Here is a 57,120-nt window from a genome sequence, read left to right as displayed (position 1 = left end):
CACCTCGCGGCGGGGCGGCACGGCGAGGCGCTGGATGCCGCGTTGGAGGCGATGGCCGCCGAGCCGCTGCGCGAGACGCCACACCGGCTGGTGGTGCGCATCCATCTCGCCGAGGGCAACGCCTTCGAGGCCGTGCACGCCTTCTACGTCTACCGTGACCTGTTGCGCCGGGAGCTACGCCTGGAGCCCAGCCCGGCGATGAGCGCCCTGCTCGACGACACGCTCGCCCCGATCCGGGCGGCCACCCGCCCGGCGGCCGTCGGCCGGGAGCCCGCCGCCCGGCCGTCATCGGCCGGGTGACGCACGTGACGGTGACGTGACACACCCTGCGGCACGGTGGGCGCAACGAGCACGTGACCACCGGCCCACGGGCCGGGATCGGCCACCGGCGGAAGGGTTCCTATGAGTCGTCTACTGATCGTCAACCGGATCATCCCGGGCGCGGAGGAGCGGGTCGCCCAGATCTTCGCCGAGTCCGACGCCACCGAACTGCCCGGTCTGACCGGCGTCACGCACCGGTCCCTGTACTGCCTGCACGACGTGTTCGTGCACCTCATCGAGACCTCGGACGTCGACCCGGGCGCCCTCGCCGCCGCCCGCAACCACCCGCTCTTCCAGCAGGTCAACGAGCGACTCGCCGCCCACACCTCGCCGTACCTGTCGACCTGGCGCTCCCCCCAGGACGCCATCGCCGACTGCTTCTACCGCTGGGACGCGGCCGACGTGGCGGCGCCCCACCCGGCCGGCTGACAGGTCCAGCGCCCCGCCGCACGTCCTGATCATCGGCGCCGGCACCGGCGGGCTGCGCCTCGCGCACGGGCTGCGTCGCGCCGGGATCAGCGTCGCCGTCTACGAACGGCACCACCACAGCGCCGAAGGGCTGCTCGGTTACCGGGTGGGCATCGGCCCCACCGGCAGCCGGGCGCTGCGCGAGTGCCTGCCGCCGAAGCTGTCGCCACGTTCCTGGCCACCTGCGCCCGGCCGCCGAGCTACTTCAACGTCGTCACCCAACGGCTGCGCCAGACCGCCTCGTGCGAGTTGCGGCCGGCCGTCGACCCGGTGCGCACCGAACACTCGGTGGCCCGGATGGTGCTGCGCCAGGTGTTGCTGACCGACCTGGGCGACGTGGTGCGTTTCGACAAGACCTTCGTCCGGTACGAGCAGCACGACGACGGCACGGTCACCGCGTACTTCGCCGACGGGACCAGCGCCATCGGCGACCTGCTGGTGGCGGCGGATGGCACACACTCGGCGGTACGCCACCAGTACCTGCCACACGCGGTCACCCGCGACGCCGGCACCATCAACATCCACACCCGCATTCCGCTGACCGCGCAGACCCGCGACCTCGTACCCGAGCGGGTCCGCAAGGGCATCTCGCTGATCTTCGGCGTGGTGGGCCGACTCGCGTTGCTCGCCGCGGGCGGCTACTTCGGAGTGACCAGTCGGGTGCCCCCGCTGCGGCGCCGCTTCGTCGACGACTTCCACACCTACGAGGGCGACGAGGACTGAGCGCGGCACCACCGACCCGGGCACGGCGACACGGCGCCGACCCGGGTCGCTGCGTGTGCGGCGGTCACCCCGGGGCCCGGCCCTGGTCGTCGCGCGGAACGCCGTCGAACGGCGCACGGGGCCCGCCGGTTCCGTCCTGCCGTGGCTGCGACGCTGCGTCACCCGTCAGGCACCACCCGAGGTGACCGTCCCGACCATCGTGCCGACGACCGGTCCTCTCTGTCATCGGCAAAGCACGTGTGCAAAGCTGCGGCGAGTTTTTCTCGTGACTTTTTCGATGAAATGAGAGGGAGGTTCGCCGTGGAGTGGTCTATCGGACACTCGCTGATAGTGGTACTGGCGTTGTTGCTGGGCCTGGCCGCCGGATGGTTGCTGCGCGGCCGGCAGGACACGCGGGCCAGCGGGCAGGGTCAGTCGATCGTGGACGGTGACCCCGTCGCCGGCCTGGCCGTGATCGACGCTCCGGTGCCGCCGGCCGCCACCGACGAGGCCTCCCCGGCGGCGGCCGTGGACGCCCCCCCGGCCGCGGTCACCGAGCAGCCGACCCCGGCGGACACGGTCAGCGCACCGGCTGCGGTGACCACGCGGGACGACTCCGCCCCGGACGCCGTCGACACGGGCGACATCGCCCTCACCGACGCCCCGCCGCCCGTCCCCGCCACCGAGCGGACCGACGCGGTCGACGAACCGCCCGCGGTCGCGGCGGAACCGGAGCCGGTCGCGGTCGACGAGCAGCCCGCCCCGGCGACGGTGATCGCCCCGCGGCAGCCGATGGACGACAGCATCGACACCCTGCCGTCCGAGGCGTCCCACGCCGAGGCAACCCCGGCGGAGGTCGCGCAGGCGGAGACCAACCCGGCCGAGACCACCGAGGCCGAGGCCATCCCGGCGCAGACCAGCCCGGCGGAGACCACCGAGGCCAAGGTCACGCAGGCCGAGACCACGGACGCCGAGACCAGCCCGGCCGAGACCACGGACGCCGAGGTCACCCCGGCCGAGGCGACGCCGGCGGTTGCGGCGGGCGCGACCTCGGCGGACGTCGAGGACGCCGAGCCGGTGCGGGCCGCCCCGCCGGTCCGGATGGCCGAGACCACGCCGACGCAGGCGGACACCGAACCGACGGGCCCGGCGGACGACTTCCGCCGGATCCAGGGGGTCGGGCCGAAGATGGCGGCCGCGTTGCAGGCGGCCGGCGTACGCACCTACCGCCAGCTCGGCGAGCTGGACGAGCCGGCGCTGCGCGACCTGATCCGGACCGCCGGTCTACGTGCGGCACCCGCGTTGGCCACCTGGCCCCAGCAGGCGCGGGTGCTGGCCGGTGCCGGTGACCAGGCGACCGCGGTGTTGCCGGGTGGCAGCCAGGGCTGAGAGCCGACAGCGAACCCCCGGGCGCCCGTCTTCCCGACGGTCGGCCCGGGGGTTCCGTCGTTGTGGCGGAGCAGTCGGGGGCCGAGAGCCAGGGCCGTGATCGACCCGATGTCCCGAAAACCGGGCCATTCCACCCGCCCGGACACCCCGGCCTCAGGAGAGCCGAGTCGATCAACCGCCTCCCCGGTCGGGGGACGACCAGACGAATCCGGAGTGGCGCGTCCGACCGCTGGCTAGCGTCGGTCGAGGTGGGCCGGATGGCTCGCCGCGTCCACCGGCACCGCAGGAGCAATCGTGCACCTCTCCGCGCCGGAGCCCGGGCACCGCAAGAGCCGACCGCCGGTGCGCGACCCGGATGCCCCCCGCCGGGTGACGCTGCTCGAACTCTTCTTCGACCTGGTGTACGTGGTCGCGCTCGCCCTCATCTCGCGGGGCATGGTCAACCAGCTCGACTGGCATCGGGCCGGTCAGTCGTTGATCCTGCTGGCCGCCGTCTGGTGGACGTGGGCGATCACCACCCTCGTCACCGACCTGTACGACCCGGACCGCACCGAGATCAAGCTCCTGATCAGCGCCGTGATGTTCGGCGCCCTGTTGATGACCACCGCGATCCCGGAGGCGTTCGGCGCACGGGGAATCGTCTTCGCCGCCACGTACGTGGCCATCCACCTCGGGCGCGGGCTGTTCCTGGTGCCGGCCGTGCGCCGGGAACCGCAGACCCAGCGCAGGGCCGTGCGCATCTTCGTCTGGTTCGCCGTGTCGGCGATCCCCTGGATCATCGGCGGCTTCGTCAGCGGCGACGCCCGGCTGGCGTGCTGGGCCATCGCGCTCGCCATCGACTACGGCGGCTTCCGGCTCGCGTACCCGGTGCCCGGGTTGGGGGTGGTGCCGGAGCCGCAGCGCAACGTCACGGCCGAGCACCTCTCCGAGCGGTACCAGCAGTTCTTCATCATCGCCCTCGGCGACGCCATCCTGACGATCGGCACCATGTTCAACCTGGCCCACTCCGCGGCGCAGAACATCGCGTCGTTCGCCGTGGCGTTCGCGACCACCCTGCTGCTCTGGCGGATCTACGTCCACAAGTCCGGCCAGCTGCTGCCGACGGCGATCAAGATGTCCGGGGCGCCGGGCAAGTTCCTGTTCACCGCGCCGTACACCCACCTGCTGATGATCTCCGGAGTGGTGGTCACGGCCTCCGGGTTCGACCTGGTGCTGCACGACGACCCCGGCCGTACGCCGCCGGCCTGGGTGGCGGTGATCCTCGGCGGCCCGGCGCTGTTCCTGGTCGGCCGGTCCTCATTCGAGTACGAGGTGTTCAGCCGGGTGTCGCCGTCGAGGGCCGGCGGCCTCCTGGCGCTGCTGACGATCGCGCCGGCGGCGATGTACCTGCCGCCGCTGTGCGCCTCCCTCGGCGCCCTGCTGGTGTTGGCCGGCGTCGCGTACGCCGACTATCGCCGCAGTCGCGGCAAACCGCCGGAGTCCCCCGCCCCGCCGCACTGACTCCCCGCACCGGCCAGCACCGGCAGGCCGATCCGGTGGTGGCTCACACCAGCAATTCCGCGTACCCCCGGACCTGCAACCGTCGCCCGGCGGTGTTGCCGAGGCGCACCTGAAGGCCCAGCGGAGCGGCGGCCCGGCGTACGTCGTCCAGGTGCAGCGAACCGTGCCGGTCCACGGTCAGTACCGGCGGCTCCTCCAGCTCGCACTCCGGCGCGTGGAAGGAGAGCAGGCTCACCGAGGTGGTGAGGTAGCCGGGGTAGGCGGCGCGGGCGGCCGCCTCGTCCGGGTGGGCGAGCACCACCAGGTCGTCGAGGTGGGCGAAGTCGGCGGCGAGCGCGCCGGCCTTCCAGTGCGCCGGCTCCTCGACCACCCCGGTGTGGTGTCGGGACCGGTTCGCCGACGTGATGTAGAGGTGATCGGTGCCGGTCTCGGCGAGCGCCCGCTCGAAGAACGTGTTGGACGGGCAGGTCAGACCGGGAGCGATGACCTGGGTGGTACGCAGGCCGTGGTCGAGCTGGGTGAGGTGTTCGGGCAGCCGGTCGGCGGCGGGGCCCCGGAAGCCGAACGGCCCGGCGCCGTAGAGGGCGTCCATCAGCGCCCGCACCCGGCCGATCGGCAACCGGGGCGAGATCCGGGACCAGTCGAACATTCCCGGGATCCGTCCGATGGCGGTGGTGATGCTGCCGACCTGGTGGACCGGGCGGCCCTTGGCCAGGTTGACCCGGCGGACGGTGGTCGCGTCCGGCCGGGTGACGATCGCGTAGAAGTTGGCGAACGCCACCGCGACGACCGCGCCGCCGGCGAGCGCGCGGGCCGCGACCGCGACGTCCTCGGGGCGGTCGATGGACAGAAATGGGGTCGGCGCGTTCATGGGTCCTCCTCGGCGGGGCCGTGAGGCAGTTCTACGTCCGGTCGCCCGTACCGCGGCCGGGTCGGTCGGCGATCCGATAGCCGACCGTCGGGACGCGATGCGGGCGGCCGATGCCGACGCGGTACCGACGGCGGACGGCATCGGCCGGACGGAGGATCCGGCGTAGGGGCCGGACGCCCACCGTTAGCCGCGCGACCCGATTGGGTACAACGCCTGCACCTCAGATCCACCACATTCCTTCAGGAGGCAGCGATGCGCGGCACCTCGATACTCGGAGTCATCGTCGTGATCTGGCTGGTGATCGGCGCCATCGCCGGCGGCCAGCGGGGCTACTACAGCGGCGACGACACCAACTGCGCCGAGGCCGGCACGATCCTGGTCACGATCGTGGCCGGACCGCTCAACTACATCGGGGCCAACCCCAAGGTCGACTGCAAGCTGCCCGAGCCGTCCAAGTAGGACGAACACGGTCCACCGGCCCGCGCCCGTCCAGGGCGCGGGCCGTTTGCCGCCCGGGGTTGAGGGGCACGGTGCCCGCCCCGGGGCGGGCACCGTCACACCGCGCAGCGCGGACGGGCACCGTCACACCGCGCAGCGCGGACGGGCACCGTCACACCGCGCAGCGCGTCCTAGGAGGCTGGTTCGGACGCGTGGGCGGGAACGTCTTCGCCGCCGACCTCGCCGGCCGGCTGCGCGCCCTCCACCAAGGGTCACCTCAAGGCCGCAATACGGACAGGAAGGTGTGAACGTGAACAGTGCTGCCATTCATCTTCAACGGCACCAGACGGTGCGCGCTCACCCGCCGACGTGGATGCCGGGCCGACGCAGCGGGTCGGGCTCGATACGGCGAATGATCTCCCGTACCACCGGCGGGGTGTCCCCCTGGCCGAGGATCAGGTAGCGCAGCAGATGCGCGATCGGGCTGCCCTCCGACCACTCGAAGTGCGCGTGCGGGCGTACCCCGGTGGCGTCGCGCAGCGCCAGCAGGATCGCGGCGATCGCGTTCGGCGCGGCCGGGCTGCTGGCCCGCAGCACCCGGAAGCCGGCCACCTCGACGCCGTGCACCCGCAGCACCTGGCTGAACCCCGACGGATCCACCACGTCGATCTCCAGGAACAGCACGTCGGCGGCCCCGGGCACCGGGTTGATGCTCCGCTGCGCCCGCTCCTTGATCGTGTACTCCTTCGCCGAGCCGCTCTGCCGCTTGTTGGCGATGAGGTGCAACTGCCCGTCATGAGCCAGCGAATCGGCGACGAACCGGCGGGCCGGCTCGTCGAACTCGATCCGCTCGGCGCGCAGCTCCGTCGTCCGGGTGACGCGGGAGATCAGCGACACCACGATGATGCCCAGGATGAACAGCGCCGAGATGGTGATCCCGTCCGGTTGCTCGACGACGTTCTCCAACAGCGCGTACAGCAGCACCAGGGTCAGCACCGTGAACCCGATGCCGGCGGCGCGCTGGCGGTGCCGGACCGCGGAGATGGTCACCGCCACCGCGCCGGAGACCATCATCGCCAGGATGCCGGTGGCGTACGCCCCGGCCTGGGCGTTGACGTCGGCCCGGAAGGCGATCGTGATGGCGACGCTGACCACGGTGTAGACGATCACCACCGGACGTACCGCGCGTGCCCATTCCGGGGCCATGCCGTACGAGGGCAGGTAGCGGGGCACGATGTTGATCAGGCCGGCCATGGCCGAAGCGCCGGCGAACCAGAGGATGAGCACGCTGCTCACGTCGTAGACGGTGCCGAAACCCTCGCCGAGATAGGTGTGCGCCAGGAAGGCCAGCGCCCGACCGTTCGCGGGGCCGCCCGGGCGGAACTCGGCGGCGGGAATGAGCGCGGTGGTCACGAAGGTCGTCGAGATCAGGTACACCGACATGATCAGCGCGGCGGTGGTGAGCAGCCGGCGGGTGTTGCGGATCCGGGCGGCCAGCCGGGCCGCCGGGTCCGGGCCGTCGGCCGACACCAGCGGCATCATGCTGACGCCGGTCTCGAAGCCGGACAGCCCCAGCACCAGCAGCGGGAACGCCAGCACGGCCGTGATCAGGACGTGGCCCGCCCCGCCGCCCGCGGTCAGCGCGGTGGTCCAGTCCGACACGATGGCGGGGTCCTCGACGATCCGGGTCACCGCGACCACCACGATCACCGCGTTGAGGACGAGGAAGACCGCCACCAGCGGGATGGCCACCACGACGGCCTCGCGGAAGCCGAGCAGGAACACGCCGCCGAGGACGAGCAGCAGCGCCATGGTGACCAGCACCGGCACCGCCGGGCCGTGCAGGGCGTCCGGCAGGTACGGGTTCTCCAGCAGGTGCACGGTGGCGTCGGCCGAGGACAGGGTGATCGTGATGATCCACGAGGTGGCCACGAACCCGAGCAGCACGAGCACGAAGATCTTGCCCCGCCAGAACGGCAGCAGCCGTTCCAGCATCGCGACCGAGCCCTGCCCGTGCGGGCTCTCCTGGGCCACCCGGCGGTACATGGGCAGCATGCCGAACAGGGTCAGCGCGACGATCAGCATGGTCGCCAGCGGGGACAGCGCACCAGCGGCCACCGCCGCGATGCCCGGCAGGTAGGACAGGGTGGAGAAGTAGTCCACGCCGGTCAGGCACATCACCTGCCACCAGGGGTGCCGGCGGCTCTGCCCCTCTTCGGCCTCCGGGCCGGGCGGCTGCACCTGGTGCTGGAAGAGCCACCGGCGCAGCGGGCTGGCCGGCGGCGCCGACCGGGCCGGGCTGTCGACCCGCTCGGGCACCACGACACCCCGCCGGCCGCCGGAGTGCGGGCGGGCCGGGTCGCGGGCGGCGCGCAGGGCCGGGTCCGGTCCCGTCGGCGTATGGCGTCGTCCGTTCCAGCGTCGCGGTCTCGCCCGGTGCTCGTCAGCCATCGCCCGTCCCACCCTCGCAGGTCCTGATCCGACGGTAGGTGGTGCCCGGCGGTCCGACCGGCGGAACCGGGTATGCGGATGGCCTGCTCAGGGCAGGTCCTCATCCGGCGAGCAGCCGAGCGAGGGCCGGCGGGTCGGCAACGGTGACCGTGGCCGCCGGATGCCGGGGCCAGCCGCCGGGCGCCAGAGCCGGCACCGGTACGCCGAAGCGCAGGCAGACCCCGCCCGCCGTGCTGCTGCCGAAGCTCACGCCGCCGTCGACCAACGACAGGTGCGGGCCGATCACCCGCCACCAGCGGTACGGGCCGCCCACCTCGGCGCCGAGCACGTTGTCCCGGCCGGTGCGCAGCCGCCACGGCCCGTACCGGATCAGGAGGTCCTGGTCGGTGACGGCGACCCAGGCCGTCGCCGGTCGGACGCCCAGCAGCGCCAACGGTGGACGGAACGCCGAGTCGAAACGGAACGGAAACCGGGCCAAAGCGGCGGTCATCGCGCGCCGGGACGGGCGGCGGGTCGTGGTACCGGGCCGCCCGGCCGGAGCGGACCGGGCCGCGCGGGGCGGGGTCGGGCGGCGGGCCGGCGCCGGGCCAGGACGGTCATGGCGCGGGCGTACCCCGTACGAGCCGACCGACACCCCCGGCCGGCGCCCCGTTGACGACCGAGCACACCGCGGCCGGTCCGGCCCCCACCACCGTGCGGTGGCCCGTACCCCCGCGTGGCCGCTGGGCCGGCCGGCGGCCCGTCCCGTCACCGCCGACCGGCGCAGCGAGCCCGGCCCGCACCCGCTCCCCCGCCGCCGGCCGGCACCCCCCGGGCCGGCCGACGACGGCAGACGGTCGACACCCCCCGAGCCGACCGGCTGACTCCCCGCCGCCGCCGGTGAACACCGGTCGACCCGCGGGTGGTGGAGCTGGTGGGGCGGACGCGCCCCCGCGCTCCGCCGCCCCCACGGGCGGAGCGCGGGGACCCCCCGTCCCGGCTACTGCAGGAACGCCCCGAGGGGCGAGAGCAGCAACCGGCCGAGCGCCGCGGCGTTGTCGTCCAACCGCGTGCGCTCACACTCGCGGGCGTCCGGATCGTGCCGGCACCGCCAAATCTTCTGCGCGTTGCGCCAGGCGACATCGCGGGTGTACTCGACCAGTTCCCCCTGGTACCAGTCGTCGATGTCGCCGTTGAGCATGTCGATGAGCAGCTGCCACCGCTCCAGATAGCCTCGGCGCAGGCCGGGGATCTTGTCCGCGAAGATGTTGTTGATCTCCAGGTAGTCGTGGTGCTGGTCGGTGCCGTCGACCGGCTCCGACTCCAGGTGGTCGAACGTCGTCACCAACGCGAACGGCAGATCGAAGTTGATGTGCGCGTTCACACCTGCCGCCGCCGACGGCAACGGGCGAGCGTCCGGCCCGCGCATCCGCGAGAACAGACACGACCACGCCTTCGGCGTGCCGGGGCTGGAGTCGGTCCACAGCCGCAGGGCGTCGAAGTAGCGGGCCGCGAACTCGACATCCAGCCGGGAGAGGAACACCGGGTCGACGAAACGGTCGTCGTACAGACCGTCCAGCACGCTGCTGGTGATCGTCAGGTAGAGCTTGTTGAAGTCGGCGAGCGGGCAGCTCGCCTCCAGCGGCGGCAGCCGCACCAGCATGTCCTGGAGCTTGGTGAGGTGATCGACCACCGCTGGCACGTCCGCCGGATGGTCGGCCAGCAGGTCGACGATGTCCCGGTGCACGGGCCCCCAGACGGGTTCGGTCATCTCTCCTCCATTGTGGTCGTGACGCCCCCGTGACGCCGTCGACGGGGCTCAGCCTCTCAGCCGAGGGCCGCCGCCGGGATCAGTAGAACGACGTATCCCGGCGCGCACACGCGCCGGGATACGTACCGGTGCCGTCAGCCGCGGGAGTTGCGCAGCATGATCGCGCTGGCCTGGACGCGGGTGCGGACCTGGAGTTTGTCGAAGATGTGCGACACGTGCACACCGATGGTCCGCTCGCTGATGAACAGCCGCTGCCCGATCTCCTTGTTGGTCAACCCCTCGGCGACGAGCGCGAGCACCTCCCGCTCGCGCGCGGTGAGGGCAGCCAACTCGTCGCCGACCGGCTCGGCCGACGCGGCGGCGCGCGCGCCGTCGGCGTCGCGCTCCTGCAGCGACACCCGGGCCCGCCCCGCCAACTCCCGGATCTCCGAGGTCAACGGCACCGCGCCCAACCCCTGCGCCACTCCGTACGCCTCCCGCAGGAGCTTGCCCGCGGTGGCCACCCGACTGCGCCGGGCCAGCAGAGCCTCCGCCTGCCGCAGGCGGGAGTACGCCGCCGGATAGGGGTGGTTACGCCGGTCCCACTCGGCGACCGAGGTGGCCCACAGCTCCGGGTCGCTGCCGTTGAGGCGGCTCACCTCGGCGGCGCACAGGGCCAGGAAGCCCTCCACCACAGAGCGCACCGGTCGGGCCGCTCCGGCGCTCTTGCGGGCCATCCGGTCGGCGACGTCCCGCAGCCGGCGTACGGCCGTCGGGTCCACGTCCACGGTGCGGCTGGAGTGCGCCTCCGCCTCGGCGCGCAGCCCGTGCCAGACCAGGGCGGACAGGATCATCACGTCGTCGGAGCGGCTCTCGGTGAGGCCGCGCTGGACCGCCAGCCGCGCCACGTCGTGCCGACCCTCCCACATCGCCAACCCGGACCGCAGGGTGAGCAGCGGGATGACGTGGCGCGCCCCACCGCCGGCGAGCAGGGTCGCCACCGCGTCGAGGTCCCGACCGGCGGCCTCGATGTCGCCGTAGCCCACCGAGAGCCGGCATCGGGCGAGCAGCAACTCGACGGCGTCCGCGCCGGACGGTCGGTGCCGCAGGGCCACGGCGACCACCTTCTCCGCCTCGGCCCACTGGCCCACCCGGAACAGCCCGTTGATGGCGATGGCCAGCAGTCGGGTGCCCCAGGTGCGGCCCAGCCCCAGCTCGGCCACCCGCTCGGCGCCCCGCCGTGCCACCACCACGCCCTCTTCGAGGATGTTCAGCGGCCCGGTCAGCAGCTCCGCCAGGTGCAGGTAGGCGCAGGCCACGTCCTCGGGCTGGCCGGCGCGCTCGGCGGTGTCGAGGGCGTCGCGCATGACCGCCAGACCGGCGTCCGGGTCTTCCAGAAAGGCGTCGCTGAAGCCCAGCGCCGAGCTGGCCAGCACGACCTCGGTGGCGGAACCCTCCGCGTTCTCGGCCAGCGCCAGCGCCTCCCGCGCCCGCTCGCCGGCGTCGGCGTAGCGGCCCAGGTGCAGCAACAGCTCGGCCAGCCGCGCGGCGGCGGCGGCCCGGTCTCGCGGCGAGCAGTCCGCCGCCTCCAGCGCCCGCTCGTACTCCTCCTCGGCGAGCGCCGAGCGCCCCGCGGCGGCCAGGTACCGGGCCCGGCGGATGTGCAGCGCGCAGCTCGGCCCACCGCCTCGCAGCGCGGCCAACTCCTCCAGCAGGGCCAACGCGCGGGCGTGCTCCCCACAGTGGTGGGCCGCCTCGGCGGCGTTGCCGAGCAGCTCGATCCGGTCCACCTCCAGCGAGCCGGAGTCGCCGGCCAGGTGCAACGCCGCCGTCCAGTGGCGGTGCGCCTCGGCGTAACCGTGCAGCCGCTCGGCCTCCTGCGCGGCGGCCACCGCCGCCGGCAACGCCCGCGCCGGCTCGCCGGCCAGCCGCCAGTGATGCGCCAGCCGGGCCTGGTGCAGCTCGCCCGGCGCCGCGGTCAGCGCCTCGGCGTAGCGGCGGTGCAGCCCGGAGCGTTCGGCCGGCAGCAGCTCGTGCGCCAGCACCTCGGCGACGAGGCGGTGCCGCAGCCGGTAGCCGTCGTCGGCGCCGACCAGCAGCCGGTGCGCGACCGCGGCGCGTGCGGCGTCGATCAGCTCGTCCTCGGGCAGCCGCAACACCTCGGCCAGCAGCCAGTGCTGCACGGGCTCGACGCCCGCCGCCACCGCGTGCACCACGGCGTGCGCGTGCTGCGGCAGCGCGTCGACCCGGTCGAGGAAGATCTCGCGCAGCGTCTCGGACAGCCCGTCCCGCCCGTCGCGCAGGTCGCGGGCCAACTCCTCGATGACGAACGGGTTGCCGCCGCTGCGCTGCCACACCTGCTCGGCCGCGTCGGGCGGAAGCGCCCGGCCGACCACCGCGGCGGCGAGCTGCTCGGTGCCGGCGCGGTCCAGCGGGGACAGGTCGAGCACCCGGACCGTCCGCAGCCGGCGCAGCTCGGTGAGCACCCGGCGCAGCGGGTGCGCGCCCTGCAACGATTCGGCCCGCACCGCGGCCAGCACCGAGAGCTGGAGGTCACCGAGACCGGCCAGCAGATAGAGCAGGAGCTGGCGGGTGCTGCGGTCGACCCACTGGAGGTCGTCCAGGATCAGCACCAGCGGTCGCCCCTCGGCGATCAGGTGCAGGCCCCTGGAGACGCGTTCCAGCAGGGCGCCCGCGCCGTCCGGGCCGCCCGTCTCGTCGGCGAACATCTGCAACAGCCCGCGCACCGCCGAGGAGGTGCGCGCCTGCGCCGCGGACAGGTCCCCGTCGAAACGCCGCAGCGCCTGCAGCAACGGGTGCAGCGGCGAGGCGTCGCCGATGTCCAGGCAACTGCCGGTCAGCACCAATGCGCCCTGGTCGCGCAATCGGGCACCGATCTCACCGAGGAGGCGGGTCTTGCCCACACCGCTCTCACCGGTGAGGAAGACGGCGGCCGTCTGCCCCTGTGCCACGTCACCAAGCAGCGCCGACCGAACCGTCTGCACCAGCTCGGCCCGGCCCACGAGCGGTGCGGTGTCCACATCGCTGGCCATGGGACGCAGCCTAATCACACGCCCCCGTACCGTTCTACGGCCATCTGCCGCTTGTGGTACTCCTCGCGTCGACATTGCGACTAAAGGTTGCGGGTGGCCGACATACGTCGTTCTGCCGATCCCCCGTCAGCCCAGGAATGCCAATCTCCGAGGGTCGTCAGCCATCAGCGGGGGAAGGACCGGTGCGCACCCATGATCACTATCGTCGCCGACACGCAGCGGACCGACCGCCCACACTGGCCGGTGGCCGAGGAGAGACGGACGGTCACCGTGCTGTTCGCCGACATCGTCGGCTCCACCGCACTGGTCGACCGGCTCGACCCGGAGGACGTCCGGGCGCTGCAACGGGCGTACTTCGACACGGTCGCCTCCGTGCTGCGCCGCTGGCACGGCGTGGTCGAGAAGTACGTCGGCGACGCGGTGATGGCGCTGTTCGGGGCGCGACACTCCGACGGCTTCGACGCGTACCGGGCGGTGCGGGCGGGGCTGGAGATCCAGGCCGCGCTGGATCGCCGGCCGATCCTCGGCGACATCACCCTGCGGGTGCGCGTCGGGGTCGCCACCGGCGAGGCGGTGGTCGACCTGGGCGACGCGGTCAGCGGCGGCCACGGCGTGGCCAGCGGCGCGGTGATCACCACCGCGGCCCGCCTGCAGGAGTACGCCGCACCCGGCGCCGTCGCGCTGTGCGCCGCCACGGCGCGGGCCACCGCCGGTCTCATCGTGCAGCGTCAACTGGCGCCGGTGCCGGTCGCCGGCCGGGTACCGCCGATGCCGGTGTGGCATGCCGCCGGCCTGGCGCGACCGGGCGCCGACCGACACGACGGCCCGCTGATCGGGCGACGTCGCGAACTGGCAAGCATCACCGACCAGGTGACCCGGGCGCTGCACGAGCGCGAACCGCGCTGGGTGTCCCTGGTCGGCCCGAGCGGCAGCGGCCGCAGCCGACTGCTGCACGAGCTGGCCCGGGCGCTGCGCACGGTGGACGGGATGCCGGTGCGCTGGTGCGTGGTGGGCTGCCCGCCGTACCCCGACCAGGTGCTCGCGCCGGTCGCCGAGCTGGTCCGCGGCGTCGCCGGCATCCGCCACGGCGACGGCCCGGCGGCGGTCCGCGACCGCCTGACCGACGCTCTGACACCGCTGTACCCGCCGGACCGGGTCGCGGCGGCGGTGGTGGCGCTGCAATCGCTGCTGACCACCCCGGACGGTTCGGCCGAGGCGCTGGCCGCCGCGGCGGTCTGCCGGGACGTGCTGCTGCGCCTGGCCGCCCACCGACCGCTGGTCGTCGCCGTGGACGACGTGGACCGTGCCGCGCCCGTCGTGAGCCACTTCCTGCACGCGCTGTTCACCGCGGCGGCGGCACGCGGGCTGCCGCTGGCGGTGCTCACCGTGCATCAGCCGCAGTGGGCCGACACCCGACCCGGCCCGGCCCGCCGCGTGCCGATCCGTCCCCTGGCCACGGTGCAGTCCGGGCGGCTGCTGCGCCACCTGCTCACCCGGGCGGGGCAACCGGTGACCCTGGCCGACCGGCTGCTGCCACTGGTGGCGGGCCGTCCCGGCCACGCGGCGGCGTACGTGCGGTCAATCGTGGACGGCGCCGACCGGGTGACGCTCCCGCTGCCCGACGCGGTCCGCCGGGCCGTCGGCGCGGAGCTGGACCACCTCGACGGTGAACGACGGGCGGTGCTGATGGCCGCTGCCACCACCGGCGGTCCGGTCTCCGGCACTGCCGTCGACCGGGCCCTCGGTTGGGCGCCTGGCCAATCCGCATCGGCCCTACGCGGGCTGGTCGCGGCCGGGCTGCTGCTCCCCCGGCGCGCCGACGGGTACGTGTTCGCCGCGCCCGCGCTGCGCCAGGTCGCCGCCGAGCGGTTGCCCCGCGCGTTGCGGGCCGTCTTCGGCCGCCGTGCCGCCGAAGCACCGCGCCTCGACACCGTCCGCCCGGACGCCCTCGACCCCACCTCGGTCCGTCGCGCCGCGGACCGTTCCGCCGCAGATCACCCTGTCGCGGACCGCCCAGCCGACGTGGCGCGTCTCGACGCCGTTCGCTCCCGGGCTGGCCGCCTCGGCGCCGTCTTCGCGGTGGTGGCCCCGACGGTCTCATCGCGCCGCACCGAACCGCCGCGCCGACGTCTCCCGACGGCGACGATGGCCACCGCACCGGCCGCGCCGAGTCGCGGGGCCAACCGCCCGGCGGGTGCCCGCCGCCTGCGCGCCGTCGCGTCCGCCAGTGACGTGCCTCCGACCCGAGCGTCCGCGGCGCCGTCCAACACGGGCGGGCACTGGCTTGCGGACGTGGCCCGGGCCCCGGCGACGATCCGTGCGGTGCCTACCGTGCCGGGGCCACCCGAACGCGGCGGACCCGCCGGCGTCGGCCCACCGGCCAGGGTCGTGCGCGCCGCACCTCGCCCCCCGTTGATCCACTGGCCGAACGGCCTGGCCGCCGCCTGAGGGGTCAGACCGGTCGCCCGCCGAACTGCCAGTGGTGCACCTCGACGTCGGCGTACCGCTCCACGGTCAGGATGGCGCGCGCCGCGTCCGGGGTCGGCGCCCGAACCAGCGCGGCGGTGCCGAGCCAGGTGTCGCCGTCGTCGGACAGCAGCGGCCCGTACGCGATCAGCTCGTCCCGGTCGGGCGGCACGGCCAGGTCAACGGCCGGCCCCGCGCCGAGGCCGAGCACCAGATACCGGTTGCCGCCGGTCCGACCGCCGGGAAAGTCCCACATCGTGCGGCCCAGCGTGTTGCGCCACCGGCGCAGCAGCACATCCCGGTACACGCCGGCCTGGTAGTTCGGCTCGTCGAAGGCGAACGCCCGCGCGGCGCCCGGGTCGGGCACGTCGACGATGTGCACGCTGCCGGTGGCCGTGTCGCCGGACAGGGTAGGGCCACGCGCAATCATCTCCGCCGCGAACCGGTCCATGTAGGTCCAGTGCTCGGCCAGCAACTCGTCGCGCAACGTCGCCGAGTCGGGCCGGTCGCGGTGGTAACACAGGAACTCCATGCCGCCCATTCTCGACGCCGTGCCCCACCCCCGGCGGGGCGGGCACAGCCGAGTCGTCCTACGGCACGGACGCCGAGGCCAACAGCGCGGCGGTGGGCAGCGCGAGCAGGCCGTCCGGGTCGCGGTAGGCGGCGGTCAGCTCGTCGTACGCGGCACGAATGCGGGCGATCACCGCCGGCGGCTGGGTCTCCATCAGCAGGCCGGGCCCGCTGATGCCGTTCGCCGGGCCGCTCCACCACGCCTCGGGGTCGGTGCGGTGCGCCCAGGTGATCGTCTCGCACCGCACGTCGGCGAGGCCGGGGGCGTCGAGCAACCCGGCGAACCCCTCGGGGGTACGGGGAAAGTCCCGCTCCGCGTCCACCCTCGGCATCGAGGTCGGGCGGTCGACCCCGGCAGCGTCGAAGACCTCGCCCCAGAGGCTCTGCGCCTCGGGCGGCGGGTGGGGCCAGATCGTCGCCGCGATCCGTCCGCCCGGCCGGACGACCCGTCGGAGTTCGGTGATCGCGGCCGCCGGGTCGCCCACGTGATTGATCACGAAGTTCGCCACGGCCGCGTCGAACTGCCCGGAGTCGAACGGGAGATGGGGCAGAGCCGCGAGGCTAACCTCGTCGGCGGACGGGAGCCGGCTGCGGGCCAGGTCGACCATGCTGGGCTCCGCGTCGACGGCCACCACACTGGCGCCGCGCGCGCACGCCAATCCGGCGACGGTCCCGGAACCGGTGCCGACGTCGAGCATTCGGGTTCCGGCATCGACGTGGGCGGCGTCCAACAGTGCCGGGGCGGGATGGGCGCACAGCAGCGCGAAACTGCCGTCGTACGCCGCCGCCCGCCCGGCCCAGCGCGACCGCTCGTGGTCGTCGAAGGCTGTGGTCGTCATTCCCGCACCCCCGTGAGGATCATGATTGCCGCCACGATAGCGCCCCGTCGAGGGTCCGACGGCCCCCGCCAACGCGCCGTGCTCGCGCTGCTGCTGGCGGCCCGGGGCGAGGTCGTCTCCGTCGGCCGGATGATCGAGGAGCTGGGGCGGGGTGACGCGCCACCGCGGGCGATCGTCTCTCTCTCCACTCCCCCGCGCATCGGCGCCACCACCCGCTGAACGTCGGGTGGCCCGGCCGGCGCTCAGTCGGCGGTGAGGAAGGCCAGCACCCGGGGCCAGACCTGCGCGGCGGCGTCCGGGGCGTACTCGGCGAGGTCCGGGTCGGTGAACAGGTGTCCGGCGCCGGGATAGCGGAACACGGTCAGGTCGGCGCCGGCGTCGGTCATCGCCTGCTGCCACTCGTCGACCTCGTCCGGCGCGTCGTACGGGTCCGGGTCGGCGACGTGCAGCTGCACCGGCAACCCGGGCCGCGCCGTGTCCGGCGCGCCGCCGGTGCCGTGCAGCAGGAGCAGGCCGGCGGCGTCGGGGCGCTCGGCGAGCAGCGCCCCGGCGACGCCGGCGCCCATCGAGAAACCGGCGAGGACCGTCTGCGGCGGCAGGTCGCGCAGCGCCGCGCGGGCCCGGTCGAGCACCACCTCGTGGCCGATCTTGTCGAGCAGCGCGAAGCCCTCCTCGACGGTGTCGGCGGCCGGGACGCCGTACAAATCGGGGGCGGTGACCTGGTGCCCGGCGGCGCGCAACCGGTCGGCGGCGGCACGAACGGCCGGCCGCAGCCCGTACACGGAGTGGAACAGCACGACGTGTCGCATCAGGCCATCCTGCCGCAGCCGGGCGTGGGCGCGGCTGTGGCACGCGGGGCGGGGATCAGACCAGCGCCGTCAGCCGGGCCACCAGGGCCGTCGGCGGTGGCATCGCGGCGATCTCCTGGCTGACCTGCCCGGCGGCCGTCCGCAGGCTCTCGTCGGTGAGCAGTTGGGTCAGTGTCTGCGCGGTGATGTCGGCCGGCCGCAGCGCGAGGCCGGCGCCCCGGCGGGCCACCAGCTCGGCGTTGTGCCGCCGGTCCCCCGGGCCCACCGTGGCCAGTTGCGGCAGGCCGGCGGCGAGGGCGCCGTAAACGCTGCCCGCCCCGCCGTGGTGCACCAGCGCCGCGCTCGCCGGTAACGCCTCGTCGAGCGGGATCCAGTCCACCACCCGGACGTTGCCGGGCAGCGAACGGGCCGAGCGCTCGTCGGGCCGGACCAGCACGATCTCGGCGTCCACCTGGGCCGCGGCGGCCACCACGGCGGGCATCGGGCCCCGGTCGCCGGGGCCGGTCAGGGTGCTGCGGGTGACCAGGATCCGCTGTCGCTCGCCCGGCTCGCGCAGCCAGGCCGGCAGCTCACCACCGCCCACGTAGGACGTGTAGCGCATCGGCCAGCCGGCCTGGGCGGCCACGCTGGGCGGGGCCACGGCGAGGGTGGCGGCGGGTGGCGGCAGCTCCACGAGGCCGTGCCGGCGCAGCGCGGCCCCGAGCCGGGCGGTGGTCGCGCCGACCAGGTCCCGGCCGTCGAAGAGGCTGTTCTCCTGGCGTACGGCCGGCACGTCGAGCAGCGCCGCCGCCACCGCGCCGGCGACCGCGAACGGCTCGTACACCACCAGATCCGGTCGCCACCCGGTGGCCAGCGTGACGACCGGGTCGGTGAGCTGGTCGTTGAGAGCGCCGAAGAGCAGCCCGGCGCCCCGGGTGCCGGCGGTGCCGGCCAGTTCGGCGCGCGCGATCAGCGGATGGCGGGGAAGGACCCGCAGCGCGATCCGGCCGAAGTCGAAGCCGGGCGCGACGTCGTGCACGGCCAGACCTGCGCCGGCGGCGGCCATCGCCCCACCGCCGGTGGCCACCAGCACGTCGTGGCCGGCGTCGCGCAGCGCGACGGCCAGCGGCACCAGGGGAAAGACGTGCCCGACGAGCGGGGCGGAGACCACCAGCACGCGCATCTCGCGGATCCTATGTCGACACCGCCGGGCGCGGTGCCCCGTTGACCCCGCGCCGCCGCGCCGTCAGTCGCCGTCGCGCTGGTCGACGATGCGGCGCATCTTGCCCATCGACCGTTCCACCGAGTCCGGGGCGAGCACCGCCACCGCGACGCTCACCCCGATGGTGTTCTTCACCAGCTCGACCAGCGCCGCGCCGGCCCGCTCGGCGGCGTCCACGGCCACCCCGACGCGCCGCTCCACCCGTACGGTCAGGGTGTCCAGCCGGCCGCGCCGGTCGAGGACGCACTGGAAGTGCGGCGACAGCTGCGGCGTGCGCAGGATCAGCTCCTCGATCTGCGTGGGGAAGACGTTCACCCCGCGAACGATCATCATGTCGTCCGTCCGGCCGGTGATCTTCTCGATCCGGCGCATCGGCCGCGCGGTGCCGGGGAGCAGCCGGGTGAGGTCCCGGGTGCGGTAGCGCACCACCGGCATCGCCTCCTTGGTCAGCGAGGTCAGCACCAGCTCGCCCCGCTCACCGTCGGGCAGCACTACCCCGGTGACCGGGTCGATGATCTCCGGGTAGAAGTGGTCCTCCCAGAGGTGCAGCCCGTCCTTGGTCTCGACGCACTCGGTGGCCACGCCGGGGCCCATCACCTCGGAGAGCCCGTAGATGTCGACCGCGTGGATGTCCAACCGCTGTTCCATCTCGCGGCGCATGTCCTCGGTCCACGGCTCCGCGCCGAAGATGCCGACCCGCAGCGAGGTGGTGCGGGGGTCGACGCCCTGGCGCTGCATCTCGTCGACGATGGCGAGCATGTAGCTGGGCGTGACCATGATGACCTCGGGTTCGAAGTCGCGGATCAGCAGCACCTGCCGTTCGGTCATGCCGCCGGAGACCGGGATGACCGTGCAGCCGAGTTCCTCGGCCCCGTAATGGGCGCCCAGACCGCCGGTGAAGAGCCCGTAGCCGTACGCGACGTGCACGCGGTCGCCGGGACGGCCGCCGGAGGCGCGGATGGACCGGGCCATCAGCCGGGCCCAGGTCCGCAGGTCGTCGCGGGTGTAGCCGACCACTGTGGGTCGACCGGTGGTGCCGGAGGAGGCGTGCAGTCGGGCGACCCGCTCCCGGGGTACGGCGAACATGCCGAACGGGTAGTTGTCACGCAGCTCCGCCTTGCCGGTGAACGGGAAGCGGGCCAGGTCGGCGAGGTCGCGGCAGTCGTCGGGGTGCACGCCGGCGGCGTCGAACGCCCGGCGGTAGTGCGGCACGTGGTCGTACGCGTGCCGCAACGACCAGCGCAGCCGTTCGCGTTGCAGGGAGCGCAGCTCGTCGATGTCGGCGCGCTCGATCGGCTCCAGCTCTTCGGGACGAGGGGTGCGGTCCTGCATCGCCTGCCTCCTTGCGCGACGGTCCCGGTGCGGGCTGCGGGTACCGTACGCCCGCCGTCGCCCGGGCCGGCGGGGCGGTCAGCGGGCGGCTGGCAGCCGGTGCAGGGCGTCGACCAGTGGCGCCAGCTCGGGGGTGGCCTCCGCCTCGGCGAGCGCGTCGGTCAGCACCCGGTCGTGGGTCGGTCGGGTCTGGGCGAGCAGCTCGGAGCCGGCCGGGGTCAGCTCGGTGTAGATGCCGCGCCGGTCGTCGGCGCAGAGGATCCGGGTGAGCAGCCCTCGCTGCTCCAGGCGGGTGACCAGCCGGGTGGTGGCGCTACCGGAGAGCGCGGCGGCGCGGGCGAGCTGACTCATCCGCATGTGCCAGCCGTCCTGCCGGGACAGCGCGTCGAGGACCGTGTACTCCACGACGGACAGGCCGTGGCCGGCCTGCAGGGCCCGCTCCAGGGACGTCTCGATCAGCCCGTGCAGGGCGGCGAGGGTCCGCCAGCCCTGCGCGCGGATCTCGACCGCGTCGTCGGCGATGCCCATGGCGGCCTCCTCGGTGTGATCTGAACGGGCCCCAGGCTACCACGCTTGCGCCGATATCAAGCGCGTGCAAGTATTCCTTTGCCGGCGCGTGTAGTTGCACGCGCCGCATATCTGTTCCCCTCTTGATGGGAAGAACATGTCCGTACGCCACAAGTCCCTGCCGCCCGGCCTGATCGCGCTGGCCATCGGCGCCTTCGGCATCGGACTCACCGAGTTCGTGATCATGGGGCTGTTGCCCGAGGTGGCCGCGGACTTCGCGGTCACCGAGCCGGTGGCCGGCTGGTTGATCTCCGGCTACGCGCTCAGCGTGGCCGTCGGCGGGGTCGCCCTCACCGCGGCGGTCACCCGACTGCCCCGCAAACCGGTGCTGCTCGGCCTGATGGTGCTCTTCATCATCGGCAACCTGCTCTCCGCCGTCGCCGGCGACTACGCCGTGATGATGGCCGGTCGGATCGTCGCCGCGCTCTGCCACGGCGCGTTCTTCGGCATCGGCGCGGTGGTCGCCGCCGGCCTGGTCGCACCGGCCCGCCGGGCGGGCGCCATCGCCATGATGTTCGCCGGCCTGACCATCGCGAACGTGCTCGGCGTGCCCTTCGGCACCTTCCTCGGGCAGCACTTCGGCTGGCGGTCGACGTTCTGGGCGATCACCGCCATCGGGGTGGTCGCCCTGATCGGGCTGGCCCTGCTCATTCCCACCGGCGACACCGCGGACGCCGACCGCCCGGCGGGCGGGCTGCGCGGCGAGTTGCGGGCCTTCACCCACCCCCAGGTCTGGCTCTCCCTGGTGATCACCGTCCTGGGCTTCGGCGGGATGTTCGGCGCGTTCACCTACATCGCCTACACGCTCACCGAGGTCAGCGGTTTCGCCACCAGCACCGTGCCGTGGCTGCTCGTCCTCTTCGGAGTGGGGCTCTTCGCGGGCAACCTGCTCGGCGGCCGGGCGGCGGACAGGTCACTGTCACGCACCCTGGTCACCGTCCTGGCGGTGCTCACCGTGGTGCTCGTCGGCTTCGCGCTGACCGCCACCAACCCGGTGCTGACCATCGTCGCGCTGGTGCTGATGGGTGGGTTCGGCTTCGCCACCGTGCCGCCGCTGCAGATGCGGATCATGCGCTACGCCCACCAGGCGCCGACCCTGGCGTCCGGGGCGAACATCGCCGCGTTCAACCTCGGCAACGCGTTGGGCGCCTGGATCGGCGGGGTGACCATCGCCGCCGGACTCGGCTACACCTCGCCGATCTGGGCCGGCGCCGCGCTCACCCTGGCCGGCCTGGGCGTGCTCCTCGGCGCGCTGCGGCTGGCCCGTCGTAACGAGCCGACCCGGGCCGACGCGAGCCTGGTGGACACGACGGTCTGACCCCGCCGGGAGGACAACGCCGGGCCGGGCAGCTGCCCGGCCCGGCGTCGCTCTGATCATCGCCCTGCCATCTTCCCGCAATTGCAAAAGATGTGCAACAAGGTCTGGACAACGCCCTGGGCCCGTAACTAGCCTGATCGCTATGAGTCCTTACATCGCGGATCCCTGGGCCTGGCAGGAGAGCTGGGACCGCCAGCAGGAGGCCTACCTCCCGGACCGGGAACACCGGTTCACCGCCATGCTCGACACCGTCGAAGCGGTCCTCGACGGCCGGCCGCCGCGGGTGCTCGACCTGGCCGGCGGCACCGGCACCATCTCGCTGCGGACCCTCGCTCGCTTCCCCGCCGCCGAGGCGACCCTGGTCGACCTCGACCCGGCGCTGCTCGCCATCGCCAGCGCCTCGCTGGCCGACCGCGCCACCATCATCACCGCCGACCTCGGCGCCGCCGAATGGCGCTCCACGCTCCCGCACCAGGAGTACGACGCCGTGCTCACCGCCACCGCCCTGCACTGGCTGCCGGCCGACCGACTCGGGCAGCTCTACGCCGAGCTGCGCGACGTGCTGCGACCGGGCGGCGTCTTCGTCAACGCCGACCACATGCCGGACGACACCCTGCCGGAGCTGACCAAGCGGCTGATGGATCGGGCCCGGGACCGGCGCAACGCCCGGTACGCCGCTGGCTCGATGCTGTCCTGGTCCAACTGGTGGGAGCGGGCCGGCGCCGACCCGGCGCTCGCCCCGCTGGTCGCCCAACGACACGCGATCTACCCGACCGGGCACAGCCCCGAGTGGAACCCACCGGTCTCCTGGCACCTGGCCGCGCTCACCGCGGCCGGCTTCAGCGAGGTCGGCACGGTCTGGCGAGGCGGCCCGGACGCCGCCGTCGCGGCAGTTCGCTGACAACGGCAGCGCGTTGACGCCACCGCGCGCCGGCAGCGCGTTGACGCCGGCTGGCGCCGGCAGCGGGTTGAGGCCGCTGGCCCCGGCAGTGCGTTGAGGCGGCCCGCGCCGGCGGTGCGTCAACGCCGGCGGGCGCCGGCACTACGCTGAGGAGCCGTGCCAGAGCCGTTCGAGCCGCGTACCGACCCCGACGTCGACCTGCGGGTCCCCGCCGACCGCCGCGAGCTGACCGCGCACCCCGCGACGATTCTCGCCGTGATCGCGGCCGGCGGGGCGCTCGGCGCGCTGGCCCGGGCCGGTCTGCAACACGTCGCCCCGCACGCGCCGACCGCCTTCGGGTGGGCGACGTTCGGCGTCAACGTGTCCGGCTGCCTGCTGATCGGTGTGCTGATGGCGGTGCTCGGGCACCTCGGCGGTGGGCACCCGCTGGCCCGCCCGTTCCTCGGGGTCGGGGTGCTCGGCGGGTTCACCACGTTCTCCACCTACGCGGTCGACGTCCAGCAGGCCCTCGTGGCGGGCGCACCGGGCGTCGCGCTGGCGTACCTGGCCGCGACGGTGCTCGGGGCGCTCGTCGCGGTCGGGTTGGGCGACGCCGCCGCCACCGGACTGCTGCGACGCCGGGTCGCCCGATGACCGTGCTGCTCATCGCCCTGGGGGCGGCCGTCGGCGCGCCGCTGCGCTACCTCACCGACCGGGCCGTGCAGTCCCGCCACGCCTCGGCGTTCCCCTGGGGCACGTTCAGCGTCAACGTGGTCGGGTCGCTGCTGCTCGGCGTCCTGGTCGGGTGGCCGGTCGACCCCGCGGTCAGCGCGCTGCTCGGCACCGGGTTCTGCGGCGCCCTGACCACCTACTCCACCTTCAGCTACGAGACGTTGCGGCTGACCAAGGGTGGTCATCGGCTGCTCGCGCTGGCCAACGTGCTCGGCAGCGTCGCGGCCGGGCTCGCCGCGGCCACCGCCGGCTACGCCCTGGCCCGCGCCCTGCTGGGCTGACCTCCGCACGCCATGCCCTGAGCAAGGGGCCAACCGAGAACACCCCGAGGGTATATACGCGAGGTATACCCTCGGGGTAGTCTCCTGGCATGAGCGTGCCTCTGACCCTTCTCGGCCTCCTCGAACGGGAGCCCAGCCACGGCTACGACCTGAAGCGCGACTACGACGCGTTCTTCGGTCGGGGCAAGCCACTGCCGTTCGGCCAGGTCTACTCCACCCTCAGCCGCCTGGCCCGCGACGGCAAGGTGGTGATCAGCGACGTCGCGCCCGGCTCGGGCCCCGACCGCAAGCGCTACGTCATCACCGACGTCGGCGCGACCGAGGTCGAGCAGTGGCTGACCCAGCCGGTCGACCCGGAGCCGCACCTGCAGACGGTGCTCTTCGCCAAGGTCGTGCTCGCGCTGATGCTCGACCGGCCGGCCGCCGAGTACCTCGACACCCAGCGCAGCGCGCACCTGCAGCGGATGCGTGAGCTGACCGAGATCAAGCGCGCCGGCAGCCTGGTCGACGCGCTGCTCGCCGACCACGGCCTGTACCACCTGGAGGCGGACCTCCGGTGGATCGAGATGACCGGCGCCCGCCTGGACGCCCTGCGGAAAGAGGTGCGGCCATGAGCGTCGTGATCGAAGCACGGGACGTGGAATTCGCCTTCGGCCAGACACCCGCCCTGCGCGGCGCCAGCGTCGCCGTGGAGGCGGGCGAGATCCTCGCCGTCATGGGCCCCAGCGGCTCGGGCAAGTCCACTCTGCTGCACTGCCTGGCGGGCATCCTCGTGCCCAGCTCCGGCGAGATCCTCTTCGACGGGGCCCGGGTCGACGCCATGCCCGAGACCCAGCGCAGCAGCCTGCGTCGCGACCGGTTCGGCTTCGTGTTCCAGTTCGGCCAACTCGTCCCCGAGCTGACCGCGGTGGAGAACGTCGCCCTGCCCCTGCTGCTCAGTGGCGTACACCGCAAGCAGGCGTTGCCCAAGGCGTACGCCTGGTTCGCGCGCCTCGGCCTGGACGGCCTGGAGCAGCGGCGCTCGGGCGAGTTGTCCGGCGGGCAGGCGCAACGCGTCGCCCTGGCCCGCGGCCTGGTCGCCGAGCCGCAGGTGCTCTTCGCCGACGAGCCGACCGGCGCGCTCGACTCGCTCACCGGCGAGCACGTCATGGACCTGCTGGTCAGCGCGGCCCGCGAGCAGGGCACCACTGTCATCCTGGTGACCCACGAGGCCAGGATCGCCGCGTACGCCGACCGCGAGGTCATGGTGCGCGACGGGCGCGTCAACGCTCCGGACCGGATCGCCTCATGATCCGCTTCGGGCTCCGCCTCGCCCTGGCTGGCGGCCGGGAGGCACTCACCCGCCTGCTCGTCATCGCCGCCGCCGTCACGATCGGCAGCGGGCTGCTGCTGACCACCCTCGCCGGGGTCAACGCGGTCGACGCCCAGCTCACCCGCTACGCGTCGATCTATCCCCAGGCCTCCACCGCCGGCGCCGCCGATCCACTGTGGTGGTCGACGCGGGACGACTTCTTCCACAGCAAGCAGATCCTCCGGATCGACGTCGCCGCCACCGGACCGACCGCGCCCACCCCGGCCGGGATCCCGAGCACTCCGGGCCCCGGCGAATTCTACGTCTCGCCGGCGCTGCGGGAACTGTTCGCGGCACAGCCGGCCGATCAGCTGGCCGACCGATACCCGGGGCGTGACCTGGGCACCGTCGGACCGTCCGGGTTGACCTCACCGGACGCGCTGCTCGCCATCGTGGGCGGCACGCCGGACAGCGTCGCCAAGCTGCCCAACTCCCGGCAGGTCGCCAACCTCGATGACAAGCCCGCCCTCCCCGAGACCACGGTGAACCTCATCCTGGGTGTGATCGCCGGCGGGCTGCTCTTCCCGGTGCTGATCTTCATCGGCACCGCGACCCGGCTCAGCGCCGCCCGCCGGGAGCAGCGTTTCGCCGCGATGCGCCTGGTCGGCGCGACACCCCGGCAGATCTCGACGGTCGCCGCGGTGGAGGCGGCGGCCGCCGCCGTCGCCGGCACCGCCGTCGGCTTCGGCCTGTTCTACGCGTTCCGGGGCTCGCTCGCGGGCATCCCGTTCACCGGCATGCCGTTCTTCCCCGGCGACATGTCCCTGGGCCTGCTGAACGTCCTGCTCGTGGCGCTCGGCGTCCCGGCCGGCGCGGCGCTGGCCGCCCAGGTCTCGCTGCGCCGCGTACGGATCTCGCCGCTGGGCGTGACCCGGCGGGTCACCCCCCGCGCGCCGCGCGCGTACCGGCTGATCCCGATGCTGCTCGGTGTCGCCGTGCTGGTGTTCGCGCTCGGCTACCGGCCCGAGTCGTCCGACGGTCAGACCGCGATCTTCCTGCCCGGCCTGCTGCTCATCATGGCCGGCCTGGTCTTCGCCGGCCCGTGGTTGACGATGGTCGGTGCCCGGGTGATGGCCCGGTACGCCAACCGTCCGGCCACGCTCATCGCCGCGCGACGCCTCGCCGACAACCCGAAGGCCGGCTTCCGGGCGATCAGCGGCATCATGCTCGCGCTCTTCGTCACGAGCGTGGCCGTCGGCGTGATCACCACGATCGTCGATGAACGTGGCCCGGCCCCGGTCGGCTCGACCGACGCCGGCACGGTCACCACCGTCTTCGACGAGAAGGCGACGTCGGTGCCGGACACGCTCTTCGCCGAGTTGCGGGCGATCAGCGGCGTGCGGTCCGCGACCGCCATCCGGGAAGACCCGGACATGATCAGCGGTGGCGAGGGCGGATTGTTGGCGTGCGCCGACCTCCCGAGCGCGTACGGCCGGTGCGCCGAGGGCGCGAGCGTCATCGAGGTGCCGATAGGCCTCAGCCGCTGGCGGGAGTCGGCGTCACCCGCGACGGTCTGGCCCGCCGCGTCTCTCACCCTCGACGACCTCCACCGGCTACCGGTCGGATCGATAAGCGTCGGCACGGACGGCTCCGCCGCAACCATCGAGCGCGTCCGCACCGTGCTGGAGGTCGCCTTCCCGACCTTCTGGGTGGGGCCGAACGTGCCCGGCGACTTCGAGTCGGACTTCGCCGACACGCTGCGCGGCTGGGAACAACTGGCCAACGTCATCATCATCGCCAGCCTCGCGCTCGGCGGGTGCAGCCTCGCGGTGAGCGTCATCGGCGGCCTGACCGAACGCCGCCGTCCGTTCAGCCTGCTGCGCCTCAGCGGCGCTCCGGTGCGGGTCCTGCGACGGGTGGTGGCGCTGGAGAGCGCCGTACCGATGCTCGCCGTCGCCGCGCTCGCCATCGGGATGGGCCTGCTCGCCGCGCATCTGTTCCTGCGGGCACAGATGGACTACACGCTGGTCGCGCCGGGGCCGCGCTTCTACGTGATCGTCGTCGTCGGGCTGGTCGCCTGCCTCGGCGTCATCGCCTCCACGTTGCCGCTGCTGCAACGCATCACCGGGCCGGAGACCGCCCGCAGCGAGTAGCCGTCAGGCGCTCGGCCCGGTGGCCGCGAGAGCGACCACCGGGCCGAGCACGAAGACGGCCGGCGGGCCGATGCCCTCGCGGGCGGCGACCGCGCCGATCTCGTCCAGTCGGGCCGGCACGGACCGCTGGCCGGGCAGACCGGCGTCCTGCACGGCCAGCACCGGGGTCTCCGGAGCCCGACCGTGCTCGACCAGCACGGCCGCGATCTTCGCGATGGTGTCCACGGCCATCAGCAGCACGACGGTGCCCCGGGCGCGGGCCAGCGCCGCCCAGTCGACAAGCGAGTCGGGGTGCCCGGGCGGCAGATGCCCGGAGACCACGGTGACCTCGTGCGCCACACCCCGGTGCGTGACCGGCACGCCGGCGAGGGCCGGCGCGGCGAGGGCACTGCTGACCCCCGGGACCACAGTCACCGGTACGCCGGCCGCCGCGCAGGCCTGCACCTCCTCGTGGCCGCGTCCGAAGACGTACGGGTCGCCGCCCTTGAGCCGCACCACCCGGCGACCGGCCTTGGCGTGCGACACCAGGGCCGCGTTGATCGCGTCCTGGGCCATCGACGGGCCACGGGGCACCTTCGCGGCGTCGATGACCAGCACGTCGGGGCGCAGCCCGGCGAGCAGCCCCTGCGGGGCGAGCCGGTCGACCACCACGACGTCCGCGGCGTCGAGCAGCGCCCTGCCGCGTACCGTGATCAGGTCGTCGGGCCCCGGCCCGCCGCCGACCACGGCGACCGAACCGTGATCGTGGTGGTGGTCCTGCCCGTGGTGGTGATGGTGATGGCCGACCGGGTCGTCGGGGTGGTCGTGCGGGCGTTGCGGGCGACCCACCTTGTCCGCGAAGCCGGGCATCAACACCCGGTACACGCAGGTGTCGCAGTTCATCCGAATGTCCCCGCCCAGCGCCTCGGCGTGGCGTTCGAGCAACAGATCCGCGAGGGCGTCACAGTCGCCGATCACCTCGGCGACCCGGACGTCCAGGTCGGGGTGCGCGGCGGCGAACTCCGCCGACTGGGCGACGATCCGGTCGGGCAGCACCCCGGCGAACAGGAAGTACGGCGCGACGACGATCCGCCGCGCGCCGAGCCGGCGCAACCGGTCCAGCACCTCCGGCACCGACGGCTGCGCCAGGGAGATGAACCCCGGCTCCACGCCCGCGTAGCCGCGCCCCTCCCAGAGCAGCCGGGCGACCTTGGCGACCTCGGCGTTGGCGTCCGGGTCGGTGGACCCCCGCCCGATCAACGCCACCCACGTGCCGGCCCGGTCGGCACCCGCCAACGCGGCGTCGATGCGCTCTTCGAGGGCCGTGTGCAGCAGCGGGTGGGGGCCGAGCGGACGTCCGTAGCGGTACGTCAGCCCGGGGTGCCGCTCCTGCTCGCGGCCCATGGCGGCGGGGATGTCGCCCTTGCCGTGCCCGGCGCCGGTGAGCACCAGCGGCAACGCGACGAGGGCCCGGTGCCCGCGTGCGACGAGCGCGCCGACCGCGTCGGTCAGCGGCGGGCGGGACAGCTCGATGAAGCCGCCCTCGACGTCCGCGACGTCACCGCGACGGCGGACCCGCTCGACGAGCGCGGCGAACTGGTCGACCCCGGCAGCGCTGCGCGTGCCGTGCCCGACGATGACCAGACCGGTCATGACTTCTCCTCGGTGTAGAGCAGGGCATTGAGGGCGGCGGCGGCGACCGCCGAGCCACCCTTCTCGCCCACGTTGGACACCCCGGGCAGGCCGCTGGCCCGCAGCGCCGCCTTCGACTCGGCGGCGCCCACGAAGCCGACCGGCAGGCCGACGACCAGCGCGGGCGCGGCGTTGAGGGTGAGCAGTTCGACGAGCGCGGTGGGCGCGCAACCGACCACCCACACCGCGCCGGGGCCGACCCGGTCCAGCGCGATCCGCACGGCGGCCGCCGAGCGGGTGATGCCGGCCGCGCGGCCCAGTTGGGCGGCGGCCGGCTCGGCGACCGGGCAGACCAGCTCCAGGCCGGCGCGGGTGATGCCGGCGGCGACCATCGCCACGTCGGTGACCACTGGCGCACCGGCGCGCAGCGCCGCCAACCCCGCTTCCAGGGCGGTCTCGTCGCAGACCAGGTCGTCGACGTACGCGAGGTCGGCGCTGGCGTGTACCACCCGTTCGGTCACCGCTCGGCTCAGCGGCGGCAGGTGCGACAGGTCGACCCGCTCGCGCAGGATGCGGTACGACTCGACCTCGATCGGATGCACCACCCGGCTCATCGGGCTCCTTCGCTAGGGTCGGGCCCGGCGACGCGGATCGCGTCGACCGGGCAGATCTCCAGGCACTCCAGGCAGCCGGTGCAGCGGTCGGCGCGTACCGTCAGGCCGCCGACGACCGGCCGGATCGCGTGCGTGGGACAGGTGAGCAGGCAGGCGCCGCAGCCCTGGCAGGCGCCGATGGTCACGATTGCCACCGGTACCCCCGGGGCGTGACCATCCGGCCGGCGACCAACCGGGTGTCGCTGTTGCCGACCACGACCACGCTGTACATGTCGACGATCACCGGGTCGAGCGTGGCCAGCGTCGCCAGGTGCACCCACTCGCCGGGGCGGCTGGCGTTGCGAACCACGCCGACCGGGGTGTCCGGTGGCCGGTGCGCGGCGAGGATGCCGAGCGCCTTGCCGAGCTGCCAGTCGCGCGCCCGGCTCCGCGGGTTGTAGAACAGCGTCACGAAGTCGCCCTCGGCGGCGGCGGTCACCCGCCGCTCGATGACCTCCCACGGGGTGTGCAGGTCGGACAGGCTCACGTAGGCGTGGTCGTGCCCGAGCGGCGCGCCGAGCAGCGCCCCCGCGGCGAGCGCGGCGGTCACCCCGGGCACACCCACCACGTCGATCCGCTCGTCGGCGTACTCCAGGGCGGGGCTCGCCATCGCGTACACCCCGGCGTCGCCGGAGCCGATCAGCGCGACCGCCCGGCCGGCGGCGGCCTCGGCGACGGCCGCGCGGGCCCGCGCCTCCTCCGCGCCAAGCCCGCTGGACAGCACCCGGGTGCCCGGCCGCAGCACGTCCCGCACCTGGTCGAGGTACTGGTCCAGGCCGACCACCACCGCCGCGCGACGCAACTCCGCCACCGCGCGGGGGGTCCGCAGGTCGGCGGCGCCCGGCCCGAGGCCGACGACGGCGAGCCGGCCGCGCGGCGCGTGCCGGGCCACCGCGACGGTCGCCATCGCCGTCGCGGTCTTGCCGACCAGCAGCGTCGCGTCGTCGGATCGGCCGTCCGGTCCGAGCAGCGCCGCGGCCTCCGCGACGCTCGGCGTGCCGACCGCGGCGCGGACCACCTCGCTGGGATGCGGCACGTCGACAGTTGCCAGCCGCGTCGCCGGCCAGGTCACCAGGGGTACGCCGAGCGCGTCGGCGGTGCTGCGGATGCCCGCCTCGTCGGCTTTGACGTCGGCGCTGGCCAGGCAGCGCAGGCTCGCCGGGTCGAGGCCGGCCTCGGCCAGCACCCGGTGCAGCAGCTCCGCCACCTCGGCGGCCGGCACGCCCCGACTCGCGCCGACGCCGGCGACCAGCGACGGCGGCCGCAGCACGGCGGTCCGCTCGTCGAGCGGCACGACGCGGTCGGTGACCAGCAGCCGGTACCCGGCGCTGCCGCCGGCGGGGCCGCTGCCGGCGGGGCCGCTGCCGGCGGGGCCGCTGCCGGCGGGGCCGGCGGCGGACTCGGGATGGGCGGCGGCCCGCACGTTGGGGGGCAGGGCGGGCAGCGGCCAGTCGGCGTCGGCGATCAGCCGGACCGGTTCACCGTCCAGGATGGCCCGGGACACCGCGGCGACCGCGCCCTGCACCGGCCAGCCGAGGGTGTCCAGCCCCGGCAGGCCGACCGCGTCGGTGGCGGTGGTGATCACCGGTCGGGCGTCGAGCAGCGCGGCGACCTGCTCGGCGAGGGCATTGGCCCCGCCGGCGTGACCGCCCAGCAGCGCCACGGCGTGCCGGGCCGCCTCGTCGACGACCACCACGGCCGGGTCGGTGCGCTTGTCGTCGAGCAGCGGCGCGAGGATGCGCACCACCGCCCCGGTGGCCAGGAACGCGATCACCGCGTCACAGCCGGCCCAGGCGCTGCGCAGCGCGTCGGCGACGGTCTCCCCCTCGACCAGCCGGGCGTGCGGCCACGCGGCGGTCAGGGTGTCGGCGTGCCGTCGGCCAGCGGCGGTGGCCGCCACCAGGCCGATCCGGGCAGGCGGGTTCTGGTCGGTCACGGGCGCTCCCCGGTGAGGACGACCACCGGGTTGGTGGCCGCGAGGCGGATCGACCCACCGGGCAGGTCGGCGAGGCGGGCGGCGGAGAGCTGGCTGCCCTCGACGGTGTAGCCGGCGGCGCGCAGCAGGCCCACGGCCGGCGCGACGCGGTCCAGCGCGGCCAGCGTGAGCACCACCCGCTCGGGTCGGCGGGCCACCACGGCGGTGAGGACGTCGACACCGCCACCGCCGACGAAGACCGCGTCCGGCTCGGGCAACCCGGCCAGCGCCTCCGGGGCCCGCCCGACGACGATCCGCACGTCGACGGCGTGCGTCGCGGCGTTGTCCCGAATCGTCGCGGCGGACGCGGGGTCCCGTTCGACGGCGAGCACGGCAGCGCCGAGCAACGCGCACTCGATGCCGACCGAGCCGCTGCCCGCGCCGACGTCCCAGACCAGCCGGCCCAGACGAGGCCGCAGCCGGGCGACGACGAGAGCACGCACCTCGGACTTCGTGATCATGGAATCGCGGTGGGCGTACCGGTCCTCCGGCAACGCCCAGCCACCGGCCGGCGCGGCGGCGGGTTGGTTGTCGGCGCGCATCCCACCGGTTGCGACCCGGTCGGGCGTGACGTCGGTGGGCACGAATCCGGCGGGTGCGGTGTCGGCGATGCTGAGCAGGACGTGCGGGTCGGACCAGGTGCCGGCGGCGGCCTGCTCGGGGGTCACCGCCCGGACGCGTTCGGCGTCGGTGCCGAGGTGTTCGGCGACCACCAGCCGGCGGGACCAGCCGATCAGTCCGGCGCCCAGCTCGGCCGCGCCGACGCCCGGCGCGGTGAGCACCGCGACCAGGGGCAGCGCCCGGCAGGCGTTCAGGGCCGGTCGCGGGTCGCGGCCGTGCGCGGTGACCACGGCGGCACCGTCCCAGGGCAGCCCGGCACGGGCGAACGCGGCGGCCACACTGGAGACCGCCGGCACCACCCGCAGGGGCAGCCCGGCCGCGCGCAGCCGCCGGACGATGCCGAACAGGCCGGGATCGCCGCTGGCCAGCACCACGGCCGGCACCCCGGCGGCCACGGCGACGCTCAGTCGCCGTACGGCCGGGGCGAGCGGCCCGAGGAGGACGGTGTCCACGCCGGGCGGCACGGAAACGGCGGCCAGGTGCCGGGCCGCTCCGACGACAAGCCCGGCCCCGGCCAGCGCGGGCGCGAGGGCGGGGTGCGGTGGCGCGCCGGCCGCGTCCACCCCGACCACTGTCACCACCGCCCCCGGGGCGGACTCGGTCACCAACGCGTCCGGGTACGCCAGGTTCGCCAGCGGCTCGGCGGCCGCCGCGGTCGCCCGGCTCATCGCGGCCACCGGCCCGACGAGGCGACCACCCGCGCGCCGGCGAAGTCGACCATCGCCACGTCCACGGTGACCGTCGGCCCGGCGAAGCGCCGCAGCACCTGCCCGACCCGCTGGCAGAGCAGGTCCCCGGCCGGGCCGAGCAGCCCGGCGGCCTCCCACAGCTCGTACGCGTGCCGCCCGGTGTTCGCCTCGGTCACCGCGGCGACCAGCGCCGGATCGCCACCGGCGTCGGCCGTCACCGCGCCGAGCAGCGACAGGTCCACCTTCGAGCGGGTGTAGTGGGTCATCAGGATTCCGGCGGCGAGTTTGGCGAGCTTGCCGGCCATGCCGACGAAGACCACCCCGGTCATCGCGTCGCCCACGGCGGCGGTGACGGCGGCGCCGGTGAAGTCGCCCACCTCGACGAAGCACACCTCGGGCAGCTCGGGCAGCAGCGCGCGGGCGGCCCGCTCGGTACGCCCGCCGGTGCACAGCACCACCGTCCGCTCGCCCTGGGCCGCCATCACGTGCACGGCCTGGACGACGCTGGCCCGCCAGGAGGCGGTGGAGAAGGGTCGGACGATCCCGGTGGTGCCGAGGATCGAGATGCCGCCGAGGATGCCGAGCCGCCGGTTGGTGGTCTTGCGGGCCATGATCTCGCCCCGGGGCACGCTGATGACCACGCGGACACCGACCTCGGTGAGGTCGACGACCTCGGCCACCGCCTCGCCGATCATCCGGCGTGGGGTGTCGTTGATGGCCGGGCCACCGACCGCGAGCCCGAGGCCCGGCTTGGTGACGGTGCCGACGCCGGGACCGCCGGCCAGGCGCAGCCCGGGGACGTCGGTCCAGTCCACGGTGGCGGTCAGCTCGGCGCCGTGGGTGACGTCCGGGTCGTCACCGGCGTCCTTCACGACCACCGCCTCGGCGCGCGCCGGCGGGCTGCCGGTCACCTCGCAGCGTTCGACCGGGAACCGCACCCGCCGCCCGGCGGGCAGCCCGATCTCCACCTCCGGCGGGGCCACCCCGGTGACGAGCGCCGAGACGGCGGCCTTCGCCGCGGCCGTGGCGCAGGCCCCGGTGGTCCAACCCGTCCGCAGCGCGGTGGGCCGGACCTTCGCCGTACGCGGCAGGTCCGGCTCGCGCAGCGGCGGCTCGGCGTACGTCACGGGGTGCCTGTTCCCCCGGCGCGACCGCCGGACTGGCGGCGCAGCTCGGCACGGGCGACCGGCTCGGCGCGACGGAAGGTGTGGAAGTGCCCGGGGTGGTACAGGTGCGAGCGGGTGCCCTCGGCGGCCAGCGCCGGCCCGACCAGGAAGAGGGTGTGTTTCCACAGCCTGTGCTGCTTGACCGTGGCCTCCAGGGTGCCGACCGTGCAGCGCACGACCAGCTCGTCGGGCCACGTCGCCTGGTACGCCACCACGGCCGGGGTGTCCGCCGGGTAGCCGCCGGCCAGCAGCTCGGCCTGCACCTGACCGGAGCGGGCGGCGGAGAGGAACAGCGCCATGGTGGTGCCGTGCCGGGCGAAGTCGCGGACCCGCTCGCCGGGCGGCATCGGGGTCTTGCCCCCTTCGAGGCGGGTAAGGATCACCGACTGGGCGACCTCGGGCACGGTCAGCTCCCGCCCGACGAGCGCCGCGACGGCGGTGAACGACGACACTCCGGGCACGATCTCGACGGCCAGGTCGAGCGTTCGGCACAGGTCCAGTTGCTCCTGCACGGCGCCCCAGAGCGCCGGGTCGCCGGAGTGGATGCGGGCCACCGTCAGCCCCTGCTCGGCGGCGCGCTGGTAGAGCGGGAGCACGCCCTCGATGGGCAGCTGCGACGAGTCGACGATCTCCGCGTCGAGGCGGGCGTGGTCGAGGACGTCGGCGTGCACCAGGCTGGCCGCCCAGATCACGATGTCCGCCGCGGCGATCACCCGGGCGGCCCGCAGGGTCAGCAGGTCCGCCGCACCCGGGCCGGCCCCGACGAACCACACCTTGCCGTTGCTGGTCACAGCTTTCCTCCTCGGTGGTCGCGGCGGGCGGGCACCAGCAACGTCGACAGGTACGGCAGGTCGTGCGCGGTGTCGTCGACCCCGCCGACGCTCTCCCCGGGCAGGCCGAGGCTGCGCCCGAGCACCGCGTCGGCGAGGCGGCCCTGCCGGCGCAGTTCGGCGAGCAGCTCCGGGTGCCGCCGCCAGCCCTTGTAGGCGACAACGGTGCCCGGCCCGGCGAGGGCGTCGGCGAACAGCGCCAGACCGGCGGTGGCCGGCAGCAGGGTGAGCGGTTCGCGTCCCTCGCAGAGCGGAATGCCGCTGCGGGCGGCCAGCTCCTGCATGGCGGTCACACCGGGCACGGTCGCCACCCGCACGGTGGGGCGCAGCGCGCGGACGCTCTGCGCCAGATAGCCGAAGGTGGAGTAGACGTTGGGGTCGCCGATGGTGGCGAAGGCGAGGGACCGCGCGCCCGCGTCGACCGCGTCGACCACGCTCCGGGCGGCGTCGTCCCAGGCCGCCGCCCGGCGGGCGGTCACCCCACCCCGGTCGTCGAGGGCGAACGGCAGCCGACGCAGCCGGTCCGCCGGCACGTACTCCCGGACGGTCGCCTCGGCCCGCCCGGCCTGCGCGCCCGGCGGCGTCGCACCGGCGGTCGCGCTCGGCGCGACCCGGTCCGCCATCACGGGTACGAACACCGCGTCGGCCGCGCGCAGGATCCGTACGGCCTTGACGGTGAGCAGTTCCGGGTCACCCGGCCCGACACCGACGCCGGTCAGCGTGGCGTCGGCGGGACACGCGTCAGCGGTCGGCCCCGCGTGGGTGCGCTGCGCGCTCATCGGCACGCCTCGACCAGCCGGCGGGCGGCGGCGGGGTGGCCGGCCCAGTGGGTGTGCAGGTAGGAGGCGTGCACGCGGCCGGCGACGAAGCCGTGGTCCGTGCCGTTCCAGCGCCACGCCGGCCGCTCGCCGTGAGCGGGGTCGGTGGTGGTGCGGTGGAACTCGTGGCCGCGTACCGGCTCGCCCGCGCGGGCCACCGGGGAGTCGGTGACGGCCAGGGCCTCGCGGTAGCCGAGGGTGAGCCGGCCGGTCATCCGGGCGGTGAGGTCCAGCCGACCGCACATCGGTACGCCGTCCAGGGCCTGCCCGAGGTAGAGCAGCCCGGCGCACTCGGCCACGATCGGCCCGTCGAAGTCGGCCAGCTCGGCCCGGAGCGTGCCGTTGCCCGCGAGGGCCTCCGCGTACGCCTCGGGGAACCCGCCGCCGATCACGACCGCGCGGGTGCCGGCGGGCAGCGCCGGGTCGCGCAGCGGGTCGACGGTGACCACGTCCGCCCCGGCGGCGGTGAGCAGTTCGGCGGTCTCCGCGTACGAGAAGGTGAAGGCCGGACCACCGGCGAGCGCGACGAGCGGGCGTTCGTGGCCGGCCGGCCCGCCGACGGCGGCGACCGGGTCCCACGCCGGGGTGGTCAGCGGCGCGGCGGTGCGGGCCAGGTCGAGCACGGCGTCGAGATCCACGGTGGCCTCGACCAGCTCGGCGAGGGCGGCGACGATCGCGAGGGACTCGGGCGCCCGCTCGGCGACCGGGACCAGCCCGAGATGCCGGGCCGGCGCGGCGACCTCGGCGGCGCGGGTGACCGCCCCGAGCACCGGTACGCCCACCTCGGCGAGGGCGTCGCGCAGCAGGGTCTCGTGCCGGGGCGAGCCGACCCGGTTGAGGATCACCCCGCCGATGCGGACCGCCGGGTCGAACGCGGCCATGCCGAGGGTCAGCGCGGCGGCCGAGCGACCCTGCGCGGTGGTGTCCAGCACCAGCACCACTGGCGCGTCGAGGAGGCGGGCGACGTGCGCGGTGGAGGCGAAGTCGCGTCGGCCCACCGCGCCGTCGTGCAGGCCCATCACACCCTCCACCACGGCGATGTCGGCGGGCGTCGGGATGCTCGCGCCGTGGCGCAGCAGACCGGCGATCCGCTCGGCTCCGACCAGGAACGGATCGAGGTTCCGGCCGGGCCGCCCGGCGGCGAGGGCGTGGTAGCCGGGGTCGATGTAGTCCGGGCCGACCTTGTGCGGGCTGACCGTCAGGCCGCGACGGCGCAGCGCGGCGAGCAGCCCGGTGGCGACGGTGGTCTTGCCGTGGCCGCTGGCCGGCGCGGCGATGACCACTCGGGGCAGCGCCCAGGGCGCGCTCACCACTCGATGCCCTTCTGGCCCTTCTGGCCGGCGTCCATCGGGTGCTTGACCTTGGTCAGCTCGGCCACCAGGTCCGCGGCGGCGATCAGGCGCGGGTCGGCGTCCCGGCCGGTGATGACGACGTGCTGGAAGCCGGGGCGGTCGGCCAGGGTGGCGACCACCTCGTCGACGTCCACCCAACCCCACTTCATCGGGTAGGTGAACTCGTCCAGCACGTACAGCCCGTACCGCTGCGCGGCCAGGTCGCGCTGGATCTGCCGCCAGCCCTCCAGGGCGTCCACGGCGTGGTCGGCCTCGCCGCCGCGCTGGATCCAGGACCAGCCCTCGCCCATCTTGTGCCAGGCCACCGGCGCGCCCTGGCCGGTACGCTCGTGCACCTCGCCGAGCGCCCGGAAGGCGTTCTCCTCCCCCACCCGCCACTTGGCGCTCTTGACGAACTGGAACACCCCGACCGGCAGGCCGGCGGTCCACGCCCGCAACGCCAACCCGAAGGCAGCGGTCGACTTCCCCTTCATCTGTCCGGTGTGGATGATCAGCAGTGGCCGGTGCCGCCGCTGCCGGGTCGTCAACCCGTCAGCGGGCACCACGCTCGGCTGTCCCTGTGGCATCAGCCCGTCCCCCGTCCCGCGGGCACTCCCGCGATCGTGCCTTTTCTGCTGGTCATCTGCGCGCTTGGTCCCCTCATGTCGCGACCGGAACCGCACGATCGCGGGGGCGGGTCAGGGCGGCCAGGGGGGTCAGGGGCGCGTTCAGCTGGGTGGCCAGGCGGCGCGCCAGGTGCAGGCGGACCGGGCCGGACTCGCAGTCGACGACGACGCAGGGGGCCGCTGTCGCGGCCAGCACCGTCGCGGCCGCCGCGGCCCGGTCCAGTGGACGCGGCCCGGCGGTGGCTTTGCCGTCGGTGACGATGAGGACCAGGGGGCGGCGCTTCGGGTCACGTCGGCGCTCCAGCCGCAGCAGCTCGGCGGCGGCGAGCAGGCCCTCGGCAAGCGGCGTGCGTCCACCGGTGGGCAGCTCGGCCAGCCGCGTCGAGGCGGCCAGCACCGACGAGGTGGCCGGCAGCAGCGTCCGCGCACCGCTGGCCCGGAAGGCGATCACGGCGACCTTGTCCCGCCGCTGGTAGGCGTCGGTGAGCAGCGCGAGGACCGCGTCCTTCACGGCGGTCATCCGCTGCCGGGCGCCCATCGACCCGCTCGCGTCCACCACGAACAGCACGAGGTTGCCCTCACGCCCCTCCCGGACCGCCTCCCGCACGTCGTCCGGGCGCAGTCGCAGCGGGCCGGTCAGCCTCCCCCGGGCCGCCTGATGTGGCGCGGCGGCGCGAATCGTGGCCGGCAGGTGCAGCGCGCCGACCCGAGCGGCCGGCACGCGGGCCCCGGTGGTGCGTCCCCGCCCGGTGCGGGCGCGCGACCGCCGCCCGGGCACGCCGTCACCGACGCCGGGCGCGGTGAGCAGCTGGGCCCGCAGACCACCGTGGGGTACGGCCACCGGCTGACCCTGCCCACCGGAGCCCCGCTGCCGGGTCGATTCACCCTGGTCAGCGGCGTCGTCGCTGCCGTCGGAGCTGCCACCGTAGGGTCCCGCACCGTCGGGGCCGCTGCGGTCGGCGCCGCTGCCGGCACCGCCCCGCGGGCCGCCGTCGTCCGGGCCACGACGGTCGGCGCCGCCGTCGTCCGGGCTGCCGTGCCCGCCGGAGCCACCGCCCGGGCCGCCACCGTCGGGGTCCGAGCCGTCGGGGCGCGATCCAGCGGGGCCACCGTCGTGCGGGCCGCCGTCGTCGTCCGGATCGTCGGGGTGGGCGTCCTGGGCGCGCTGCAACGCCTCGTCGAGGCGCTTCTCATCCAGGCCCGGCGTGTCGAACGGGTCACGGCGGCGGCGGTGCGGCAGGGCGAGGCGGGCGGCGACCCGTACGTCGTCGATGGTGACCCGGTCCCGGCCGTGCCAGGCGGCGTGGGCGAGGGCGGTACGGGCGGTGACGATGTCGGCGCGCATGCCGTCCACGTCGAACGCGGCGCACACCTCGGCGATCTGCCGCAGCGCGGCGTCCGGAAGGCGTACCCCGGGAAGCCGGCGGCGGGCGGCGGCCACCTGGCCGGCGATCTCCGCGTCGGCGTCGGCCCAGCGGGCGGCGAAGCCCGCCGGGTCGGCGTCGGCGGCGAGTCGGCGACGCACCACCTCGACCCGGACCTCCGGGTCCCGGCTGGCACCCACCTCGACGGTGAGCCCGAATCGGTCGAGCAGCTGCGGGCGCAGCTCCCCCTCCTCCGGGTTCATGGTGCCGACCAGCAGGAAGCGGGCCGCGTGGCTGGCCGAGACGCCCTCGCGCTCGACGTGGCTGCGGCCCATCGCCGCCGCGTCGAGCAGCAGGTCGACGAGGTGGTCGTGCAGCAGGTTGACCTCGTCGACGTAGAGGACGCCCCGGTGCGCGGCGGCGAGCAGGCCCGGTTCGAAGGCGCGTACCCCCGCACCGAGGGCCTTCTCCAGGTCGAGCGAGCCGACGACCCGGTCCTCGGCGGCGCCGACCGGCAACTCCACGAGGCGGGCCGGACGGGTCTCGGCGGTGGCGTCGGCCGGGTGCGGCCCGTCCGGGCAGCCCGGGTCGGGCTCGGCGGGGTCGCAGCCGAAGCGGCAGCCGGCGACCCGACGCACCGGGGGCAGCAACGCGGCGAGGGCCCGGACGGCGGTGGACTTCGCGGTGCCCTTCTCGCCGCGCACGAGGACCCCGCCGATCGCCGGGGAGACAGCGTTGAGCAGCAGCGCCAACCGCATGTCGGCCATGCCGAGCACCGCGCTGAACGGGTAGGTGATCATGCCCGGTCCTCCAGGTCGCCCTCGCTGGCCAGGTACGTGTCACGGAGTCGGTCCAGGGTGGCCGGCTCGGGTTTGGCCCACAGCCCCCGGTCGGCGGCCTCCAGCAGCCGCTCGGTGATGCCGCGCAGCGCCCACGGGTTGGACTGCTCCAGGAACTCCCGGGTCGTGTCGTCGAAGAGGTACGCGGCGGCCAGGTGCTCGTACATCCAGTCGTCGACCACGCCGGCCGTGGCGTCGTAGCCGAACAGGTAGTCCACGGTGGCCGCCAGCTCGAACGCGCCCTTGTAGCCGTGCCGGCGCATCGCCGCGATCCACTTCGGGTTGACGACCCGGGCGCGGAACACCCGCCGGGTCTCCTCGCCCAGCGTGCGGGTGCGCACGTCGTGCGGCATCGCCGAGTCACCCACGTACGCCTGCGGCGACGAGCCGGTGAGGTGACGGACCATCGCCACCATCCCGCCGTGGTACTGGAAGTAGTCGTCCGAGTCGACGATGTCGTGCTCGCGGGTGTCCTGGTTCTTCACCGCCACCGCGATCCGGGCGAACGAGCGTTCCATGTCGGCGCGCGCCTCCCGCCCGTCCAGGCCCCGGCCGTACGCGTAGCCGCCCCACACCGCGTACACCTCGGCGAGGTCGGCGTCGCTGCGCCAGGTCCGCGCGTCGATCAGCGGCAGCAGGCCCGCGCCGTACGCTCCGGGCTTGGAGCCGAAGATCCGGGCGGTGGCCCGCCGCTCGTCGCCGTGTTCGGCGAGGTCGGCGGCGACGTGCGCCCGCACGTAGTTCTCCTCGTCCGGCTCGTCCAGCGCGGCGACCCGCCGTACGGCGTCGTCGAGCAGCGCCACGACGTGCGGGAACGCGTCGCGGAAGAAGCCGGAGATGCGCACGGTCACGTCGACGCGGGGCCGGCCCAGCTCGGCGGTCGGCACCACCTCGATGCCGGTGACCCGCCGGGACCGGTCGTCCCACACCGGGCGGCAGCCCAGCAGCGCGAGCACCTCGGCGATGTCGTCGCCCTGGGTGCGCATGGCGCTGGTGCCCCACACGGTCAACCCCACCGAGCGGGGGTACGTGCCGGTGTCGGCGAGGTGCCGGGCCAGCAGCGAGTCCGCGAGGGCCACCCCGACGTCCCAGGCGTTGCGGCTGGGGATGGCCTTCGGGTCGACGGAGTAGAAGTTGCGGCCGGTGGGCAGCACGTTGACCAGGCCCCGGGTGGGTGAACCGGACGGTCCGGGCGGCACGAACCGCCCGTCGAGCGCCCCGAGGGTGTGGGTCAGCTCGTCGGTGGTGCGCGCCAGCCGGGGCACCAGTTCGGTGGCCGCGAAGCGCAGCACCGCGACGCCGTCCGGGATCGGTTGCCCGGTCACCTCGGCGACCACCGCGTCGACGGCCTCGGCGTCCCAGCCGAGCGTCTCCATCCCGATGACCAACCTCCGGGCGAGCGCCTCGATGAGGTCGACGGCGTCGGCGGCGGTGCCGGCCGGCCCGTCCACCACGTCGGTCAACGCCGTGGGCACCGCCAGTCGTTCGCCCGGTGCCGCCAGCAGTTCCTGCTCGTCGAGGCCGTACGCGGCGGCGAGGGCCTGCCGCAGGCCGGGCAGGGCGTGGTTGCCGCCCCAGATCTGGGGTGCGCGCAGCACCGCGAGGACCAGGTTGACCCGCGGTTCGCCGACGGGCGCGTCGGCGAGGATGTGCAGGCCGTCGCGGATCTGCACGTCCTTGACCTCACAGAGGTACCCGTCGAGGTGCAGCACGAAGTCGTCGAAGTCGTCGGCGTCGGGCATCGCCTCGGCGTGCAGGTCGTGATGCAGCTCGGCGGCGCGCACCAGGTCCCAGATCTGCGCCCGCACGGTCGGCACCTTGGCCGGGTCGAGGGCCTGCACTGTCGCGTACTCGTCGAGCAGTTGCTCCAGCTTGGCCAGGTCGCCGTAGGTCTCGGCGCGGGCCATCGGCGGCACCAGGTGGTCGATCACCACGGCGTGTGCGCGCCGCTTGGCCTGGGTGCCCTCGCCGGGGTCGTTGACGATGAACGGGTAGACCAGCGGCAGGTCACCGAGGACCGCGTCGGGCGCGCAGTCGGCCGCCAGGCCGAGGCCCTTGCCGGGTAGCCACTCCAGGGTGCCGTGCTTGCCCAGGTGCACCACGGCGTCCGCGCCGAAGCCGCCGTCCGCGACGGGCGCGGCCAGCCAGCGGTACGCGGCCAGGTAGTGGTGGCTCGGCGGCAGGTCCGGGTCGTGGTAGATGGCGATCGGGTTCTCCCCGAAGCCACGCGGCGGCTGGATCAGCAGCACCACGTTGCCGAAGCGCAGCCCGGCGAGCACGAGATCCCCGCCGTCGGTGTAGAGCTCGCCGGGCGGCTCACCCCAGTGCTCCCGCATCCGCTCACGCAGCTCGGCCGGTACCTGGTCGAACCACCGCCGATAGGTCTCGCCGGGCACCCGGGCCTCGGCGGCGGCCAACTGCTCCGGGGTGAGCCACTCCACGTCGTGCCCACCGGCGGCGATCAGGGCGTGGATCAGCGCATCGCCGTCGTCGGGCGGCGGCGCGTCCCCCAGGTGGTAACCCGCCTCGGCCAGTGCGGCGAGCAGCCGGACCGCCGAGACGGGGGTGTCCAGCCCGACGGCGTTGCCGACCCGGGAGTGCTTGGTGGGGTACGAGCTGAGCACGACGGCGACCCGCTTGTCGGCGTTGGGCACGTACCGCAGCCGGGCGTGACGTACCGCGATGCCGGCCACCCGGGCGGCCCGCTCGGGGTCGGCGGCGTAGACCGAGAGGCCGTCCGCGTCGATCCGCTTGAACGAGAACGGCACGGTGACGATCCGTCCGTCGAACTCGGGGATGGCCACCTGCATCGCCGCGTCCAACGGGGACAGCCCGGCGTCGCTGCCGGCCCACTGCTCCCTGGTGCTGGTCAGGCAGAGCGCCTGAATGACGGGCACGTCCAGGGCGGCGAGCGCGCCGACGTCCCACGCGTCCTCGTCGCCGCCCCCGGACGCGTCGGCGGCGACCGCGCCGCCGGCCGCGAGCACGGTGACCAGGAGCGCGTCACAGCGGGCAAACAGCCCGAGCGGGCCCGCGCCCGTGGTCAGGCCCCGCAGCGAGCCACAGAAGATCGGCAGCGGGTTGCCCCCGGCCTCCCGCACGGCCTCGGCCAGGACGTCGACGAAGGCGGTGTTGCCGGCGAGGGCGTGCGCCCGGTAGAAGACGATCCCCACGGTGGGCCGCCGCGGGTCGGTCGGGTGGTCGCCGTGTACGCCGTACGCCGGGGTCGGCGCGGGCGGGGCGAACCCCTCGCCGGTGAGCAGCACCGTGTCGCAGAGGAACCGGGCCAGGTGCCCGAGGTTGTCCGGCCCGCCCTCCACCAGGTACGCCAGCGCCTGGGTGACCACTCCGGACGGCACCGTGGAGATCGCCATCAGCTCCGCGTCGGGCACCGCCTCACCGCCGAGCACGACCGTCGGCACGCCGGTGGCGAGCACCGCGGCGAGGCCGTCCGGCCACGCCTGCCGACCCCCGAGCAGGCGTACGACGGCGAGGTCGACCCCGTCGAGCAGGGCGGGCACCTCGTCGGCCCCCACCCGCGCCGGGTTGGCGAGCCGGTAGTCGGCGTCACTGGCGCGGGCGGCCAGCAGGTCGGTGTCGGCGGTGGAGAGCAGCAGAACGCGCACGGCAGGCTCCGGACGGTAACGTCGGCACGCTCGCGAGAGCGGCCTCGCGACGTGGGATGGGCGCAGGGTTCAGCGGAGGCCGCGATCCGGCCGGCTCAGCGGCCTGCGGCCGGGAGCGACGGGCGGCGCGGTCCGGAACTCAGCGGTGAACGGAGTCGATGCCGATCGCGGCGACGGCACGGCCGCGGTGCGCAAGACGGCAGCAGCCGTCGATGATGGAGACGCCAAGCGTCATCGGGTCCTCCTCGGGTGTCCACGCCCTGGGGTACGTCCCGACGGCCGAAGTATCCTGGCTTCCGGATCGACGCTCTCCCCCGGCCTTCCAACCGCAGACACACGGCCGTGACTCACGAGGGGGGATCGCTCCCCGGTGACAGTGGCGGGACCGCGTCGGATTCGCACCGACTTCCTTCACTGCCGTCAGGCCGCGAATGCTGCCACACCCCTGCGCTGCGGGTCAACGCTGCTCCGGCCCGACGAACGGGCGTGCGTCACCGAGCCTCAACTGTCGACGCGACAGCGGATCACCCGACCTCGATGCCCCGGATCAATGCCCGACATCCTTTGCTCTGCTTCCCTATACGCAACGGGAATGGGGCGTCACTGGCGCTTATTGGTAAGCAGAGCAAAGGATCGGCGGAGCACTCTGGCTCGCGCCGCTGGCCCGGCGGTGGTGGCTTCTGGGCGGAGGAGTCTCAGCGGGCGTGGCGCTCCGGGTGTGCCCGATTCCACACCCGCATCCGCTCCGGGTAGCCGGTGCGGGCCGCCTCGTACAGCGGCACCGCGTGCTTGCGGGCGATGGCGCCCGCCGCGCGGGGTGTGCCGGTGCGGCGGCGGATCCATTCGCCGTCGTGGGCGATCGCCACCACTGTGGTGTCGGTGGCGGTGGTCTCCGGCTCCAGGTAGAACTCCACTCCCCGCCGGCTGGCGACGAACGACTCCAGCGCGGCGAGATCGTCCCGGGTGGCCTCGCGGTCCAGCTTCGTTGGGGTCGCCTCGGTGCCCCGTGACCGCCGGTTGAACCAGCCCATGCCCAGCCCCTCTCCTCGGACGCCACTCCAGTTCAGCACCGATTCCTGGCAATACGCTGCACGCCAGGTGGGAGAAATCTGACTCGGCGGAGCGCGGACGGAACCGCTGGAGCGGGCGTACCGAACGGAAGCCCTGAAAGCGGGGGACAACACTCCCCGCCATATCCAACATATACCGCATGGGGGGACTTGCGGCAAGGCCCCAGGTGTACCGCAGAATTGCCCGTCCAAGGCCAGGACCTGCGGAAACGGGAGCCAATACATGCACAACTCGTCGGCGGCGGCCAGCGCGTTCGACCTTCCCGACAACCTCGCCGCCAAGGCCGACCCGGCGCTGATCGACCGTGACGAGCAGCACTTCGCCGTCATCGCGGCGAGCCTGGAGCAGTCGATCGCCGAGCTGTCCGACCGCCTCGACGCCGAGCGCCGGGCACCCGCCGGCAAGGGCCGCCAGGCGGTCGTCCGGGACGAGGAGATCCGCCGGCTGACCGCTCGCCTGCGCGCCCTGCGGCGCTTCGGTCTGGACCTGTGCCTCGGGCGCATCGTCAGCGCGGACGGCCCCGAGCCGGTCTACATCGGACGCTTCGGCCTCACCGACGGCAACGGTCGACGGCTGCTGCTCGACTGGCGCTCCCCGGCGGCCGAGCCGTTCTTCGGGGCGACCCACGCCAACCCGATGGGCCTGGCGAGCCGGCGTCGGTACCGCTGGACGCTCGGCCGGATCAGCGACTACTGGGACGAGGTGTTCACCCCGGACGGGTTCGAGGGGCATGCGGCGCTGGACGACCAGTCCGCGTTCATCGCCAGCCTCGGCGGCAACCGGTCGGCCCGGATGCGCGACGTGCTCGGCACCATCCAGGCCGACCAGGACGCCATCATCCGGGCCGGATCGCGCGGCGCTCTCGTCGTCGACGGCGGTCCGGGCACGGGCAAGACCGTCGTGGCCCTGCACCGCACCGCGTACCTGCTCTACTCCGATCCCCGCCTCGGGCACCGGCGCGGCGGGGTGCTGTTCGTCGGGCCGCACGAGCCCTACCTGGCGTACGTCGCCGACGTCCTGCCCAGCCTCGGCGAGGAGGACGTGCAGACCTGCACCCTGCGCGACCTCGTCCCCCAGGGCGCCGCGGCGACGGTCGAGGCCGATCCGGACGTGGCCCGCCTGAAGTCCTCGGCGGACCTGGTCCGGGCGATCGAGGCGGCCGTGCGGTTCTACGAGGAGCCGCCGACCACGGCGATGACGGTCACGGCCGGCGACGCCGACGTGCGGCTGAGCGCGGACGACTGGGCCCAGGCGTTCGAGGCGCCCGGACCCGGCACCCCGCACAACGAGGCGCGGGACGAGATCTGGGAGGAGCTGCTGGCGATCCTGCTCGGGAGGTACGACGGCGACGAGTCGGACGACCTGGTACGCGGCTCGCTGCTGCGCAACCGGGACCTGCGTACGGCGTTCAACCGCGCCTGGCCGCTGCTCGAAGCGACCGACATCGTCGCCGACCTGTGGTCGGTGCCCGCCTATCTGCGCCGGTGCGCCCCCTGGCTCGGCCCCGGGGACATCCGCCGGCTCCAACGCGTCGACGCCCGCGCCTGGACGGTGTCCGACCTGCCGCTGCTGGACGCGGCACGGCAGCGGCTCGGCGACCCGGAGGCGTCCCGGCGTACGCGCCGTCACGAGGCCACCATCGCCGCCGAACGCGCGCGCATGGCGACGGTCGTCGACGAGCTGATCGCGGCCCACGCCTACGACGACGGCGAGGGTGTGCTGTCGAGCCTGCGCCAACTGGACCTGCAGGACGCGCTGGTCGACGAGGCCGTACTCCCCAGCGCCGACGCGGATCTGCTGGCCGGCCCGTTCGCGCACATCGTCGTGGACGAGGCGCAGGAGCTGACCGACGCGCAGTGGCAGATGCTGCTGTCGCGCTGCCCGGCGCGCAGCTTCACCATCGTCGGGGACCGCGCCCAGGCCCGGCACGGGTTCACGGAGTCGTGGCCGGAACGACTGAGGCGCATCGGCCTCGACCGGGTCACCCTGACCTCGCTGAGCATCAACTACCGGACGCCACGGGAGGTCATGGAGCAGGCCGAGCCGGTCATCCGGGCCGTGCTCCCGGACGCGAACGTGCCGACCTCGATCCGCGGCAACGGGACTCCGGTGATCCACGGGTCGGTGCGCGAGCTGGACGCGATCGTCGACGGCTGGCTCGCGGAGCACGCCGACGGGATCGCCTGCGTCATCGGCGAGCCCACCTTCCGGCCGGCGACGAATCGCGTCCGGTCGCTGAGCCCGGAACTGTCCAAGGGGCTGGAGTTCGACCTGGTCGTCCTCGTCGACCCGGAGACGTTCGGCGAGGGCATCCAGGGTGCGGTCGACCGGTACGTCGCGATGACCCGCGCGACCCAGCGACTCGTCGTCCTCACCGGGTCCTGACCTCATAGGCTGCCGGGCGTGTCAAAGAACGTGCGGGAGGCGGCGGCGCACAACAACGCGCGATGGTGCGACGCCGTGTGCGCCAGCCACGGGCTGGCCGGCCGGATCGACGCCGAGGCGTGGTCGGTGCCCCGCCGCTCCCCACCCTGGTATCCGGACGCGGTCACCCTGCGCCCCGACGTCGACCCCGAGGCGCTGCTGGCGCGGATCGACGTCGGGCCCGGCGCATCGGTGAAGGACAGCTTCGCCGACCTCGACCTCTCGGCGTACGGGTTCCGGGTGCTCTTCGACGCGCAGTGGATCCACCGCCCGTCGACCGACCCGCCGGCCGGCCCGCCGCTCACGCCGGTCACCACTCCGGAAGGGCTGGCGGCCTGGGCGAGCGCGCACGGCGGCGGGGAACTGTTTCGCCCGGCGCTGCTGGCCGACCCGCGCATCCGGGTGCTGGCCCGCCACGACGAGCGGGGCGCTGTCGTCGGCGGGGCGGTGGTCAGCGGCGACGACCCGGCCGGCGTCTCCAACCTGTTCACCCACACCGACGACCCGGACGAGATCTGGCAGGCGATTCCCGCCACCCTGCCCGGCGTACCCCTGGTCGGCTACGAGACCACCCCCGACCTACCACCCGCCCGCCGAGCCGGCTTCCTCCCCGCGGGTCCCCTCCGGGTCTGGCTCCGGTGATCATGAAGTTATCGGCGCGACACGCCGGCATCGATGGCAATAACTTCATGATCACCGGGGGCGGGGGTCAGGGGTCAGGGGAGGCGGTTCAGGTCCTCGGGGGTCAGGCGTAGCGCGGCGGCGGCGATGTTCTCCCGCAGGTGGGCCGGGTCGCCGGTGCCGGGGATCGCGAGGACGTGCGGGCCCTGGTGCAGCGTCCAGGCCAGGCGTACCTGCTGGGGGGTGACGCCGTGGGCCCGGGCGACCGCCTCGACGGCCGCGCCCGGCGCGGCGCTCGCACCCGCCTCCCGACCGGTGCCGGCCAGCGCGAAGAAGGGCACGTAGGCGATGCCCCGCTCGCCGCAGGCGCGGACGAAGGCGTCCTGCTCCCGGTACGCGTCCAGGCCGTAGTTGTTCTGCACGCAGACCACGGGCGCGATGCCCGCCACCTCGTCCACCTGCTCGGGCCGGACGTTGGACAGCCCGAGATGCCGGATCAGCCCGGCGGCGCGCAGCTCGGCCAGGGCGCCGAACCGCTCGGCCAACGGCACCGCGCCCGGCCCCCGGCCGAGCCGCAGGTTCACCACGTCCAGCCGGTCGCGGCCGAGGCGTCGCAGGTTCTCCTCGACCTGGGCGCGCAGCTGCGCCGGGGTTTCCGCCTCGCTGAATCCGGTCACCGGGTCGTAGCCGAAGCCGACCTTGGTGGCGATGACCAGATCCTCGGGGTACGGGGCGAGCGCCGCCCGGATCAGCTCGGTGGCGTACCGGGCGGGGCCGGTGCCCACCCGCAGGGTTCCGCCGGGCGAGACGTAGAACGCGGCCGTGTCGATGTGGTTGACGCCCCACTCCACGGCGCGGCGCAGCAGCGCGATCGCACGCTCGCGGTCGGGGTTCGCGGTGATCCGCATCGAGCCGAAGCCCATCCGGTGCACGGTGCGGTCGCCCAGGGTCCAGCTGCCCGCCGCGGCGGCGGTGATCTCGTCGGTTGGCATCGGGCGACCGTAGCCAGCGCGGGCGCGCGACGCACTCGGCCGCGCACCCGATACCGCCACGCCGCGATCGGGGTTAGTTTTTCTGTGCTGCCGGAGCCTGCTCGTCGGCTGCTGCCGGAGCCTGCTCGTCGGCTCGCGGCGGGCGCAGCGCCGGCACCAGCGCCAGCGTCGGCAGGAGCAGCAGCGGCACCACCAGCAGCGCCCGCAGGGTGCCGACGTGGTCACCGAGCAGGCCCAACAGCGGCGGCCCGCCCAGGAAGGCCGTGTAGCCGATCACCGCGACGACGCTGACCCGCACCGCCGCGTGCGCCTCCTCGTCGGCCGCCGCGCTCATGCCGACCGGGAAGCCCAGCGACGCGCCGAGGCCCCACAGCGCGACGCCGACGATGGCCACCGGCCCCGAGCCGGCCAGCACGGCCAGGCCGGCGCCGGCAGCGGCGAGCAGCAGGGTGCCGCTGAGCACCGGCACCCGACCCCAGCGGTCCAGCGCGATGGTGCCCGCGGTGCGCCCGATGGTCATACCCACGACGAACACGCCGAAGACCGCCGCTCCGGCCGCCTCGCTCAGGTCCCGGCCGTCCACGAAAGCGACCGCCAGCCAGTCGTTGGCGCTGCCCTCGGCAAACGCGGCCACCAGCACGAACAGCCCGATGAGCAGGGTGCGCGGCTCCCGCCAGGCGGCGAGCTGGGCCCGGCGGCGGCCGGCCGGGCTGGTGTCCGCCGTCTGGTTGCCCGCTTCGACGCCCGGTTGGGGCAGGAACATCCGGGAGGCGAGCACGGTGCCGACGAGCACCACCACCGCCACCGCGGCGAGGTGCGCGCCGACCGGCACGGCCAGGCGGGCGGCCCCGGCGCCGAGGCCCGCGCCGGCCACCGACCCGAGACTCCAGGCCGCGTGGAAGCGGGGCATGACGGTACGCCCCAACCGCCGCTCCACCGTGGCGCCCTCGACGTTCATCGCCACGTCGCAGGCGCCGGAGCCGTAGCCGAAGGCGACCAGCCCCAGCCCGACGACGACGGACGACCCGGCGACCGTCGCGCCCAGCCCGGCCACGATCAGGCCGACCGCGACCAGCACGGTGGCGATCGTCACGGTGCGGGCCGAGCCGAGGCGCTGGGCGAGCAGCCCGGAGGTCGGCATGGCGAGCAGCGCGCCCACGCTCATCGCCAGCAGCAGGAGGCCGAGGCGCCCGGCGGAGAGATCCAGCGCCTCGCGGACGGCCGGCACCCGGGAGAACCAGCTGCCGACTGCCAGGCCGTTCAGGGTGAAGGTGACGGCGACGCCGTTGCGGGCGAGCCGGACGACCCGTGCCGGAACTGTGGTGTCCGGGGCGACGGCCGGGCTGGTGGGGGCGCTCACAGGGCTGGGTCCTCTTCCTCGGGGTGATCTCCTGGCACGATCGCACACCTGAGAGCGCTACCACCACAAGCGGGTTAGCCCCCTTACCGGAGACGCGCAGGCCGGGGGATGATTCCTGGCAGGCGTACGCCCGCCCCGGGCGGGCGCCGGGGGGAGGGCACGATGACGGCAGCGGCACACCGGCCAGCCACTCTGGAGGACGTCGCCCGGGCCGCCGGGGTGTCCCGGTCCACGGCCTCGCGGGTGATCGCCGGGACGGGGTTCGCCTCACCGGCCGCTCGGGAGCGCGTGGTGACGGCCGCCGACCAGTTGGGTTACGTGCCCAACCCGGCCGCCCGCGCGCTGGTGCGCGGCGGCGGCGTACGTCTGGTGGTGGCCGTCGCGGGGACCAGCGCGGCGGTGTTGGACGACCCGTACGTCCACCGGGTGGTCGGCTCGGCCGCCCGGGTGTGCGCGCCGGCCGGCGTCGGGGTGGCGCTGCACTGGCTGCCGCTGGGCGACCCACGCGGCCTGGACCGGCTCGCCGCCGACCGCAGCGTGTGCGGCGTCGTGCTGGTCAACACCACCGAGGCCCTGCTGGACGCCGTACCCCGCTCGCTGCACGGCCGGGTCGCCTCGATCGGCATCGGCTCGGCCGTGGTGCCGTCGTTCGACGTCGACAACACCGCTGGCGCCGGCGCGGTGCTGCGCCACCTGTACGCGACGGGCCGCCGCCGGATCGCCATGGTGACCGGTCCGGCGTGGCTGCCGTGCTCGCAGCGCCCCGTGCAGGCGTACCGCCACCTGATGCGCCAGGCCGGCCTACCCGAGCGGGTGGTCGACGGGGACTTCACGGCGGCGCGTGGCCGGGCGGCGGCCGGCGAGGCGCTGCGCCGCTGGCCGGACGTCGATGCGATCTACGCGATCAGCGACGAGACCGCGCTCGGGGTCATCGCGGCGCTCCGCGAGGGCGGTGTGCGGGTGCCTGGTGACGTCGCGGTGGCCGGCTTCGACGACATCCCGCTGGCCGGCATGACCGCGCCGGCGTTGACCACCGCGAGCCACCCCGTGGGCCGGATCGCCACCGCGGCGGCCACCGCCGTGCTGGCCGGCCGCCCGGCCGCGCCGGCGACGCTCTTCCCGTCCGCCCTGGTGACCCGCGACAGCGCCTGAGCTGGCCGCCGGTTAACCGGCGGCCGGTCGGGTAACCGCCTCGCACCTTTCGCCGACCGCGAGGAGTGGTGGCCCGTGTCCGACTCCGCGCCGCCGACCGGAGCGTCCGCGCAGGGTCCCCGGCACGGCCGGTTGACCACCCGCCCGCACCCGCCGGTGGTGTCGGGTCCCACCGGCCTCGTGCCGCTGCCCGGCGGCGACGGCGGCCGGCCGGCGATGGCGTACGTGCCGGAGCCGGCGGCCGACGGCGCCGCGTACCGGCTGGTGGTGCTGCTGCACGGGGCGGGCGGCTCCGCGCGGCAGGGCCTGGACCTGCTGCTGTCGGTGGCGGACGCGCATCACCTGCTGCTGGTCGCCCCGCAGTCGTCGGGGGCCAGCTGGGACCTGCTCGCCGGAGGCTTCGGGGTGGACGTGCAGCACATCGACGCGCTGCTGGCCAGCGCGTTCGACGGCTACCCCGTCAGCGGTGTGACGCTTGGCGGTTTCTCCGACGGGGCCTCGTACGCCCTCTCGCTGGGCCTGGCCAACGGCGACCTGGTGGACGCGGTGCTGGCCTTCTCCCCCGGCTTCGCCGCGCCGCCGCGCATCCGGGGCCGGCCGCGGATCTTCGTCTCGCACGGGGTGGACGACCGCGTCCTGCCGATCGACGTGTGCAGCCGCCGCTTCGTGCCGCACCTGCGTGGCCTCGGCTACGACGTCACCTACGAGGAGTTCCCCGACGGCCACGACGTCCCCGCCCCGATCCGCGCGAGCGCCACCGGATGGCTCACCGCCGGCACCGGGCAAGACCCGAGCGCAGGGACGCGGTGAGGGGTCACACGACGGGCAGGCCGAGGGCCTCGTCCACGCGGGCCAGGACGGCGGCGTCGTCGTCGGGGTGCACGCCCCGCAGCAGGTCGATGGCCGTCGCCCGGATCTGACCGATGATCATGGCGAGTGGGAGGGTCTGGGTCGACCCGAAGAGCTGCCCGGCCGTGCGGACGGCGGCCAGCGCCGCCTCGTCCGCCCGGACGGCGTGCTGGTCGGCGGCCTCCTCCCGCCCGTCCAGGTCGGCGGCGAGCGCCGCGCCGGCCTCCCGGACCGCCTCGACCAGGCAGCGCAGCGCCTCGCCCAGCTCCGGCGGCGTCGGGGTCCGCAGTCGACTGAGCGTCACCCCGGCGCGGGCCAGCACCCGGACGTTGCGGACCACGTAGTCGGTCTGCCGGATCGACTCGTCCACGGACCGTAGCCGGCCGATGTGCCGGCGCCGGCGCACGTTGAGCCGCAGCGCCTCACCGGCGGCGAGCACGCCCTCGCGCAGCCCGTCGACCCGGGCGTCCATGCCCCGGGCCCGCGTCAACGCGGCCATCGCCGCCGACTCGTCGCGACCGTCCAGCGCGTCGGCGATCCCGCCCACCAGGCCGGCCAACTCGTCGAAGGTCCGCCGCACCTCGGCGACGAGGGGGGCGAGCGGGTGCCGGGCGTCGACGAGGAGGCTGACCGCGAGCGCGAGCGCGCCGCCGACCAGCGCGTCGACGAAGCGGAACGGCACCAGCGACCCGTCCGGTGGCGCGACCACCACCAGGTAGAGCGCGGAGACAGCGGCCTGGACCAGGGTCACGCCGGTGGCGCCGAAGGCGACCGCGAGCAGGACGGTGAGCAGGATGACGGTGCCGACCGTCCACGTGGTGCCCGGGCCGAGCGCCTGCACGACCAGGTCTGCGACGAGCACTCCGGCGGCCACCCCGAGTACGACCTCGACGGCCCGCCGGATCCGCTGCCCGCGGGCCTGGCCGAGCACGATCAGCGCGGCAGCCGGCGCGAAGAAGGGCTGCGGATGCCCGAGCAGGCGGGTGGCGAGCAGCCAGGCCACGGTCGCCGCGACGGTCGCCTCCAGCACCGGCCGCCAGCCCTGCCGCAGCCGGTGAGCGGCGACCCGCAGGCCCCCGAACCACGCCATCGCCCACCTCCGCTCACCTCGACCGCACGCCGGGGGTCCATGATCGCCCGCGCCCTTCCGGCGGCCCGGAGCGCCCCTCGCGATCGTTCACCATCGCGCGATCGACCCGCTCACCGGGCTGCGCGACGGTCGCCGCGCCGTCCTGCCGGGCTCGGTGGTCGACCCGCCGTACGCGCTGCGGGTCGGCGCACCGGCCCGAGGCTCAACTGCCGGTCAAGGCGCGCAGCAGCGTACGGACGGCGCCCGCGAGATCGGCGCGGCTGGCCGGGCCGCCGGGGGGCGGGGCGGTGAGCGCGCCGGCGCCGACCAGACGGTCGAAGAGCAGCCCGTCGACGAAGGCGACGAACTGGTCGCCCTGCCGGTCGGGATCGGTGGCCCCGGCCCGGGTCAGCAGGTCCCGTGCCTGTGCCCGCATGCCGGTGCCGTGGTGCAGGATGCCGCGCAGTTCGGGGCGGTGGACCGCCTCCAGCAGACAGGCGTAGCGGGCCAGCGTTCGGCTGCGTCCGGTGCTCAGCCAGCGGTCGAGAACCTCGGCCACCCCGGCGGCGAGCCGGTCGAGGTCGTCGCCGTCGAGCCGGGCACCCGGCGTCGGGGAGGGCGGGCCGGTCGGCAGGTCGTACGCGGCCAGGTCGGTCCGTTCCCGCTCGGCGAGGCGTTCCACCACCGCCTCGATCAGTGCCTGCCGGGTGCGCAGGTACGCGGAGGTGGTGCCGGCTGGCAGCCCGGCGCGACCGTCGACGGCCCGGTGGGTCAGCGCCCGCATCCCGCCGTCGGCGATCAGCTCGATGGCGGCGTCGGTCAGCAGCGCGATCCGGTTGGCGCGGGCCGTCACGGGTCTCCTTCGGCGTCGAGGTCCGCAGGTAGTATCACTCTTCTACAGATGTAGAAGGGTGGGGACATGGGCGAGCCACACGCGGTCGTGGTCGGCGGCGGCATCGGCGGGCTGAGCGCGGCCCTCGCCCTGCACCGGCACGGGTGGCGGGTGACCGTGCTGGAACGCGCCCCCGAACTACGCGAGGTGGGCGCCGGGCTGACCCTGATGGCCAACTCGCTGCGCGCCCTGGACTCCCTCGGTCTGAGCCCGGCGCTGCGGTCCAGCGCGCACGCCGAGGCCCCCGGCGGGATCCGGGACCGGCGGGGCCGGTGGCTGTCCCGGGTGGACGCGGCGGAGATGATCCGGCAGCTCGGCACCAGCGCGCTCGGCATCCACCGGGCCACCCTGCACCGCATCCTGCGCGAGGCGCTGCCCGCGTCGTCGCTGCACACCGGAGCCGAGGTCGAGCACGTCGAGTCCGAACCCGACCGCGCCACGGTGCGCCACCACGGGCCCGACGGCCCACGAACCCTCGACGCCGACCTGGTCGTCGGCGCCGACGGCCTGCACAGCCGACTGCGCACCCAGCTCTGGCCGGAGATCCCGGCCCCGGTGTACGCGGGCTCGACGGCCTGGCGGGCCGCCGTCGCGTTCCCCGACCCGATCCCGACGGCGATCACCTGGGGCCCGGCTGCCGAGTTCGGCATGGTGCCGCTCGGCGAGGGCCAGGTCTACTGGTACGCGGCACTCAACGCTCCGCCCGGTGGCCACGCCCCGGACGAGCTGGCGGCCGTACGGGACCACTTCGGCGCCTGGCACGAGCCCATTCCCGCGCTGCTGGCGGCGACCCCACCCGGGGTGGTCCTGCGCAACGACATCCACCACCTGGCCACGGCGCTGCCCTCGTACGTGCGGGGACGGGTGGCGCTGCTCGGCGACGCGGCCCACGCGATGACGCCGAACCTCGGGCAGGGCGCCGGGCAGGCGATCGAGGACGCGGTCGTGCTCGGCGCGGCCTGCTCCGGCGGCGCAGAGGGGCTGCCGGCCGCCCTGGCGGCGTACGACGAGCAGCGTCGCCCCCGCAGCCAGGCCATCGCCCGTGCCTCGCTGCGCGCCGGCCGGTACGGCCAACAACTGCGCAACCCGCTCGCCCTCGCTGTGCGCGCCGCCGCGCTGCGACTGATCCCGGCCGGCGCCGTCCTGCGCGGCATGACCCGGCAGGTCGACTGGCGACCACCGGCGGGCTGAGAGAGCGGCCACCCAGCCGGCCACGATCATCGACTCAGCCCGGGGTCGGGCACACCGGGACGCAAAACTCCAGTTTATTCTTTTGCGCCGCTTCCCACCTCGGTCGAATACGACAGTGCGCCGGTACAATCGGCGACTGCCTTGTGACCGATCGCTGACTGCTCATGGTGAAAGCGATCACACACACTGAGCGCATGAACAGGAGCGTCAACCGCGGTAGGGCACTCCGCGTCGCGGTGTGCCTCCTTCTTCTCGCCGCGTTGAGCGGCTGCATGCAACTCAACATCGGGCTCACCGTCAACGCCGATGACACGGTCGACGGGCAGTTGCTGCTGACCGCCCAGAAGTCCCTGCTGAGCGCCCGGAACAAGAACATCCCGGCGGCCTTCGCCGAGCTGCGGCAGAACATTCCGGCGCTGCCGCCGGGCGAGGAGACCAGCTACGAGGACGGCAAACTCTTCGGCACCCAGATCAGTTACCGCAGGGCACCGCTGGCGAGCTTCGACAGCGAGAGCGTCAAACTGGTCCGAGACGGCGACTTCTACCGTTTCACGTTACCGCTGGACCCGAAGAAATACGGCGGGAAAATTGCCCAGCAGAATCCTCAACAACAGCAGGCTTTCCTCAAGCTGATGTCGTTCGAGATCTCGGTGACGTTTCCCGGTCGGGTGATCGACACCAATGGCACCGTCAACGGCCGGTCGGTCACCTGGAAGGTCGACTCCAACCAGGACAAGCCGATCGAACTGCGGGCCGTCGCCGAGGCCCCGCCCCGCCCCTCGGCGTCACCGGCAGCCGCCGCCTCCGACTCCGGCGGTTTCCCGTGGTTGCTGGTCGGCGGCGGCGTACTCCTGCTGCTGGTGCTCGCCGCGGTGGGCGTACTCCTGCTGCGCCGCCGTCGCCCGACGGCGCCGGCCGCACCCGGCGCGACCGCACCCGGCGCGACCGCACCCGGGCCGACTGGGCCGACCTCGCCGGGCCCGCCCGCCGGCGCTCCCGGGCCCGGCTGATCCATCCGGTGGCCGGCCCCGCCGGCCACGTCCGGCCCCGGCCGCCCGCGACGACGGCGACCGGCGCCGGTGCTCCCCCGCGGAGCACCGGCCCTCACCACCACCACATCCCGGTCGCACCATCGCAGAAAAGGGGGATCGCCGTGAACGATCTCTTCACCTGGGCCGCCCTGGGGACCATCGCCGGCGCGAGCGCCGCCACCCTGCTGGCCACCAACGTCATCGGCGGGCTCATCGGCCCGAGCGGCGACAAGCTCCGCAAGTGGATCGCCATCGCCATCGCGCTGCTGCTGTCCTACCTGACCGCGGCCTTCGCCGACGACGCCGGCGGCGAGAAGTGGGTCATCGCGTTCTTCAACGCGCTGGTGATCTTCTCTGCCGCGCTCGGCGTCAACCAGTTCCCGCCCGGCAACCGGCAGGCGACGCCCACCCAGCTCGCGAGCGGTCGCGAGCCCCGTGTCTTCCGCTCGTGGGTCTGAGGAGTGACGTCATGATCTTCGGAATTCTCAGCGCGGCGATCCAGGTGGGTCTCGGCGCCGTCCTCGGCCTCCTGGCCGGCGGCCCGGTCGGCCTGCTCATCGGCGCCGTCGTGGGCCTGCTCATCGGCGCGGCGTTCGGCTGGGCGGTCACCTCCGCCGGGGTGTACGCGCCGGACGCCCGCGGCATCTTCCTCTTCGTCGTCGACCACACGTGGAGCCTGCTCAACACGATCGTCGGGGCCATCTACCTGGCCGTGCACCTGATCTTCGGGCACTCGCTGGACCGGCCCACCTCGGCGGGCAGCGGCCGGGTCAGCGTGGTGGAGGGCGTCTCACCCCGCTACGCCACCACCATCGGCACCGTCTGCGCCGGCTCCAGCTCCGGCATCCAGCGCCACGAGGACGTGCACATCTTCCAGGCGCGTCTGCTCGGCCCGCTCTACATCCCGCTGGTGCTGGCGAACTACGTGCTGTTCACCATCGCGCCGGTCTGGCTGCTC

The 57,120-nt window shown here is 74.4% G+C and carries 50 protein-coding genes, 1 pseudogene and 1 riboswitch (2 of these 52 running past the window's edge); of the genes and pseudogenes, 23 read left to right on the top strand and 28 right to left on the bottom strand.

Going from position 1 to position 57,120, the window contains the following annotated elements; genetic code table 11:
• The 5 genes and pseudogenes from ACFYPR_RS22775 to ACFYPR_RS22755 all read left to right on the top strand — a co-directional run.
• On the top strand, positions 1-300 hold the end of the coding sequence (locus tag ACFYPR_RS22775; RefSeq protein WP_354862796.1) for a BTAD domain-containing putative transcriptional regulator. Its footprint begins 504 nt before the window's first position; only the last 300 of its 804 coding nucleotides appear in the window; the start codon falls outside the window, past its left edge; its stop codon occupies positions 298-300.
• 102 nt (positions 301-402) lie between these two features.
• Positions 403-750 carry a TcmI family type II polyketide cyclase gene (locus ACFYPR_RS22770; protein ID WP_354862794.1) on the top strand — a complete coding sequence of 116 codons (348 nt, stop codon included), beginning with the start codon at positions 403-405 and terminating at the stop codon, positions 748-750.
• A 25-nt stretch (positions 751-775) separates the two neighbouring features.
• Positions 776-1,416 (top strand): annotated as a pseudogene (locus ACFYPR_RS22765) (FAD-dependent oxidoreductase); the annotation flags it as partial.
• Between the two features lie 396 nt (positions 1,417-1,812).
• On the top strand, positions 1,813-2,880 hold the full coding sequence (locus ACFYPR_RS22760) for a hypothetical protein (RefSeq protein ID WP_387262314.1): 1,068 nt from the start codon (positions 1,813-1,815) through the stop codon (positions 2,878-2,880).
• Between the two features lie 294 nt (positions 2,881-3,174).
• On the top strand, positions 3,175-4,380 hold the full coding sequence (locus ACFYPR_RS22755) for a low temperature requirement protein A (protein ID WP_354862790.1): 1,206 nt from the start codon (positions 3,175-3,177) through the stop codon (positions 4,378-4,380).
• Positions 4,381-4,423: 43 nt separating this feature from the next.
• On the opposite strand, the gene ACFYPR_RS22750 is transcribed toward ACFYPR_RS22755, so the two are convergent.
• A complete protein-coding gene (locus ACFYPR_RS22750; protein WP_387262311.1) occupies positions 4,424-5,251 on the bottom strand; it encodes a hypothetical protein in 828 nt (275 codons plus the stop codon).
• Between the two features lie 252 nt (positions 5,252-5,503).
• On the opposite strand from ACFYPR_RS22750, the gene ACFYPR_RS22745 reads away from it, so the two are divergent.
• A complete protein-coding gene (locus tag ACFYPR_RS22745) occupies positions 5,504-5,710 on the top strand; it encodes a hypothetical protein (protein WP_007460667.1) in 207 nt (68 codons plus the stop codon).
• 336 nt (positions 5,711-6,046) lie between these two features.
• Here the strand turns inward: ACFYPR_RS22745 and ACFYPR_RS22740 are convergent, their stop codons facing one another.
• The 4 genes from ACFYPR_RS22740 to ACFYPR_RS22725 form a co-directional block, all read right to left on the bottom strand.
• The gene (locus tag ACFYPR_RS22740; protein WP_355067759.1) at positions 6,047-8,140 is read right to left on the bottom strand and encodes an amino acid transporter; all 2,094 of its coding nucleotides are present in this window, start codon (positions 8,138-8,140) and stop codon (positions 6,047-6,049) included.
• Between the two features lie 100 nt (positions 8,141-8,240).
• Positions 8,241-8,630 (bottom strand): hypothetical protein, encoded by a 390-nt coding sequence (locus ACFYPR_RS22735; protein ID WP_354863324.1) that lies wholly within the window; start codon positions 8,628-8,630, stop codon positions 8,241-8,243.
• Positions 8,631-9,119: 489 nt separating this feature from the next.
• Positions 9,120-9,890 (bottom strand): DUF5995 family protein, encoded by a 771-nt coding sequence (locus ACFYPR_RS22730; protein WP_354862756.1) that lies wholly within the window; start codon positions 9,888-9,890, stop codon positions 9,120-9,122.
• Between the two features lie 134 nt (positions 9,891-10,024).
• Positions 10,025-12,922, bottom strand: a complete 2,898-nt coding sequence (locus tag ACFYPR_RS22725) for an AAA family ATPase (protein ID WP_387262308.1) — start codon at positions 12,920-12,922, stop codon at positions 10,025-10,027.
• A gap of 192 nt (positions 12,923-13,114) precedes the next feature.
• Between ACFYPR_RS22725 and ACFYPR_RS22720 the strand changes: the two genes are divergently transcribed.
• Positions 13,115-15,370, top strand: coding sequence for an AAA family ATPase (locus ACFYPR_RS22720; protein WP_387262305.1), 2,256 nt, complete (start codon positions 13,115-13,117; stop codon positions 15,368-15,370).
• Between the two features lie 4 nt (positions 15,371-15,374).
• Here ACFYPR_RS22720 and ACFYPR_RS22715 read toward each other — a convergent pair whose 3' ends face one another.
• Together ACFYPR_RS22715 and ACFYPR_RS22710 are read right to left on the bottom strand one after the other, a co-directional pair.
• Complete coding sequence (locus tag ACFYPR_RS22715; protein ID WP_355067752.1) at positions 15,375-15,920, bottom strand: YciI family protein; 546 nt, start codon at positions 15,918-15,920, stop codon at positions 15,375-15,377.
• Between the two features lie 58 nt (positions 15,921-15,978).
• Positions 15,979-16,797: a class I SAM-dependent methyltransferase gene (locus ACFYPR_RS22710; protein ID WP_354862750.1), complete on the bottom strand. Its 819-nt coding sequence runs from the start codon at positions 16,795-16,797 to the stop codon at positions 15,979-15,981.
• Between the two features lie 12 nt (positions 16,798-16,809).
• Here ACFYPR_RS22710 and ACFYPR_RS22705 point away from each other — a divergent pair, with 12 nt between their 5' ends.
• Positions 16,810-17,016, top strand: coding sequence for a hypothetical protein (locus ACFYPR_RS22705; protein ID WP_363941868.1), 207 nt, complete (start codon positions 16,810-16,812; stop codon positions 17,014-17,016).
• A gap of 23 nt (positions 17,017-17,039) precedes the next feature.
• Here the strand turns inward: ACFYPR_RS22705 and ACFYPR_RS22700 are convergent, their stop codons facing one another.
• The 4 genes from ACFYPR_RS22700 to ACFYPR_RS22685 form a co-directional block, all read right to left on the bottom strand.
• A complete protein-coding gene (locus ACFYPR_RS22700; RefSeq protein WP_387179798.1) occupies positions 17,040-17,606 on the bottom strand; it encodes a dienelactone hydrolase family protein in 567 nt (188 codons plus the stop codon).
• 55 nt (positions 17,607-17,661) lie between these two features.
• Positions 17,662-18,768 (bottom strand): nucleotide disphospho-sugar-binding domain-containing protein, encoded by a 1,107-nt coding sequence (locus ACFYPR_RS22695; RefSeq protein ID WP_387262302.1) that lies wholly within the window; start codon positions 18,766-18,768, stop codon positions 17,662-17,664.
• Between the two features lie 63 nt (positions 18,769-18,831).
• A complete protein-coding gene (paaK, locus tag ACFYPR_RS22690; protein ID WP_354862246.1) occupies positions 18,832-20,139 on the bottom strand; it encodes a phenylacetate--CoA ligase PaaK in 1,308 nt (435 codons plus the stop codon).
• Positions 20,140-20,217: 78 nt separating this feature from the next.
• Positions 20,218-20,667, bottom strand: coding sequence for a MarR family winged helix-turn-helix transcriptional regulator (locus ACFYPR_RS22685; RefSeq protein ID WP_124816318.1), 450 nt, complete (start codon positions 20,665-20,667; stop codon positions 20,218-20,220).
• 136 nt (positions 20,668-20,803) lie between these two features.
• Here ACFYPR_RS22685 and ACFYPR_RS22680 point away from each other — a divergent pair, with 136 nt between their 5' ends.
• From ACFYPR_RS22680 to ACFYPR_RS22650, 7 genes are all read left to right on the top strand, one after another.
• The gene (locus ACFYPR_RS22680) at positions 20,804-22,024 is read left to right on the top strand and encodes an MFS transporter (protein ID WP_354862244.1); all 1,221 of its coding nucleotides are present in this window, start codon (positions 20,804-20,806) and stop codon (positions 22,022-22,024) included.
• A gap of 142 nt (positions 22,025-22,166) precedes the next feature.
• Positions 22,167-22,925, top strand: coding sequence for a class I SAM-dependent methyltransferase (locus tag ACFYPR_RS22675; protein ID WP_354862242.1), 759 nt, complete (start codon positions 22,167-22,169; stop codon positions 22,923-22,925).
• 156 nt (positions 22,926-23,081) lie between these two features.
• Positions 23,082-23,558 carry a CrcB family protein gene (locus ACFYPR_RS22670; RefSeq protein WP_354862240.1) on the top strand — a complete coding sequence of 159 codons (477 nt, stop codon included), beginning with the start codon at positions 23,082-23,084 and terminating at the stop codon, positions 23,556-23,558.
• On the top strand, positions 23,555-23,917 hold the full coding sequence (crcB, locus tag ACFYPR_RS22665) for a fluoride efflux transporter CrcB (protein ID WP_387179785.1): 363 nt from the start codon (positions 23,555-23,557) through the stop codon (positions 23,915-23,917). Before ACFYPR_RS22670 ends, crcB begins: the two co-directional genes overlap by 4 nt.
• Before the next feature lie 89 nt (positions 23,918-24,006).
• Positions 24,007-24,531 (top strand): PadR family transcriptional regulator, encoded by a 525-nt coding sequence (locus tag ACFYPR_RS22660; protein ID WP_354862237.1) that lies wholly within the window; start codon positions 24,007-24,009, stop codon positions 24,529-24,531.
• Positions 24,528-25,208 (top strand): ABC transporter ATP-binding protein, encoded by a 681-nt coding sequence (locus ACFYPR_RS22655; protein WP_387179782.1) that lies wholly within the window; start codon positions 24,528-24,530, stop codon positions 25,206-25,208. The genes ACFYPR_RS22660 and ACFYPR_RS22655 overlap by 4 nt, the downstream gene beginning before the upstream one ends.
• Positions 25,205-27,361 carry an FtsX-like permease family protein gene (locus tag ACFYPR_RS22650; RefSeq protein WP_354862233.1) on the top strand — a complete coding sequence of 719 codons (2,157 nt, stop codon included), beginning with the start codon at positions 25,205-25,207 and terminating at the stop codon, positions 27,359-27,361. The genes ACFYPR_RS22655 and ACFYPR_RS22650 overlap by 4 nt, the downstream gene beginning before the upstream one ends.
• Positions 27,362-27,364: 3 nt before the next feature.
• Here the strand turns inward: ACFYPR_RS22650 and cobA are convergent, their stop codons facing one another.
• The 13 genes from cobA to ACFYPR_RS22585 form a co-directional block, all read right to left on the bottom strand.
• Positions 27,365-28,993 (bottom strand): uroporphyrinogen-III C-methyltransferase, encoded by a 1,629-nt coding sequence (gene cobA, locus ACFYPR_RS22645; protein ID WP_387262298.1) that lies wholly within the window; start codon positions 28,991-28,993, stop codon positions 27,365-27,367.
• Positions 28,990-29,586, bottom strand: a complete 597-nt coding sequence (locus ACFYPR_RS22640) for a precorrin-8X methylmutase (protein WP_387262295.1) — start codon at positions 29,584-29,586, stop codon at positions 28,990-28,992. The genes cobA and ACFYPR_RS22640 overlap by 4 nt, the downstream gene beginning before the upstream one ends.
• Positions 29,583-29,780: a DUF362 domain-containing protein gene (locus ACFYPR_RS22635; RefSeq protein WP_387262292.1), complete on the bottom strand. Its 198-nt coding sequence runs from the start codon at positions 29,778-29,780 to the stop codon at positions 29,583-29,585. Before ACFYPR_RS22635 ends, ACFYPR_RS22640 begins: the two co-directional genes overlap by 4 nt.
• On the bottom strand, positions 29,768-31,561 hold the full coding sequence (cobJ, locus tag ACFYPR_RS22630) for a precorrin-3B C(17)-methyltransferase (protein ID WP_387262289.1): 1,794 nt from the start codon (positions 31,559-31,561) through the stop codon (positions 29,768-29,770). Before cobJ ends, ACFYPR_RS22635 begins: the two co-directional genes overlap by 13 nt.
• Entirely contained in the window at positions 31,558-32,889 is a 1,332-nt protein-coding gene (gene cbiE / locus ACFYPR_RS22625) for a precorrin-6y C5,15-methyltransferase (decarboxylating) subunit CbiE (protein WP_387262286.1), read from the bottom strand. The genes cobJ and cbiE overlap by 4 nt, the downstream gene beginning before the upstream one ends.
• The gene (locus tag ACFYPR_RS22620) at positions 32,886-34,037 is read right to left on the bottom strand and encodes a cobalt-precorrin-5B (C(1))-methyltransferase (protein ID WP_387262285.1); all 1,152 of its coding nucleotides are present in this window, start codon (positions 34,035-34,037) and stop codon (positions 32,886-32,888) included. Before ACFYPR_RS22620 ends, cbiE begins: the two co-directional genes overlap by 4 nt.
• Positions 34,034-34,867 carry a precorrin-4 C(11)-methyltransferase gene (cobM, locus tag ACFYPR_RS22615; RefSeq protein ID WP_387262282.1) on the bottom strand — a complete coding sequence of 278 codons (834 nt, stop codon included), beginning with the start codon at positions 34,865-34,867 and terminating at the stop codon, positions 34,034-34,036. Before cobM ends, ACFYPR_RS22620 begins: the two co-directional genes overlap by 4 nt.
• Positions 34,864-35,685 (bottom strand): precorrin-2 C(20)-methyltransferase, encoded by an 822-nt coding sequence (gene cobI / locus ACFYPR_RS22610; protein WP_387179762.1) that lies wholly within the window; start codon positions 35,683-35,685, stop codon positions 34,864-34,866. The genes cobM and cobI overlap by 4 nt, the downstream gene beginning before the upstream one ends.
• Entirely contained in the window at positions 35,682-37,037 is a 1,356-nt protein-coding gene (locus ACFYPR_RS22605) for a cobyrinate a,c-diamide synthase (protein ID WP_354863063.1), read from the bottom strand. Before ACFYPR_RS22605 ends, cobI begins: the two co-directional genes overlap by 4 nt.
• Positions 37,031-37,642 (bottom strand): cob(I)yrinic acid a,c-diamide adenosyltransferase, encoded by a 612-nt coding sequence (cobO, locus tag ACFYPR_RS22600; RefSeq protein WP_387262279.1) that lies wholly within the window; start codon positions 37,640-37,642, stop codon positions 37,031-37,033. Before cobO ends, ACFYPR_RS22605 begins: the two co-directional genes overlap by 7 nt.
• Before the next feature lie 73 nt (positions 37,643-37,715).
• A complete protein-coding gene (locus tag ACFYPR_RS22595; RefSeq protein WP_387262277.1) occupies positions 37,716-39,845 on the bottom strand; it encodes a VWA domain-containing protein in 2,130 nt (709 codons plus the stop codon).
• Positions 39,842-43,510: a cobaltochelatase subunit CobN gene (gene cobN, locus ACFYPR_RS22590; RefSeq protein WP_387262274.1), complete on the bottom strand. Its 3,669-nt coding sequence runs from the start codon at positions 43,508-43,510 to the stop codon at positions 39,842-39,844. Before cobN ends, ACFYPR_RS22595 begins: the two co-directional genes overlap by 4 nt.
• A gap of 282 nt (positions 43,511-43,792) precedes the next feature.
• Positions 43,793-43,922: riboswitch (cobalamin riboswitch) on the bottom strand.
• 283 nt (positions 43,923-44,205) lie between these two features.
• Positions 44,206-44,541, bottom strand: a complete 336-nt coding sequence (locus ACFYPR_RS22585) for a hypothetical protein (RefSeq protein WP_234589536.1) — start codon at positions 44,539-44,541, stop codon at positions 44,206-44,208.
• Positions 44,542-44,803: 262 nt separating this feature from the next.
• Between ACFYPR_RS22585 and helR the strand changes: the two genes are divergently transcribed.
• Both helR and ACFYPR_RS22575 read left to right on the top strand, forming a co-directional pair.
• Positions 44,804-46,966, top strand: a complete 2,163-nt coding sequence (gene helR / locus ACFYPR_RS22580) for an RNA polymerase recycling motor ATPase HelR (RefSeq protein WP_387262271.1) — start codon at positions 44,804-44,806, stop codon at positions 46,964-46,966.
• An 18-nt stretch (positions 46,967-46,984) separates the two neighbouring features.
• Positions 46,985-47,647, top strand: coding sequence for a hypothetical protein (locus ACFYPR_RS22575; protein ID WP_387262268.1), 663 nt, complete (start codon positions 46,985-46,987; stop codon positions 47,645-47,647).
• A 74-nt stretch (positions 47,648-47,721) separates the two neighbouring features.
• Here the strand turns inward: ACFYPR_RS22575 and ACFYPR_RS22570 are convergent, their stop codons facing one another.
• The gene (locus tag ACFYPR_RS22570; protein ID WP_387262265.1) at positions 47,722-48,618 is read right to left on the bottom strand and encodes an aldo/keto reductase; all 897 of its coding nucleotides are present in this window, start codon (positions 48,616-48,618) and stop codon (positions 47,722-47,724) included.
• A 73-nt stretch (positions 48,619-48,691) separates the two neighbouring features.
• A complete protein-coding gene (locus tag ACFYPR_RS22565) occupies positions 48,692-49,978 on the bottom strand; it encodes an MFS transporter (protein WP_387262262.1) in 1,287 nt (428 codons plus the stop codon).
• A gap of 162 nt (positions 49,979-50,140) precedes the next feature.
• Between ACFYPR_RS22565 and ACFYPR_RS22560 the strand changes: the two genes are divergently transcribed.
• A complete protein-coding gene (locus ACFYPR_RS22560) occupies positions 50,141-51,130 on the top strand; it encodes a LacI family DNA-binding transcriptional regulator (protein ID WP_355065277.1) in 990 nt (329 codons plus the stop codon).
• A 75-nt stretch (positions 51,131-51,205) separates the two neighbouring features.
• Entirely contained in the window at positions 51,206-51,940 is a 735-nt protein-coding gene (locus ACFYPR_RS22555; protein WP_355065275.1) for a phospholipase, read from the top strand.
• A 4-nt stretch (positions 51,941-51,944) separates the two neighbouring features.
• Here the strand turns inward: ACFYPR_RS22555 and ACFYPR_RS22550 are convergent, their stop codons facing one another.
• Positions 51,945-53,069 (bottom strand): FUSC family protein, encoded by a 1,125-nt coding sequence (locus ACFYPR_RS22550; protein ID WP_355065273.1) that lies wholly within the window; start codon positions 53,067-53,069, stop codon positions 51,945-51,947.
• Between the two features lie 202 nt (positions 53,070-53,271).
• Positions 53,272-53,901 carry a TetR/AcrR family transcriptional regulator gene (locus tag ACFYPR_RS22545; RefSeq protein ID WP_387262255.1) on the bottom strand — a complete coding sequence of 210 codons (630 nt, stop codon included), beginning with the start codon at positions 53,899-53,901 and terminating at the stop codon, positions 53,272-53,274.
• A 66-nt stretch (positions 53,902-53,967) separates the two neighbouring features.
• Here ACFYPR_RS22545 and ACFYPR_RS22540 point away from each other — a divergent pair, with 66 nt between their 5' ends.
• The 4 genes from ACFYPR_RS22540 to ACFYPR_RS22525 all read left to right on the top strand — a co-directional run.
• Positions 53,968-55,131, top strand: coding sequence for an FAD-dependent oxidoreductase (locus ACFYPR_RS22540; protein WP_387262252.1), 1,164 nt, complete (start codon positions 53,968-53,970; stop codon positions 55,129-55,131).
• 194 nt (positions 55,132-55,325) lie between these two features.
• Positions 55,326-56,141: an LppM family (lipo)protein gene (locus ACFYPR_RS22535; RefSeq protein ID WP_387262248.1), complete on the top strand. Its 816-nt coding sequence runs from the start codon at positions 55,326-55,328 to the stop codon at positions 56,139-56,141.
• Positions 56,142-56,284: 143 nt separating this feature from the next.
• The gene (locus tag ACFYPR_RS22530; RefSeq protein WP_355065267.1) at positions 56,285-56,620 is read left to right on the top strand and encodes a hypothetical protein; all 336 of its coding nucleotides are present in this window, start codon (positions 56,285-56,287) and stop codon (positions 56,618-56,620) included.
• An 11-nt stretch (positions 56,621-56,631) separates the two neighbouring features.
• Positions 56,632-57,120, top strand: partial view of a glycine zipper family protein gene (locus tag ACFYPR_RS22525; RefSeq protein WP_354862837.1) — the 5' portion only. Its footprint extends 120 nt past the window's final position; 489 of the gene's 609 nt are visible here — the first part of the coding sequence; it begins with the start codon at positions 56,632-56,634; the stop codon falls past the right edge of the window.

The organism is Micromonospora sp. NPDC005254 (assembly GCF_042872525.1).
In the GTDB taxonomy this organism is placed as follows: domain Bacteria; phylum Actinomycetota; class Actinomycetes; order Mycobacteriales; family Micromonosporaceae; genus Micromonospora.
The sequence above is the reverse complement of the archived record's forward strand: the minus strand, read 5'-3'. Positions and strand labels throughout refer to the sequence as shown.

Excerpts from the sequence above, each read along its gene's own strand:
- ACFYPR_RS22535 (WP_387262248.1), top strand. The coding sequence starts at position 55,326 with ATGAACAGGAGCGTCAACCGCGGTAGGGCACTCCGCGTCGCGGTGTGC.
- ACFYPR_RS22770 (WP_354862794.1), top strand. The coding sequence starts at position 403 with ATGAGTCGTCTACTGATCGTCAACCGGATCATCCCGGGCGCGGAGGAG.
- cobA (WP_387262298.1), bottom strand. The coding sequence starts at position 28,993 with ATGACCGGTCTGGTCATCGTCGGGCACGGCACGCGCAGCGCTGCCGGG.
- ACFYPR_RS22570 (WP_387262265.1), bottom strand. The coding sequence starts at position 48,618 with ATGCCAACCGACGAGATCACCGCCGCCGCGGCGGGCAGCTGGACCCTG.
- ACFYPR_RS22735 (WP_354863324.1), bottom strand. The coding sequence starts at position 8,630 with ATGACCGCCGCTTTGGCCCGGTTTCCGTTCCGTTTCGACTCGGCGTTC.
- ACFYPR_RS22585 (WP_234589536.1), bottom strand. The coding sequence starts at position 44,541 with ATGGGCTGGTTCAACCGGCGGTCACGGGGCACCGAGGCGACCCCAACG.
- ACFYPR_RS22700 (WP_387179798.1), bottom strand. The coding sequence starts at position 17,606 with ATGCGACACGTCGTGCTGTTCCACTCCGTGTACGGGCTGCGGCCGGCC.
- ACFYPR_RS22750 (WP_387262311.1), bottom strand. The coding sequence starts at position 5,251 with ATGAACGCGCCGACCCCATTTCTGTCCATCGACCGCCCCGAGGACGTC.
- ACFYPR_RS22650 (WP_354862233.1), top strand. The coding sequence starts at position 25,205 with ATGATCCGCTTCGGGCTCCGCCTCGCCCTGGCTGGCGGCCGGGAGGCA.
- ACFYPR_RS22685 (WP_124816318.1), bottom strand. The coding sequence starts at position 20,667 with ATGGGCATCGCCGACGACGCGGTCGAGATCCGCGCGCAGGGCTGGCGG.
- ACFYPR_RS22640 (WP_387262295.1), bottom strand. The coding sequence starts at position 29,586 with ATGAGCCGGGTGGTGCATCCGATCGAGGTCGAGTCGTACCGCATCCTG.
- ACFYPR_RS22695 (WP_387262302.1), bottom strand. The coding sequence starts at position 18,768 with ATGCGCGTGCTGGTGGTCTCCGCCCCGCTCGTCGGGCACGTCTTTCCC.
- ACFYPR_RS22655 (WP_387179782.1), top strand. The coding sequence starts at position 24,528 with ATGAGCGTCGTGATCGAAGCACGGGACGTGGAATTCGCCTTCGGCCAG.
- ACFYPR_RS22710 (WP_354862750.1), bottom strand. The coding sequence starts at position 16,797 with ATGACGACCACAGCCTTCGACGACCACGAGCGGTCGCGCTGGGCCGGG.
- ACFYPR_RS22720 (WP_387262305.1), top strand. The coding sequence starts at position 13,115 with ATGATCACTATCGTCGCCGACACGCAGCGGACCGACCGCCCACACTGG.
- ACFYPR_RS22560 (WP_355065277.1), top strand. The coding sequence starts at position 50,141 with ATGACGGCAGCGGCACACCGGCCAGCCACTCTGGAGGACGTCGCCCGG.
- ACFYPR_RS22550 (WP_355065273.1), bottom strand. The coding sequence starts at position 53,069 with ATGGCGTGGTTCGGGGGCCTGCGGGTCGCCGCTCACCGGCTGCGGCAG.
- ACFYPR_RS22730 (WP_354862756.1), bottom strand. The coding sequence starts at position 9,890 with ATGACCGAACCCGTCTGGGGGCCCGTGCACCGGGACATCGTCGACCTG.
- ACFYPR_RS22715 (WP_355067752.1), bottom strand. The coding sequence starts at position 15,920 with ATGGAGTTCCTGTGTTACCACCGCGACCGGCCCGACTCGGCGACGTTG.
- cbiE (WP_387262286.1), bottom strand. The coding sequence starts at position 32,889 with ATGAGCCGGGCGACCGCGGCGGCCGCCGAGCCGCTGGCGAACCTGGCG.
- ACFYPR_RS22595 (WP_387262277.1), bottom strand. The coding sequence starts at position 39,845 with ATGATCACCTACCCGTTCAGCGCGGTGCTCGGCATGGCCGACATGCGG.
- ACFYPR_RS22680 (WP_354862244.1), top strand. The coding sequence starts at position 20,804 with ATGTCCGTACGCCACAAGTCCCTGCCGCCCGGCCTGATCGCGCTGGCC.
- ACFYPR_RS22725 (WP_387262308.1), bottom strand. The coding sequence starts at position 12,922 with ATGGCCAGCGATGTGGACACCGCACCGCTCGTGGGCCGGGCCGAGCTG.
- helR (WP_387262271.1), top strand. The coding sequence starts at position 44,804 with ATGCACAACTCGTCGGCGGCGGCCAGCGCGTTCGACCTTCCCGACAAC.
- ACFYPR_RS22540 (WP_387262252.1), top strand. The coding sequence starts at position 53,968 with ATGGGCGAGCCACACGCGGTCGTGGTCGGCGGCGGCATCGGCGGGCTG.
- paaK (WP_354862246.1), bottom strand. The coding sequence starts at position 20,139 with ATGCAGGACCGCACCCCTCGTCCCGAAGAGCTGGAGCCGATCGAGCGC.
- cobI (WP_387179762.1), bottom strand. The coding sequence starts at position 35,685 with ATGAGCGCGCAGCGCACCCACGCGGGGCCGACCGCTGACGCGTGTCCC.
- ACFYPR_RS22745 (WP_007460667.1), top strand. The coding sequence starts at position 5,504 with ATGCGCGGCACCTCGATACTCGGAGTCATCGTCGTGATCTGGCTGGTG.
- ACFYPR_RS22675 (WP_354862242.1), top strand. The coding sequence starts at position 22,167 with ATGAGTCCTTACATCGCGGATCCCTGGGCCTGGCAGGAGAGCTGGGAC.
- ACFYPR_RS22740 (WP_355067759.1), bottom strand. The coding sequence starts at position 8,140 with ATGGCTGACGAGCACCGGGCGAGACCGCGACGCTGGAACGGACGACGC.
- ACFYPR_RS22660 (WP_354862237.1), top strand. The coding sequence starts at position 24,007 with ATGAGCGTGCCTCTGACCCTTCTCGGCCTCCTCGAACGGGAGCCCAGC.
- cobO (WP_387262279.1), bottom strand. The coding sequence starts at position 37,642 with ATGCCACAGGGACAGCCGAGCGTGGTGCCCGCTGACGGGTTGACGACC.
- crcB (WP_387179785.1), top strand. The coding sequence starts at position 23,555 with ATGACCGTGCTGCTCATCGCCCTGGGGGCGGCCGTCGGCGCGCCGCTG.